50 protein-coding genes (2 of these 50 cut by a window edge) are annotated in these 57671 nt (G+C 65.7%); 26 read left to right on the top strand and 24 right to left on the bottom strand.

The window, feature by feature from the left end:
- On the bottom strand, positions 1–699 hold the 5' portion of the coding sequence (locus tag M0208_RS18165) for a DUF2855 family protein (protein WP_258893069.1). It extends 387 nt beyond the left edge of the window; the window shows 699 of its 1086 coding nt (coding positions 1–699); the start codon lies at positions 697–699; its stop codon lies beyond the left edge, outside the window.
- A gap of 36 nt (positions 700–735) precedes the next feature.
- Positions 736–1656 carry an SMP-30/gluconolactonase/LRE family protein gene (locus M0208_RS18160; RefSeq protein WP_258893068.1) on the bottom strand — a complete coding sequence of 307 codons (921 nt, stop codon included), beginning with the start codon at positions 1654–1656 and terminating at the stop codon, positions 736–738.
- 142 nt (positions 1657–1798) lie between these two features.
- On the opposite strand from M0208_RS18160, the gene M0208_RS18155 reads away from it, so the two are divergent.
- The gene (locus M0208_RS18155) at positions 1799–3442 is read left to right on the top strand and encodes a thiamine pyrophosphate-binding protein (RefSeq protein WP_258893067.1); all 1644 of its coding nucleotides are present in this window, start codon (positions 1799–1801) and stop codon (positions 3440–3442) included.
- A gap of 70 nt (positions 3443–3512) precedes the next feature.
- Here the strand turns inward: M0208_RS18155 and M0208_RS18150 are convergent, their stop codons facing one another.
- Both M0208_RS18150 and thiS read right to left on the bottom strand, forming a co-directional pair.
- Positions 3513–3701, bottom strand: a complete 189-nt coding sequence (locus M0208_RS18150) for a CsbD family protein (RefSeq protein ID WP_258893066.1) — start codon at positions 3699–3701, stop codon at positions 3513–3515.
- Between the two features lie 109 nt (positions 3702–3810).
- On the bottom strand, positions 3811–4818 hold the full coding sequence (thiS, locus tag M0208_RS18145) for a sulfur carrier protein ThiS (protein ID WP_309547025.1): 1008 nt from the start codon (positions 4816–4818) through the stop codon (positions 3811–3813).
- Positions 4819–4908: 90 nt separating this feature from the next.
- On the opposite strand from thiS, the gene aroQ reads away from it, so the two are divergent.
- From aroQ to purL, 7 genes are all read left to right on the top strand, one after another.
- On the top strand, positions 4909–5343 hold the full coding sequence (aroQ, locus tag M0208_RS18135) for a type II 3-dehydroquinate dehydratase (RefSeq protein WP_258893065.1): 435 nt from the start codon (positions 4909–4911) through the stop codon (positions 5341–5343).
- 36 nt (positions 5344–5379) lie between these two features.
- Positions 5380–5865 carry an acetyl-CoA carboxylase biotin carboxyl carrier protein gene (accB, locus tag M0208_RS18130; protein ID WP_258893064.1) on the top strand — a complete coding sequence of 162 codons (486 nt, stop codon included), beginning with the start codon at positions 5380–5382 and terminating at the stop codon, positions 5863–5865.
- 2 nt (positions 5866–5867) lie between these two features.
- Positions 5868–7220: an acetyl-CoA carboxylase biotin carboxylase subunit gene (gene accC, locus M0208_RS18125; RefSeq protein WP_258893063.1), complete on the top strand. Its 1353-nt coding sequence runs from the start codon at positions 5868–5870 to the stop codon at positions 7218–7220.
- A gap of 239 nt (positions 7221–7459) precedes the next feature.
- Positions 7460–8410, top strand: coding sequence for an alpha/beta fold hydrolase (locus tag M0208_RS18120; protein WP_258893062.1), 951 nt, complete (start codon positions 7460–7462; stop codon positions 8408–8410).
- Positions 8410–9111 (top strand): hypothetical protein, encoded by a 702-nt coding sequence (locus tag M0208_RS18115; RefSeq protein ID WP_258893061.1) that lies wholly within the window; start codon positions 8410–8412, stop codon positions 9109–9111. The genes M0208_RS18120 and M0208_RS18115 overlap by 1 nt, the downstream gene beginning before the upstream one ends.
- Positions 9112–9128: 17 nt before the next feature.
- Entirely contained in the window at positions 9129–10604 is a 1476-nt protein-coding gene (locus tag M0208_RS18110) for a phospholipase D-like domain-containing protein (RefSeq protein ID WP_258893308.1), read from the top strand.
- Positions 10601–12832 (top strand): phosphoribosylformylglycinamidine synthase subunit PurL, encoded by a 2232-nt coding sequence (gene purL, locus M0208_RS18105; protein WP_258893060.1) that lies wholly within the window; start codon positions 10601–10603, stop codon positions 12830–12832. The genes M0208_RS18110 and purL overlap by 4 nt, the downstream gene beginning before the upstream one ends.
- On the opposite strand, the gene phaR is transcribed toward purL, so the two are convergent.
- Complete coding sequence (gene phaR / locus M0208_RS18100; RefSeq protein WP_258893059.1) at positions 12833–13378, bottom strand: polyhydroxyalkanoate synthesis repressor PhaR; 546 nt, start codon at positions 13376–13378, stop codon at positions 12833–12835.
- Between the two features lie 90 nt (positions 13379–13468).
- Between phaR and M0208_RS18095 the strand changes: the two genes are divergently transcribed.
- The 4 genes from M0208_RS18095 (at position 13469) to M0208_RS18080 (ending at position 20026) form a co-directional block, all read left to right on the top strand.
- Positions 13469–14458, top strand: coding sequence for an alpha/beta hydrolase (locus M0208_RS18095; RefSeq protein WP_408988161.1), 990 nt, complete (start codon positions 13469–13471; stop codon positions 14456–14458).
- A 28-nt stretch (positions 14459–14486) separates the two neighbouring features.
- On the top strand, positions 14487–15659 hold the full coding sequence (locus M0208_RS18090) for an acetyl-CoA C-acetyltransferase (protein ID WP_258893057.1): 1173 nt from the start codon (positions 14487–14489) through the stop codon (positions 15657–15659).
- A 163-nt stretch (positions 15660–15822) separates the two neighbouring features.
- Positions 15823–19014 (top strand): TonB-dependent receptor domain-containing protein, encoded by a 3192-nt coding sequence (locus M0208_RS18085; RefSeq protein WP_258893056.1) that lies wholly within the window; start codon positions 15823–15825, stop codon positions 19012–19014.
- An 82-nt stretch (positions 19015–19096) separates the two neighbouring features.
- Positions 19097–20026 carry a 2OG-Fe(II) oxygenase gene (locus tag M0208_RS18080; RefSeq protein ID WP_258893055.1) on the top strand — a complete coding sequence of 310 codons (930 nt, stop codon included), beginning with the start codon at positions 19097–19099 and terminating at the stop codon, positions 20024–20026.
- On the opposite strand, the gene alr is transcribed toward M0208_RS18080, so the two are convergent.
- The 3 genes from alr to M0208_RS18065 are packed head-to-tail and all read right to left on the bottom strand — an operon-like array spanning position 20023 to position 24029.
- Positions 20023–21054 (bottom strand): alanine racemase, encoded by a 1032-nt coding sequence (gene alr, locus M0208_RS18075; protein WP_258893054.1) that lies wholly within the window; start codon positions 21052–21054, stop codon positions 20023–20025. The two genes, M0208_RS18080 and alr, sit on opposite strands and share 4 nt — an antisense overlap.
- Positions 21055–21065: 11 nt before the next feature.
- Positions 21066–22682: an MFS transporter gene (locus tag M0208_RS18070; RefSeq protein ID WP_258893053.1), complete on the bottom strand. Its 1617-nt coding sequence runs from the start codon at positions 22680–22682 to the stop codon at positions 21066–21068.
- 51 nt (positions 22683–22733) lie between these two features.
- Positions 22734–24029 (bottom strand): hemolysin family protein, encoded by a 1296-nt coding sequence (locus tag M0208_RS18065; RefSeq protein ID WP_258893052.1) that lies wholly within the window; start codon positions 24027–24029, stop codon positions 22734–22736.
- Between the two features lie 142 nt (positions 24030–24171).
- On the opposite strand from M0208_RS18065, the gene M0208_RS18060 reads away from it, so the two are divergent.
- On the top strand, positions 24172–24849 hold the full coding sequence (locus M0208_RS18060) for an OmpA family protein (RefSeq protein ID WP_258893051.1): 678 nt from the start codon (positions 24172–24174) through the stop codon (positions 24847–24849).
- 175 nt (positions 24850–25024) lie between these two features.
- Here M0208_RS18060 and M0208_RS18055 read toward each other — a convergent pair whose 3' ends face one another.
- Positions 25025–25453, bottom strand: coding sequence for a nucleoside deaminase (locus tag M0208_RS18055; RefSeq protein WP_258893307.1), 429 nt, complete (start codon positions 25451–25453; stop codon positions 25025–25027).
- A gap of 65 nt (positions 25454–25518) precedes the next feature.
- A complete protein-coding gene (locus M0208_RS18050; RefSeq protein ID WP_258893050.1) occupies positions 25519–25740 on the bottom strand; it encodes a hypothetical protein in 222 nt (73 codons plus the stop codon).
- Between the two features lie 138 nt (positions 25741–25878).
- Between M0208_RS18050 and rpmB the strand changes: the two genes are divergently transcribed.
- Positions 25879–26181, top strand: coding sequence for a 50S ribosomal protein L28 (gene rpmB, locus M0208_RS18045; protein ID WP_258893048.1), 303 nt, complete (start codon positions 25879–25881; stop codon positions 26179–26181).
- 72 nt (positions 26182–26253) lie between these two features.
- Here the strand turns inward: rpmB and M0208_RS18040 are convergent, their stop codons facing one another.
- Positions 26254–27213: an esterase-like activity of phytase family protein gene (locus M0208_RS18040; protein WP_258893047.1), complete on the bottom strand. Its 960-nt coding sequence runs from the start codon at positions 27211–27213 to the stop codon at positions 26254–26256.
- Between the two features lie 140 nt (positions 27214–27353).
- Between M0208_RS18040 and M0208_RS18035 the strand changes: the two genes are divergently transcribed.
- The 5 genes from M0208_RS18035 (at position 27354) to M0208_RS18015 (ending at position 36596) form a co-directional block, all read left to right on the top strand.
- Entirely contained in the window at positions 27354–27743 is a 390-nt protein-coding gene (locus M0208_RS18035) for a glycine zipper 2TM domain-containing protein (RefSeq protein WP_258893046.1), read from the top strand.
- A gap of 178 nt (positions 27744–27921) precedes the next feature.
- Entirely contained in the window at positions 27922–29928 is a 2007-nt protein-coding gene (gene thrS, locus M0208_RS18030) for a threonine--tRNA ligase (protein ID WP_258893045.1), read from the top strand.
- A gap of 122 nt (positions 29929–30050) precedes the next feature.
- Positions 30051–32870, top strand: a complete 2820-nt coding sequence (locus M0208_RS18025; protein ID WP_258893044.1) for a TonB-dependent receptor — start codon at positions 30051–30053, stop codon at positions 32868–32870.
- 139 nt (positions 32871–33009) lie between these two features.
- Positions 33010–33540: a translation initiation factor IF-3 gene (gene infC, locus M0208_RS18020; RefSeq protein WP_258893043.1), complete on the top strand. Its 531-nt coding sequence runs from the start codon at positions 33010–33012 to the stop codon at positions 33538–33540.
- Positions 33541–33782: 242 nt separating this feature from the next.
- Entirely contained in the window at positions 33783–36596 is a 2814-nt protein-coding gene (locus tag M0208_RS18015; RefSeq protein ID WP_258893042.1) for a TonB-dependent receptor, read from the top strand.
- Positions 36597–36647: 51 nt separating this feature from the next.
- Here the strand turns inward: M0208_RS18015 and M0208_RS18010 are convergent, their stop codons facing one another.
- From M0208_RS18010 to M0208_RS17985, 6 genes are all read right to left on the bottom strand, one after another.
- Positions 36648–37034, bottom strand: a complete 387-nt coding sequence (locus M0208_RS18010) for a VOC family protein (protein WP_258893041.1) — start codon at positions 37032–37034, stop codon at positions 36648–36650.
- Between the two features lie 21 nt (positions 37035–37055).
- Complete coding sequence (locus M0208_RS18005) at positions 37056–39803, bottom strand: [protein-PII] uridylyltransferase (RefSeq protein ID WP_258893040.1); 2748 nt, start codon at positions 39801–39803, stop codon at positions 37056–37058.
- 131 nt (positions 39804–39934) lie between these two features.
- Entirely contained in the window at positions 39935–40657 is a 723-nt protein-coding gene (gene phbB, locus M0208_RS18000) for an acetoacetyl-CoA reductase (RefSeq protein WP_258893039.1), read from the bottom strand.
- Between the two features lie 31 nt (positions 40658–40688).
- Positions 40689–41693, bottom strand: coding sequence for a ferrochelatase (hemH, locus tag M0208_RS17995; protein WP_258893038.1), 1005 nt, complete (start codon positions 41691–41693; stop codon positions 40689–40691).
- Complete coding sequence (locus tag M0208_RS17990) at positions 41690–43909, bottom strand: xanthine dehydrogenase family protein molybdopterin-binding subunit (RefSeq protein WP_258893037.1); 2220 nt, start codon at positions 43907–43909, stop codon at positions 41690–41692. The genes hemH and M0208_RS17990 overlap by 4 nt, the downstream gene beginning before the upstream one ends.
- Positions 43910–44064: 155 nt before the next feature.
- Positions 44065–45762 (bottom strand): class I adenylate-forming enzyme family protein, encoded by a 1698-nt coding sequence (locus M0208_RS17985; protein ID WP_258893036.1) that lies wholly within the window; start codon positions 45760–45762, stop codon positions 44065–44067.
- Positions 45763–45827: 65 nt separating this feature from the next.
- Between M0208_RS17985 and lgt the strand changes: the two genes are divergently transcribed.
- The 4 genes from lgt to pgeF all read left to right on the top strand — a co-directional run bounded on the left by lgt (position 45828) and on the right by pgeF (position 49010).
- Complete coding sequence (gene lgt, locus M0208_RS17980; RefSeq protein ID WP_258893035.1) at positions 45828–46697, top strand: prolipoprotein diacylglyceryl transferase; 870 nt, start codon at positions 45828–45830, stop codon at positions 46695–46697.
- A gap of 86 nt (positions 46698–46783) precedes the next feature.
- A complete protein-coding gene (locus tag M0208_RS17975; RefSeq protein ID WP_258893306.1) occupies positions 46784–47737 on the top strand; it encodes a class I SAM-dependent methyltransferase in 954 nt (317 codons plus the stop codon).
- Positions 47734–48246, top strand: coding sequence for a GNAT family N-acetyltransferase (locus tag M0208_RS17970; RefSeq protein ID WP_258893034.1), 513 nt, complete (start codon positions 47734–47736; stop codon positions 48244–48246). Before M0208_RS17975 ends, M0208_RS17970 begins: the two co-directional genes overlap by 4 nt.
- On the top strand, positions 48243–49010 hold the full coding sequence (pgeF, locus tag M0208_RS17965) for a peptidoglycan editing factor PgeF (protein WP_258893033.1): 768 nt from the start codon (positions 48243–48245) through the stop codon (positions 49008–49010). Before M0208_RS17970 ends, pgeF begins: the two co-directional genes overlap by 4 nt.
- A gap of 100 nt (positions 49011–49110) precedes the next feature.
- Here the strand turns inward: pgeF and hslU are convergent, their stop codons facing one another.
- From hslU to M0208_RS17930, 7 genes are all read right to left on the bottom strand, one after another.
- A complete protein-coding gene (gene hslU, locus M0208_RS17960; protein ID WP_258893032.1) occupies positions 49111–50406 on the bottom strand; it encodes an ATP-dependent protease ATPase subunit HslU in 1296 nt (431 codons plus the stop codon).
- Complete coding sequence (locus M0208_RS17955) at positions 50403–51467, bottom strand: aldo/keto reductase (RefSeq protein WP_258893031.1); 1065 nt, start codon at positions 51465–51467, stop codon at positions 50403–50405. The genes hslU and M0208_RS17955 overlap by 4 nt, the downstream gene beginning before the upstream one ends.
- 10 nt (positions 51468–51477) lie before the next feature.
- The gene (gene hslV, locus M0208_RS17950; protein WP_309547024.1) at positions 51478–52041 is read right to left on the bottom strand and encodes an ATP-dependent protease subunit HslV; all 564 of its coding nucleotides are present in this window, start codon (positions 52039–52041) and stop codon (positions 51478–51480) included.
- Between the two features lie 160 nt (positions 52042–52201).
- The gene (locus tag M0208_RS17945) at positions 52202–52609 is read right to left on the bottom strand and encodes a holin family protein (protein WP_258893030.1); all 408 of its coding nucleotides are present in this window, start codon (positions 52607–52609) and stop codon (positions 52202–52204) included.
- 41 nt (positions 52610–52650) lie between these two features.
- Positions 52651–53187 carry a glycoside hydrolase family 108 protein gene (locus M0208_RS17940; protein WP_258893029.1) on the bottom strand — a complete coding sequence of 179 codons (537 nt, stop codon included), beginning with the start codon at positions 53185–53187 and terminating at the stop codon, positions 52651–52653.
- A gap of 55 nt (positions 53188–53242) precedes the next feature.
- Entirely contained in the window at positions 53243–54478 is a 1236-nt protein-coding gene (locus tag M0208_RS17935) for a DegT/DnrJ/EryC1/StrS aminotransferase family protein (RefSeq protein WP_258893028.1), read from the bottom strand.
- A 65-nt stretch (positions 54479–54543) separates the two neighbouring features.
- The gene (locus tag M0208_RS17930) at positions 54544–55518 is read right to left on the bottom strand and encodes an NAD-dependent epimerase/dehydratase family protein (RefSeq protein WP_258893027.1); all 975 of its coding nucleotides are present in this window, start codon (positions 55516–55518) and stop codon (positions 54544–54546) included.
- 145 nt (positions 55519–55663) lie between these two features.
- On the opposite strand from M0208_RS17930, the gene rfbC reads away from it, so the two are divergent.
- The 3 genes in view from rfbC to rfbD are tightly spaced (at most 8 nt apart) and all read left to right on the top strand, a layout consistent with a single transcriptional unit that may run on beyond the window.
- Complete coding sequence (gene rfbC / locus M0208_RS17925) at positions 55664–56263, top strand: dTDP-4-dehydrorhamnose 3,5-epimerase (RefSeq protein ID WP_258893026.1); 600 nt, start codon at positions 55664–55666, stop codon at positions 56261–56263.
- An 8-nt stretch (positions 56264–56271) separates the two neighbouring features.
- Entirely contained in the window at positions 56272–57327 is a 1056-nt protein-coding gene (gene rfbB, locus M0208_RS17920) for a dTDP-glucose 4,6-dehydratase (protein WP_258893025.1), read from the top strand.
- Positions 57328–57671, top strand: partial view of a dTDP-4-dehydrorhamnose reductase gene (rfbD, locus tag M0208_RS17915; RefSeq protein ID WP_258893024.1) — the beginning only. It continues 541 nt past the right edge of the window; 344 of the gene's 885 nt are visible here — the first part of the coding sequence; it begins with the start codon at positions 57328–57330; its stop codon lies beyond the right edge, outside the window.

The raw sequence follows: 57671 nt of genomic DNA, 5'->3' as shown, positions 1-57671 counted from the left end.
CGCATCATAGGTCACGACGCGGTCGTACAGCCCGGTCTCCGCGACGAACGCGGCGCTGCCGGGCGAGGTCAACCCGATCAGCAACGGCCGCTTCGTCTGCTCGCGCATCGCGTGCGCAAAGCCGAGCGCGGTCTTGCTCGACGCCGCGGTCGCGATCACCTGCGCCAGATTTTCCTGCTCGTCGAACAACTGGTCCGCGATCAGCCAGCCGGTCAGGTACAGCGGTCGGAACACCGGCCAGTAATCCCGGTCCGCCACATCATAATCGTCGAGCGCACTAACGCGCTGGTAGCGGTTGTAGAACGCCGGCAGCGCCTGCCGCCGCGGCATCGCATCGACGAAGCCGACTGCGCCGACCCGCTCAGGCCGCAGCACCGCATGGCTCGCCAGTGGCCAGTATCCGTAGAGTTCCTCGCCCTCCGCCAGACCCGGCACGGTCGACCGCGTCACCCGCGCGAATCCCCACACCGGCAACCGCCCCGGCGCGCCGCGATCGCCGAAGAAATCCCAATAGCCCGCATCCGGCCCCAGAAACCCCATCGGCTTGCCCAGCGCAGCATAGGTCACGTTATTCGCGGTCATCGCGAACAGCTCGACCGCGACTTCGATCTCACCCTCCGCCAACGGTTGCTCCGGCGCATCCGACACCACCGCCTGGGTGATGTCGTCGCGGTCGATGTCGATGGCCCAGCGTGTCATGCGGCGATCCTGCCGCGCCGATATGTCACCCTCATGTCAGTATTCCAGCGTCAGCCCCGGCCGCGCCCAGCGCGTCTTCACCAGCCGTCCGGTTCCCGACAGCGTGATCCACGCGTCCATCATGTCGTCGCCGCCGAAACAGATGTTGGTCGTGAAGATGTCGTCGGTCGCGACGAATTCGACCAGCTCGCCGGTCGGCGACACCACGCTGATCCCGCTCTCCCCGATGGTGGCCACGCAGACGTTGCCACTCGCCTCGACGGCCAACGAATCGAAGAATTTATACCCCGCCGGACGATACAGCGGAATGCCCGGCCCGCCCGGCCCCGCATCGCCCGCAACCTTGCCCGGCGCGGTCACGTTGAACTTCATCAGACGGCAGGTGTAGGTTTCGGCCGCATACAGCGCGGACCCATCGGGCGACAGGCCGACGCCGTTCGGGTTGTTGCTGGGAAACACCACCTCTTCCAGATGGCTCCCATCGGCCTTCGCATAGAAGATGCCAACGATGTCATGCGCCCGGGCGGCGTAATCGACCTTGCCGTGATCGGTGAACCAGAACCCGCCATGCGCATCGAACACGATGTCGTTCGGCCCGCGCAGCACGCACCCGAAATCGCCCGATTTATACAGCACCTCGACCGCCCCAGTCGCCGGATCGATCCGCTCGATCCGCCCGCCCGAATAATCCGACGCGATCCCGTGGGGCGCGAGGTATCCATTGGTCTCGTTCCACTCGAAGCCGCCGTTGTTGCAGCAATACAGCAGCCCGTCCGGCCCCATCGCGAGCCCATTCGGCCCCCCGCCCGGCTCCGCCACCGTCTCCTTGCGCCCATCGGGATACACCCGCGTGATCCGCCCCGGCTCGATCTCGACCAGCACGATGCTCCCGTCCGGCATCCACACCGGCCCCTCCGGAAAGCGCAGGCCATCGGTGACGGTCGTGAAGTCGGGCATCCAGTTTCTCCTATTTTCACCATTGTCATTCCCGCGAAAGCGAGAACCCATGGCCTTTGCGCGCATCATTCACGACGCGGGCGATCGCCGCAAGGTCACGAGATGGGTTCCCGGGTGGCCGGGAATGACGTTAGGAGGGAGCATGACCAAACTCAGGACCGGCGGCCGTATCCTCGTCGACAACCTCGTCGCGCAGGGCTGCGACCGAATTTTCACCGTGCCGGGGGAAAGCTTCCTCGCGGTATTGGACGCGCTGCACGACACGCCGCAGATCGACCTCGTGACGTGCCGGCAGGAGGGCGGCGTCGCGTTCATGGCCTGCGCCGACGGCACGCTGACGCACCGCCCCGGCATCGCCTTCGTCACCCGCGGCCCCGGCGCGACCAACGCCAGCATCGGCGTCCACGTCGCGATGCAGGATTCGCAACCGATGATCCTCTTCATCGGCGACGTCGACCGCGGCACGAAGGACCGCGAGGCGTTCCAGGAAATCGACTTCCCGGCGATGTTCGCGCCCATCGCCAAATGGGCCGCGAAGATCGACGACGCCCGCCGCATCCCCGAATACATCGCCCGCGCTTATGCGACCGCGATGAACGGACGGCCGGGACCGGTCGTGCTGGCGCTGCCGGAGGATATGCTGCTCGATGAGGTCGAGGCGGTGGACCGGCCCAAAGTCGATCCGCTCTGGCCACATCCGGACCCCGATTTGCTTGAGGAGATGCTCCGCCTGACGTCGCTGGCTGAGCGTCCGGTCGCAATCATCGGCGGTGCCGACTGGACTGAACAGGCCGGTCGGTCGATCTCGAATTGGGCGATAGCGGCGGGTGTTCCGCTGATCGCGGCTTTCCGTCGGCAGGATGCAGTGTCCAACGATTGCCCCGTTTGGGCAGGAAATCTTGGCTACGGCCCCAACCCCAAGCTGGCTGAGCGAGTGCGGGAAGCCGACCTGTTGCTCGTCATCGGCGCTCGGCTCGGAGAAGCCACCACCGATGGTTACACGCTCATCACCCCCGACCATCCGGGGCAGAAGCTGGTCCATATTCACCCAGACGCAACGGAATTGGACCGCACTTACCGCGCAGACCTCGCGATATGCGCCGGGCTTACCGCTTTCGCCGAGAACCTGACCCCGTCTGCCGATAAGCAGCATTCCGCCGGTGTGGAAGCCCACGCCGAATACCTCGACTGGACCACCCCCAAACCGCGCGACCTGAAGATGGACCTTGGCCCATGCGTCGCGACGATGCGCGACAAACTTCCCGCCGACAGCATCATCTGCAACGGCGCCGGGAATTACAGCGGCTGGTGGCATCGCTACTGGCGCTACGCCGGTCCCGGCACGCAACTCGCCCCGACCGCAGGAGCGATGGGCTACGGCGTCCCCGCCGCGGTCGCCGCGAGCTTGCGCCGCCCCGACCGGCAGGTCGTCGCGCTTGCGGGCGACGGCTGCTTCCTGATGAACGGTCAGGAATTCGCCACCGCGGTCCAGCACGGCTGCAACATGCTGGTGTTGGTCATCGACAACAGCGCCTACGGCACGATCCGCATGCACCAGGAACGCGAATTTCCCGGCCGCATCGCGGGCACGCGCCTCGCCAACCCGGACTTCGCCGCGCTCGCCCGCGCCTATGGCTGCTGGGCCGACACGGTCGAAACCACCGAAGATTTCGCCCCGGCGCTCGATCGTGCGATGGCTGAACCCGGCGTCCGCCTGCTCCACATCAAGACCGACGTGGAGGCGATCACTGCCGGAACGACGCTGAGCGCGGTGGCCCGGCGCTGAACAAGAGAAGGGCCGCCCCACCTTCGTAGGACGGCCATTCGATCAGCCGGGTGACGGCTTCAGCGCCAAATCAGATATCGTCGCCCAGCGCGCCCTTGATCTTGCCGGCGGTCTGCTGGGCCTTGCCCTTGGCTTCCTGCGCCTTGCCTTCGGCATCCAGCCGGTCGTTGCGGTCGGCACCGTCGCCGGCCAGGCCCTGCTTGGCCTTACCGATCGCTTCGTTGACGTTGCCTTTAACCTTATCGACGAATTCGCCCATATTGGCCTCCATCACGCTTCGGGGACGACCATTCGCCCTCGCTATCCCGTGAAGCAAAAACCAGCGAATATGCGGCTTGTTCCGTGACAGTTCCGATATTTGCGTTGATTCAAATCAAGCCCGCCAGCGGGCTCGACGGATCGGCGTAGCGCCGCACCCCCATCCGGCCCGCACGGTACGACATCCGCCCCGCCTCGACCGCCGACCGCATCGCTGCCGCCATCAGGATGGGGTCTTTCGCCTCGGCGATCGCGGTGTTCATCAGTACGCCGTCACAGCCCAGTTCCATCGCCACCGCCGCATCCGACGCCACGCCCACGCCAGCATCCACCAGCACCGGCACCTTCGCGCCCTCCACGATCAGCCGGATCGTCACGCGGTTCTGGATGCCCAGCCCCGACCCGATCGGCGCGCCCAGCGGCATGATCGCGACCGCGCCGACGTCCTCCAGACGCTTCGCCGCGATCGGATCGTCGACGCAGTAAACCATCGGCAGGAAGCCGTCCTTCGCCAGCACCTCGGTCGCGCGCAGCGTCTCGACCATGTCGGGATACAGCGTCCGCGCCTCTCCCAGCACCTCCAGCTTCACCAGATCCCAACCACCCGCCTCGCGCGCCAGGCGCAGCGTACGGATCGCCGATTCAGCATCGAAACAACCCGCGGTGTTGGGCAGATAGGTTATGCGCTTCGGGTCGATGAAGTCGGTCAGCATCGGCGCGTTCGGATCGGACACGTTCACCCGCCGCACCGCCACGGTCACGATCTCCGCCCCGCTGGCTTCCACCGCCGCCGCGTTCTGCGCGAAATCCTTGTACTTGCCCGTGCCGACGATCAGCCGCGACCGGAACGTCCGCCCGGCAACGGACCAGGTATCCGCGTCCACCGGGCGCGCATGGTCGCCACCCCCAACAAAATGCACGATCTCCAACTCGTCGCCATCCTCCACCATCACGCTCGCCAGCGTCGACCGCGGCACGACCTCCAGATTGCGCTCCACCGCGACCTTTTCGGGCACCAGCCCCAGTTCGGTCGCCAGCGCCGCCAGCGAAAGCCCGGCGGCGACGCGCTTGTGTTCGCCGTTCACGGTGATCGACACGGTTCCGTCGGTATGCGGCATTGCGACTCCAGACTGACACGAGCGGATTTGCCCGCCCGACCCGCGCGATATAGGAAGCGTGCGCACCCCGCCGCAACCGAAAGCCCGCCCTTGGTCAACACCGTCTTCGTCCTCAACGGCCCGAACCTGAACCTGCTCGGCACCCGCGAGCCGGAAATTTACGGCCACGACACGCTGGACGACATCGCCGGGCAGCTGGAGGATCGCGCACGCGAACTGGACCTGACGATCGACATGCGCCAGTCCAACCACGAAGGGCATCTGGTCGACTGGCTGCACGAGGCGCAGGCGTATGACGCGCGCGCCGTGCTGCTGAACGCGGGCGCCTTCACGCACACCTCGATCGCGCTGTACGATGCGATCAAGGCGGTGAAGACGCCGGTGATCGAGGTCCATTTGTCGAACCCGCACGTCCGGGAGGACTTTCGCCACGTATCCTATGTCGGGCGCGCGGCGCGCGGGACGATTGCCGGGTTCGGCGCGCTGTCGTACCTGCTGGCGCTTGAAGCCGCGGCGCGCATCTGACACAGCGCGCGCCCGTATCAGGGGAACTGGGGTCGCATGGCCGATAATTTTGATTCAGACGCGATGAAGGTCGATATCGACCTCGTCCGCCAACTTGCCGAACTGCTCGACACCACCGCGCTGACCGAGATCGAGGTCGAGCACGGCGACCGCAAGATTCGCGTCGCACGAAAGGCCGCCGCCGCGGCCGCGGTCCAATACGCGCCGCCGGCCGCTCCAGCGCCGGCCGCGCCGCACACCGCCGTCGCCAGCGTCACGCCCGCGGAATCCGCACCGCCCGGGCCAGCCGCGAACGCGGTGCGCTCGCCGATGGTCGGCACGGTCTATCTCTCCGCCGAACCCGGCGCCGCGCCCTTCTCCGCGATCGGCAAGACCGTCGCGGCGGGCGACACGCTCGTAATCGTAGAGGCGATGAAAGTGATGAACCCGATCGTCGCGCCCGCCGCAGGCACGATCACCGCGATCCTGGTCGAAAACGGCCAGCCGGTCGAATTCGACCAGCCGTTGGTGGTCGTAGAGTAATCATGCCGCAGATCACCAAACTGCTGATCGCCAACCGCGGCGAGATCGCGCTGCGCATCCACCGCGCGTGCCACGAAATGGGCATCCAGACCGTCGCGGTCCATTCGACCGCGGACGCCGACGCGATGCACGTCCGCCTCGCCGACCAGGCGATCTGCATCGGGCCGCCGTCCGCCACCGACAGCTACCTCAACATACCCAACATCATTTCCGCCGCCGAGATCAGCGGCGCGGACGCGATCCATCCCGGCTACGGTTTCCTCAGCGAAAACGCCAAGTTCGCGGAAATCGTAGAGGCGCACGACATCGTCTTCGTCGGCCCGAAACCCGAACACATCCGCACGATGGGCGACAAGGTCGAGGCGAAGCGCACCGCGGGCGCGCTCGGCCTGCCGCTCGTGCCCGGCTCCGACGGCGCGATCAGCGACCTAGCCGAAGCGAAACGCCTCGCCGAAAACATCGGCTATCCCGTCATTATCAAGGCCGCATCCGGCGGCGGCGGGCGCGGGATGAAAGTCTGCACATCCGAAGACCAGCTCGAAACCCTAATGCAGCAGGCCGGGACAGAGGCGAAGGCGGCGTTCGGTGACGCCACCGTCTACATGGAAAAATACCTCGGCAACCCGCGCCACATCGAATTCCAGATCTTCGGCGACGGAAAGGGCAACGCGATCCACCTCGGCGAACGCGACTGCTCGCTCCAGCGCCGCCACCAGAAGGTGCTGGAAGAGGCCCCCTCCCCTGTCATTACGCCCGAAGAACGCGACCGCATGGGCGGCGTGGTCGCAAAGGCGATGGCCGACATGGGCTATCGCGGCGCGGGCACGATCGAATTCCTGTGGGAAGACGGCGAATTCTACTTCATCGAGATGAACACCCGGCTGCAGGTGGAACATCCGGTGACTGAGGCGATCACCGGCCTCGACCTGGTCCGCGAACAGATCCGCATCGCGGAGGGTCACCCGCTGACGCTGCGCCAGCAGGACGTCCAGTTCCGCGGCCACGCGATCGAATGCCGCATCAACGCCGAAGACCCGCGGACCTTTTCGCCGTCGCCCGGCCTCGTGAAGGGTTACCACGCCCCCGGCGGCATGAACGTCCGCGTCGATAGCGGGCTGTACGCGGGCTACAAGGTGCCGCCCTATTACGACAGCATGATCGCGAAACTGATCGTCTACGGCACCACCCGCGCCGGCGCGATCCGCCGCCTCCGCCGCGCGCTGGAGGAGTTCGTGATCGAAGGCCCGGTCACCACCATCCCCCTCCACCGCGCGCTGATCGAGGATCCGGAGTTTCAGGAGGGCGCGTACACGATCAAATGGCTGGAGGAATGGCTGGCCAAGCAGGGGGCGTAGGGACGCTCGCCCGGTCGCCTTCCCATCCCGCCGTCATTCCCGCATAACCACCAATTCCCTCATCCGTCATTTTCACGAAGGCGGGAATGACGGGTCGTTGAATCGAAGCAGCCGGCCCAACCTCCACACCCGTCACCTCAGCGAAAGCTGGGGTCTCCCAATTGGCTGACGTTGCGCGCACGTCAAGGAGATGCCAGCCTGCGCCGGCAAAACGGCTTGGGGCGGGGTCGGGGGAAAGAATGCGCAAATTCACCGCATGGGCCGCCCTCATCCTCGGCCTGCTATTCCTCGCGCTCTTCATCTTCCGCACCCCGGATACCGACCCGGCCGCCATGCGCGCCAAATACGCCGCACCCCCATCGCGCTTCCTCGACATCGGGAACGGCCTGACCATCCACTACCGCGACACCGGCCCGCGCAACGCGCCCGCACTAATCCTGCTCCACGGCTCCAACGCCTCGCTCCACACCTGGGAACCGTGGGCCGCACGCCTCGACAAGACCTACCGCGTCATCCGCCTCGACCAGATCGGCCACGGCCTCACCGGCCCGAACCCCACCAGCGACTACACGCAGCGCGCGTTCGTCAAGACGCTCGACCGCTTCACGCAGAAACTCGGCCTCACCCGCTTCGCGCTCGCTGGCAATTCGATGGGCGGCGGGGTCGCCTGGGGCTATGCGCTCGCGCACCCGGACAACGTGTCCGCGCTGATCCTGGTCGATTCGGTGGGGCAACCCGAACCCGACGGCGGCAAGGCCCCGCTCGGTTTCCGCATCGCCCGCATCCCCGTGCTGCGCGATCTCGCCGCGATGGTCACCCCGCGCCGCCTGATCGAGGACAGCCTGCCCGGCGCGTTCGCCGACCCGAGACTCGCCGACGACGAACAGATCGACCTTTACTGGAAATTGCTCCGCTACCCCGGCAACCGCCAGGCGACGATCGACCGCTTCGCCACCCCGCGCTCATCAGCCACGCCCGAAATGCTCCGCCGCCTGAAAATGCCCGTCCTGATCGAATGGGGCGAAAAGGACGCACTGATCCCCGTCTCCTCCGCCCGCTGGCTCGCCCGCGCGATCCCCGGCAGCCGCCTGATCGTCTATCCGAACACCGGCCACATCCCGATGGAGGAGGCCCCAGACGCCAGCGCGCGCGACGCCGCCGCCTTCCTCGCCAGCGTGGAGCCAAGCTGATGTTTACCGGCCACTACGCCCCCGCCGTCCTCGCCGCCGCGCTCCCCCGCGCGCGCGAACGCGGCCTCGGGGTCGGCACGCTCTTTATCGCCGCGCAACTCGTCGACCTCGCGTTCTTCAGCTTCGTGCTGCTCGGCGTCGAGAACATGCGCGAGGTGCCGGGCTTCACTGCGATGAACCCGATGGACCTGTACCATATGCCCTACACCCACAGCCTGATCGGCGCGCTGGGCTTCGCCGCGGCATGGGCGATCGGTGCGCGGCTGCTGCGGTGCGACTGGCCCGCGGCGTGGATCGGTGCCGCCGTCGTCGCGTCGCATTGGCTGCTCGACCTGCTCGTCCATGCGCCCGACCTGACGCTGACCGGGGTCGGCCGCCGCTACGGCTTCGGCCTATGGAACCATCCGACGATCGAGATGCCGCTCGAACTCGGCCTGATCGCGCTTGCGCTGGTCTTCTACGCCTCCCGCACTCGCGCCACCGGCTGGCAGGGCAAGGCGTCGCTCATCACGCTGATCGCGATGCTTGCTCTGCTACAGGCGGTCAACTGGTTCGCCCCGCAATCGCCCGTCACCATCGATCCCGTGCCGCCCGCGACCCCGCTGACCGCGCTCGCCGCTTATGCGATCCTCACCGCGCTAGCGTGGTGGACCGCCGCCACGCGCGCGCCCGGGGCTGGACCTGCCGTCCACTCGCTCTAAAGGCGCTAGCCATGACCATGCTGGAACCGGGCCGCAATTGCTGGCGGATCGAACGTGCGGACCGGGCGGCGGTGATCGTCGACGCCGATGCCTATTACCGCGCCGCACGCGAAGCGATGCTCGACGCAAAGCATCAGATCATGCTCGTCGGCTGGGATTTCGACGCGCGCATCAAGCTGGCGTGGAGCGACGAACATCCCGAGGCCCCGACCGAGGTCGGCGATTTCATCGGCTGGCTGGTCCGCCGCACGCCGGGGCTGCAGGTCTACGTGCTGCGCTGGGACAAGGGCGCGCTGAAGACATTGTTCCGCGGCAAGACATTGTGGACGCTCACCAAATGGCGCTTCCTGCGCGATCGCATCCACCTGCTGCTCGACGGCGCGCACCCCGTCGCCGCGTCGCAGCACCAGAAGATCGTCGTGATCGACGATTGCCTCGCTTTCTGCGGCGGGATCGACATGACCGACGAGCGTTGGGACACGCGCGAACACAACGACGACGAACCACACCGCCGCTCCCCGCGCGGCAAGCCCTACAAGCCGTGGCATGACGCGACGACCGCGCTGACCGGCCCGATCGCGAAGGCGCTGGGCGACCTGTGCCGGATGCGCTGGAGCTTGGCTGGCGGCACGGAAATCACGCCGCCGCCCGTGTCCCACCACGTTTGGCCCGAAAGCATCATCCCCGATTTCGAGGGCGTCGACGTCGCCATCTCGCGCACCCAGCCGAAGCACGAGGACGGCCCCGAAGCGCATGAGATCGAACAACTCTACATCGATCTGATCGCGCGCGCGAAACGCCGTATCTATGCCGAGAGCCAGTATTTCGCCTCCCGCAAAGTGGCCGAGGCGATCGCCAAGCGGCTCGACGAGGCCGACGGTCCCGAGATCGTCATCGTCAACCCGACCGCCGCGCAGGGCTGGCTCGAACCGATCGCGATGGACACCGCGCGTGCGCGGCTGGTGCAGGCGCTCCACCACCATGACCGCAACGGCCGATTCAAGATGTACCACCCGATGACCGCGGGCGGCGAAGGCATCTACGTCCATGCCAAGGTGCTGGTGATCGACGACGACATCATCCGCGTCGGTTCGTCCAACTTCAACAACCGCTCGCTCCGTCTCGACACCGAGTGCGACGTGACGATCGAACACATCGGGGACGCCATCCCGACGATCCGCGACGGCCTGATCGCCGAACATCTCGGCGTCGACGCGGCCGAAGTCTCACGCCGCCTGAAGGACGGATCGATGATCGCCGCGATCGAGGAACTGCGTGGGGCAGGCAAGACGCTGATCCCCTACGAAGTCCCCGATCTCAATGCGGTCGAGGAATGGCTCGCCGACAACGAAGTGCTCGATCCCGAAGGGCCGGGCGAGATGTTCGAAGGCTTCTCTAAGCGCGGCCTGCTCCGCCGCCTGAAACACCGGATGCGCCTGCCCAAGCGGCGCGGGGTGACGCCGCCCGCCCGCCACGCTATGCGCGCGCCATGACCGAAATCACCGCCCAGATCGTCGCCGACCACGGCCTGTCGATCGACGAATACGACCGCGTCCTCAGCGCGCTCGGCCGCACACCGAACATGGTCGAACTCGGCATCTTCTCGGTCATGTGGTCCGAGCATTGCAGCTACAAATCGTCGCGCATCCACCTGAAGAAACTCCCCACCACCGGCCCCCAGGTGATCTGCGGCCCGGGCGAGAATGCGGGCGTGGTCGACATAGGGGACGGCCAGGCCGCGATCTTCAAGATGGAGAGCCACAACCATCCGTCGTACATCGAACCCTATCAGGGCGCGGCGACCGGCGTCGGCGGCATCCTGCGCGACGTGTTCACGATGGGCGCGCGCCCGATCGCGAACCTGAACGCGCTGCGCTTCGGATCGCCGACGCATCCCAAGATGCGCCACCTGATCGCGGGCGTCGTCCACGGCATCGGCGGCTACGGCAATTGCGTCGGCGTGCCGACCGTCGGTGGCGAAGTGAACTTCCACCCCGCCTATGACGGCAACATCCTGGTCAACGCGATGACCGTCGGCATCGCGAACACCGACAAGATTTTCTACTCGGCCGCCAGCGGCGTCGGCAACCCGATCGTCTATGTCGGGTCGAAAACCGGTCGCGACGGCATCCACGGCGCGACGATGGCCTCGGCCGATTTCGGCGAGGATGCCGAGGCCAAACGCCCCACCGTCCAGGTCGGCGACCCCTTCACCGAAAAACTCCTGATCGAGGCGTGCCTCGAACTGATGGCCAGCGACGCGATCGTCGCGATCCAGGATATGGGCGCGGCGGGCCTCACCTCGTCCAGCGTCGAGATGGCCAGCAAGGGCGGCGTCGGCATCGAACTCGTCATGGACGATGTGCCGCAACGCGAAACCGGCATGACCCCGTATGAGATGATGCTGAGCGAAAGCCAGGAGCGGATGCTCATGGTGCTGAAGCCCGGCCGCGAGGATTTCGCGCAAGCCATCTTCACGAAGTGGGAACTCGATTTCGCTGTCATCGGCCACGTCACCGAAGCCGGTCCGGATGGGGGCCACATGGTCCTGAAATGGAAGGGCGAAACCGTCTGCGACATCCCGCTAGGCCCGCTCGCCGACGACGCCCCGCTCTACGACCGCCCGCACGTCCCCACGCCCCCCGCGAAAGCGTTGGTGAACGTCCCCGAAAGCCGCGACATCGCCGCCGACCTGCTGACCCTGATGGCCAGCCCCGACATCGCCAGCCGCCGCTGGATCTGGGAGCAATATGACCACATGGTCGGCGCCGACACCGCGCAGCGCCCCGGCGGCGACGCCGCGGTTGTCCGCGTCCACGGCACGCCGAAGGGGCTGGCCATGACCACCGACTGCACCCCGCGCTACTGCTTTGCCGATCCGGTCGAGGGCGGCAAACAGGCGGTGGCGGAGGCGTGGCGCAACCTGACCAGCGTCGGCGCGACCCCGCTCGCCATCACCAACTGCCTCAACTTCGCCAACCCGCAACGCCCCGAGATCATGGGCCAGATCGTCGGCTGCCTCGACGGCATGAGCCAGGCCTGCCGCGCGCTCGACTTCCCGATCGTGAGCGGCAACGTCAGCCTCTACAACGAGAGCAAGGCCACCGGTGGCGGCAGCGCCATCCTCCCCACCCCCGCGATCGGCGGTATCGGCCTGCTCGCCGACTGGACGAAGAGCGCGACGATCGCCTTCAAGGACACCGGCGACGTCATCCTTGCGGTCGGCACGCGCCGCGGCGACCTCGGCCAGACGCTCTGGCTGCGCGAAGTCCACGGCCGCGAAGAAGGCCCCCCGCCGCGCGTCGACCTCGACCTGGAACGCAAGACCGGCGACCTGATCCGCGCCGCGATCACCGCCGGGCAACTGACCGCGGTGCACGACGTATCCGACGGCGGCATCGCGGTTACGCTCGCCGAAATGGCGCTCGCCGGCAACATCGGCGCGATGATCGACCGCAAACAACCGTTCGACTGCGCACATTCGTTCTTCGCCGAGGATCAGGGCGTTTATATTGTCACCGTCGAGGACTCGGCCCTGATGGACTTCCTCCATGCCGCGCTGGACGCGGGGGTGGAAGCAGAACCGCTCGGCCGAACCGGCGGCAAACGTCTGATCTTCGAACGCCCCAACCGCGACGACGTGGTGTCCCTGGACGCGCTGCGGGAGGCGCACGAAGGGTTCTTCCCGAAGCTGATGGGTGCGGACGCCGCGCTGGCGTAACTATTTCGCCAGCTTGTCGACCTTGTCCTGCAACGACGCCAGTTCCGCCTTCAGCGCGGCGATCTCCGCGTCCTTGCCGGCATGCGCATCGTCGCCCTTCACCGGCGGTTTGAACGCGCTGGCGGCGGCTTCCAGCATCGCCATGTTGCGCTTCGCCATTTCGGCGAACGGCGATCCGGCGAACGCGCCCTCGACCGCGGATTTGAACTGTGCGTGGTTGCGGCGGAAACTGTCCATCGACGCGTCGAGATAGCCCGGCACCATCGCCTGCATCGAATCGCCGTACATCGAGATCAGTTGCCTCAGGAAGTTCACCGGCAGCATCGTCTGCCCGCGGCTTTCCTCCTCCATGATGATCTGGGTCAACACGTTGTGCGTGATATCGTCGTCGGTCTTCGCGTCGACCACCTTGAACTCGCGCCCTTCACGCGTCATCGCGGCGAGATGCTCGAGCGTGATGTAGGATGAGCTTTCGGTATTGTAGAGGCGGCGATTGGCGTACTTCTTGATGATGACCGCGCCGTCACCGTTATGCTGCTTCTTCATCGAGGCCCCCGGACCGTGAGATATGTCGTGGGTACAGCACAACTTGCCGCACCGCAACACGGCCCCAGGCCCTTGCCCTTGTTCCTGGATATGCTGCGCGAACAGACCGCAGCATCGCCCGAGCGCCGCGCCGCAGCACTGGCCGGTTTGAAGCGGTATCAGGATGCGGTGCGCCCCGCCGCGACGCGCCCGATGCCCGCACGATTCCGCAAGGGCGCGGCGCGATTGCGCGACTATGGCGGCGACGGGCGTCCGGTCGTGTTCGTACCGTCGCTGATCAATCCGCCCGCGGTGCTCGACCTTACGGCGGAACGTTCGATCGTGCGGTGGATCGCCCGGCAAGGGTTTCGCGCGTGGCTGCTCGACTGGGGCACACCGAATGCGGCGATGCGCAACCTCGACGTGGCGGACCATGTCGACCGGGTGCTGCTGCCGCTGATCGCCAAGCTGCCCGAACCGCCGTTGCTGGTCGGATATTGCTTGGGCGGGACGATGGCGCTGGCGGCGGCGGCGCGCGGCAATGTTGCGGGTCTGGCGACGATCGCGGCACCGTGGAATTTTGCTGGTTACGGCGATGCAGCACGCCACGAGATGGCGGCGCTATGGGCCGCCGCGCGCCCGACGTGTGAGGCGCTGGGGCTTGTGCCGATGGAGGTGCTGCAGTCGGGGTTCTGGAAGCTCGATCCAGCGCGCACGATCGGCAAGTACGAAGCGTTCGCGACCATGCCCGACGCCGAGGCCGCGACCTTCGTCGCGCTGGAGGACTGGGCCAACGCAGGCGCTCCGCTGACGCTGGCGGCGGGACGCGAACTGTTCGAGGATTTCCTGCGCGACGATCTGCCCGGGCAGGATCGCTGGCGTGTCGGTGGGGAAAGAATCACGCCCGGTGCTCTTCGCTGTCCCGCGATCGAATTCGTCTCGCTCAGCGACCGGATCGTTCCCGCCGCCAGCGCCGCCGGCCTTTCCGAACGCCGCGATTCGGGTGCGGGCCATGTCGGGATGGTCGTCGGCAGCCGTGCGCGGAGCGGATTGTGGGAACCGCTGGCGGACTGGCTTCGCGGCGTTGCAGCATCTACATAGCCGCCAAACCGGATAAGGAGTTCCGCCCGTGGACGTCGTCATCACCGCCGCAAAGCGCACCCCCGTCGGCAGCTTCCTCGGCGCATTCGCCACGACGCCCGCGCACGAACTCGGCCGCATCGCGATCGAGGCCGCGCTGGAGCAGGCTGGCGTGTCGGGCGACGATGTGAGCGAAGTCATTCTGGGTCAGGTGCTTACCGCGGCGCAGGGCCAGAACCCGGCGCGGCAGGCGTCGATGGCGGCGGGCGTGCCGAAGGAAATCCCGGCGTGGGGCGTCAATCAGGTCTGCGGTTCGGGCCTGCGCGCGGTCGCGCTGGCGTTTCAGGCGGTGCAGACCGGTGACGCGAAGATCGTCGTCGCTGGCGGCCAGGAGTCGATGTCGCTGTCGGCGCACGCGCAAAGCGTTCGCGGCGGGCAGAAGATGGGCGACCTCAGCCTGGTCGACACGATGGTCAAGGATGGCCTGACCGACGTGTTCAACGGGTATCACATGGGCATCACCGCGGAGAATCTGGCCGAGCAATATCAGGTCACCCGCGCCGATCAGGACGCCTTTTCGGTAGCCTCACAGAACAAGGCCGAGGCAGCGCGCGCGGAGGGCCGCTTCAAGGACGAGATCGCGCCGGTGACGATCAAGGGCCGCAAGGGCGACACGGTCGTCGATCAGGACGAATATATCCGCGCCGGGGCGACGATCGAGGCGATGCAGGGCCTTCGCCCCGCCTTCAAGAAGGACGGCACCGTCACCGCCGCCAACGCCAGCGGCCTGAACGACGGCGCGGCGGCGTTGGTCATCATGAGCCGCGAGGAGGCCGAACGCCGCGGGAGCCCGATCCTGGCCACGATCAAATCATGGGCGTCGGCCGGGGTCGACCCGTCGATCATGGGCATCGGCCCCGTCCCCGCCACCCGTCGCGCGCTGGAAAAGGCGGGCTGGACGATCGACGACCTCGACCTGATCGAAGCCAACGAAGCGTTTGCGGCGCAGGCGCTGTCGGTCGGCAAGGAACTCGGCTGGGACGCGTCGAAGGTGAACGTCAACGGCGGCGCGATCGCGATCGGCCACCCGATCGGCGCGAGCGGCGCACGCGTGCTCACCACGCTGATCTACGAACTGCAACGTCGGGGCGGGAAGCGCGGGCTGGCGACGTTGTGCATCGGCGGCGGCATGGGCATCGCGATGTGTATCGAGCGCGCCTAACCCTTTATTTCCGCGACTACCCCGTTGTTGCAAAAATGCGACACGATTCATTCATCTGGTATTAATTGAGACGAATTGCGCCGTGGGCCATTGTGCCGACGGCGTTTTTTGGGTTGTTGGCCTCATCTCGGTCCGGCGGACCGATCCAGGGAGCCTCACAATAATGAAAACGTCGCGTACTTTGCTCGTCTCGAGCGCAAGCGCCATTGCGCTATTCGGTGCGAACCTGGCCGCCGCACAGGCTGGCGCGCCGGTCGAAGCAACCCAGACGACCAACCAGGCCGTCGATCCGACGGTCGAACAAGCTGGCGACGTCGCTAGCGGCGACGTCGTCGTCACCGGGTCGCGCATTCGTTCGCCGAACCTCGAATCGACGTCGCCGATCAGCGTCGTTTCGGGCGCCGAGCTGTTCGAGACCGGCCAGGTCGCCGTCGGCGATACGCTGAACGACCTGCCGCAGCTGCGCAGCACGTTCAGCCAGGCGAACTCGACCGCGTTCCTCGGCACGCGTGGAATCAACCTCCTCGATCTGCGCGGCCTCGGCACGCAGCGCACGCTGGTGCTGCAGAACGGCCGCCGCCACGTCGCAGGCGACATTCTGGTCAACGGCGTCTCGCCCGACGTGAACACGTTCCCGACCGACCTGATCGAGCGCGTCGAAATCCTGACCGGCGGCGGATCGTCGATCTACGGGTCGGACGCGATCGCGGGCGTCGTCAATTTCGTCCTGAAGAAGGACTATGAGGGTCTGCAGCTGCGCGGCCAGTCGGGCGTCAGCGCCGACTATAAGGATGCGGGCAACCAGTATCTGTCGCTGCTGGCGGGCAAGAACTTTGCAGACGGCCGCGGCAACGTCGCGATCAACCTGGAATATGCGCATCAGTCGCGTTACTTCGCGGGCGATCGTCCGATCGGCCAGAACGACGCGTTCGTCGTGACCGACACCGACCCGGCCGGCACGGCCAACGGTTCGGACGGCGTCTTCGATCGCACCTATTTTCGCGATATCCGTTCCGCGACGATCTCCGAAGGCGGCCAGCTGGGCCTTGCCCAGTCGCGCACCAACCCGCGCTGCGGCGCGGACGCGCTCGGCAACCCGTTCACCTGCGGCTTCCTGTTCCGTCCCGACGGTACGCTGGCCGCGCAGACCGGGCAGCGCGTCGGCATCGGTCCGAACGGCAACTACATCGGCGGAAACGGCTATTCCGGCCGTGAGCAGCAGCTGAAGCTGCTGGCGCTGTCGCCCGACGTGAAGCGCTATTCGGCCAATCTGCTCGCTCACTTCGAGATTTCCCCGGCCTTCGTGCCCTTCGTCGAAGCGAAGTACGTCCGTACCGAAGCGTTCGGTTCGCAGAGCGGCCCGTTCTTCAACCAGGGCGTCAACCTGGAGAACTCGCCCGGCCTCGCGCGCGATCGCATCCGGCTCGACAACCCGTACCTGACGGCGCAGGCGCGCACCGTGCTGACGCAGAACATTCTGGCGGCCGGCGTCGATCCGAACAGCACCGCGACGACGCCTGCGGCACTGACCGCAGCGCAGCGCGCGGCGATTGCGGACGGATCGTTCCGCTTCGCGCTGCGTCGCAACTTCGTCGAGCTGGGCATCCGCGACGAGCAAATCCGTCGTGAGACGTACCGTGCGGTCGTCGGCGTGCGCGGCGATTTCAACGACGATTGGAACTACGAAATCTCGGCCAACTATGGCGAGCATCGTGAACGCAACATCATCGACGGCAACATCAGCCGTCAGCGTTACCTGCTGGCGGCGGATGCGGTTCGCAACGCAGCCGGGCAGATCGTGTGCCGTTCGCAGATCGATCCGACCGCAGCCGGCGTCGACCGTGCGGGCAATGCAGCGCAGCTCGCCGCCGACGTCGCGGCCTGCGCCCCGATCAACCCGCTCGGCGAAGGCAACATCAGCCAGGCGGCGCGCGATTACCTGACCGTTCAGTCGCGGGCGGAAGGCAAGATCACCCAGTTCGTCGCCTCCGGCTTCGTCGCTGGCGATCTCAGCCAGCTGTTCGAACTGCCGGGCGGCCCGGTGTCGTTCTCGGTCGGCGCCGAATATCGTCGTGAAACCAACTATTACGATCTCGACGACTACACGCAGGCCGGATACGCCTTCTACAACGCGATCCCTTCGTTCGACGCACCCGCGTTCGAGGTGAAGGAAGTGTTCGGCGAATTGCGCGTGCCGATCCTGAAGGACATGCCGTTCTTCCACGAACTGACGATCTCGGGTTCGGGCCGTATCGCCGATTACAAGGGCGCAACGGGTACCGTTTACGCCTACAGCGGCGGCGTGGAGTGGAGCCCGGTCGAGGACATCCGTTTCCGCGGCACCTATTCGCGCTCGGTTCGTGCGCCGAACCTGTCCGAACTGTTCTCCGCACAGGGCCAGAACTTCGCGCCGCTCTTCGTCGATCCGTGCTCGGAGCGTAACATCGCCACCGGTTCGGCGACCCGTTCGGCCAATTGCACCGCAGCGGGCCGTCCGGCCGGCTACGACTACGTGTACCAGTCGTCGCTGGACATCATCAGCGGCGGCAACCCCGATCTGCGTGAAGAAAAGTCGGATTCGTACACCGCGGGCGTCGTGGTGCAGCCGCGCTTCATCCCCGGCCTCTCGATCTCGGCGGACTATTTCGACATCACGGTCGATAACGTCATCACCTCGGTCTCGGCGCAGCAGATCGCCAACCTGTGCTACGATTCGGCGACGCTCGACAATCCGTTCTGCGGCCTGTTCCAGCGCGCTGGCGCATCGGGCGGCGCACGCGGTGAAATTCCCTTCCGTATCCTGGAAGGATCGCTGCTGCAGTCGACGCTGAACTTCGCAAAGCTGAAGGCGCGCGGCGTGGACGTGAATGCGTCCTACCGTCACACGTTCGATTTCGGCCAGCTGAACCTGGGTGCGATCTGGACCCGCACGATCCAGCGCGATTCGTTCACCAACCCGGCGAATCCGGATTTCCAGAATCGCATCCTCGGCGAACTGGGCGATCCGAAGAACCAGGTGAACGTGAACGCGTCGCTGAAGACCGGCCCGATCACCATCGGTTATCAGGGACGCTACATCGGCCCGATGTACCTCAACACGTATGAGGATTATAACGCGCTGAACGGCCTGCCGCCGCAGAACACGGACTATGCGCCGGTCAAGTTCTACACCGAGGTGTTCTATCACGACGTTCGCGTGAACATCGAAGCCGGCGACAAGTTCGACTTCTACATCGGTGTCGACAACGTCGCCAACCGCCTGCCGCCGTTCGGCCTGACCGGTATCGGCGCCGGCTCGGCGATCTACGACATCCGCGGCCGCTATGCCTATGCAGGCTTCGTCGCGAAGTTCTGATCGATCGATCTAGATAACTGGAAGGGCCGGGCTAACCCCCGGCCCTTTTCTTTTGTCGGTTTCGCCTGTTACGGCAAAGGGCATGACCACCCCATTCCCGAGTGACGTCGATCGGCTTGCCGCGGCCGGCGCAACCGGCGACGTCGCCGCGCTGATGCAGCTCGCGGTGTTGCGGATGACGGGCCGGGCGACCGCGCGCGACCTTCCCGAGGCCCGGCGATTGCTGCGCGAAGCGGTGACGATCGGCCATGTCGACGGCGCGTTGATGGAAATCGCGCTGACCGCCAACGGTTCAGGCGGTCCGGCAGACTGGCGTGCGGCGCTCGCCTTGCTGGAGGTGGCGGCGACGGCCGATCCGGTCGCAGCCGCGCAACGCGCGCTGTTGGCTGCGATGAAACTGCGGAAGGATGGCGCACCCGAAACCGCCCCGGTTGGTGCGGCGCTTAGTCAGTCGCCAACCATCAGCCTGTTTCGCGGGTTTCTTACCCCCGCCGAATGTCAGCACGTCGCGTCGGCCGCTTCCGCGGTGATGGAACCGAGCCTCGTCGCCGATCCCGCCACTGGCCGCGCCATCGCCAATCCGGTGCGACGCTGCGACAATGCCGTGATCGGTCCGACGCGCGAGGATCTGGTGGTGCGGGCGATCAACCTGCGCATCGCCGCGGCCAGCGGGACGGCGGTCGAACAGGGTGAATCGTTGACCGTCCTGCGCTACGGTCCCGGTCAGGAATTCAGGCCGCATCACGACGGTCTGCCCGGCGTCGCGAACCAGCGTATCAAGACGATGCTGATCTATCTCAATCAGGGATTCGCTGGGGGCGAAACGCGGTTCATGGCGAACGGACTGACCGTCACGCCACGTGGCGGGGATGCGATCCTGTTCGATAACGTCGATGCGAGCGGCCGGATCGATCCGCGATCACAGCACGCCGGTCTGCCCGTCACACGCGGCGTGAAATGGCTCGCGACGCGCTGGATCAGGGCCGCGCCGCTCGATCCGTGGGCCGCCTAACGCCACAATCGATCGAACCGCGCGCCGAGGCCCGTCAGCAGTTCGTATTGCGACATCCCGGATACGCGCGCGGCGGCGGGGAGGTCGGGGTCGAAGGTGATCCAGTCGCCCTCCCCGACCGCGAGCGCGGCGCTGATGTCTAGCGCGGTCAGATCCATCGATACGCGGCCGATCACCGGCAGCCGCGCATCCCCGGCCCACGCGGTCCCGCAGTCGGAAAAGCCGCGGAAATAGCCGTCGGCATAGCCCAGGTTGACGATCGCGACGGGCGTATCGGCGGGCGCAGTCCAGGTGGCGTTGTAGCCGACGGTCTTACCACGTCGGACGGTACGGCGTTGCAGAATCTGCGCCTCGATCTGCACCACGGGCCGGATCGTGTCGGACAGCTCGCCCCGCGGCACGCCGCCGTAGAGCGCCAGGCCGGGACGCGTCAGGTCGAACGCAAAGTCAGCCCCCAGCGCGATCCCGGCCGAATTGGCGAGACTGAGCCGCCGCGCGTTCGTCCGGCCCGCGAGACCCGCCAGCAAATCGCGCTGGCGGATATTCATCACCGTGTCGTCGTCGGCGCAGGCGAGATGGCTCATCAACGTCTCGACCGTCAGGCCGTCGAGCAGCCCCGTCGCGATATCGTCGACCGATACGCCGAGCCGGTTCATGCCGGTGTCGACCATCACATCGCACGCGCCGCCGTTCGCCGCCTTCCAGCGTGCAACCTGCGCGAATGTGTTGAGCACCGGGCGCACGCCCGGCAGCCCGACCTGCGCCATGTCCTCGGCCCGAACGCCGTGCAGCACCGACACTGTTCCTGGCATTTGACCGAGCGCCACCGCTTCGGCCCAGGTGGCGACGAAGAAATCGCGGCACCCGGCCGCGCGGAGCCGGGCGACCACCGCCCGCGCGCCAACGCCGTATCCGTCCGCCTTCACCGCCGCCCCGCACGCCGCGCGGCCGCTCATCCGGTCGAGCGCACGCCAGTTGGAGACGAGCGCGTCGCCGTCGAGCGACAATCGGCAGGGGGAATCGGTCATCGCGGGCGGCGTTAGACGGCTGCGGGCGCTTTCACCACACCCGCCGTGCCGCGCCGGTCCTCCTTCAACCCGAACAAGGTGACGATCAGCGCCATCGCGACGATGACCCAAGTGTACCAGAGGCCCGCATAGGGATCGCCGGTCTTCGCCACGATATATTGGCTGATGAAGGGCAGGAACCCGCCGAAATAGCCCGTGCCGAGGTGATAGGGGATGGACAGCGACGAATAACGGATCGCGGGCGGGAACATCTCCGACAATAGCGCCGCGACCGGGCCATAAGTGACGCCGGACAGCGCGCCGATCGCCAGGATCGCGACCAGGATCAGCAGCGTGTTCGCCACCGACGGCTTCACCTTCGCCAGATCATATCCGGCCGCGGTCAGCGCCGCGTCGAGGCCGGCGGGCGTGCGATCGGCCACCGGACTGCCGCCGATCGTCACCAGCGTGACCGGCGTCACCGCCTTGGTGTACGCGACGCCCTTCTTCGAGAAATAATCGAGCAGTTCGGCGCACGTATCGGCCTGTTTCGCGGCGAACGGACTATAGTCGCAATGCGGTCCCGACACGACGACCGGCGCGCGCTGTGCGGCGCGCGCAAGGCCCGGATTGGCCGCTGCACCCATCGCCCAGAAGATCGGGAACAGCAGGATCAGCGTCATGACATAGCCGATCACGATCGGCCATTTACGCCCGACCCGGTCGGACAATTTGCCGAACAGAATGAACCAGAACAGCCCGGCAAGCGCCCCTGCCCCCGCAATCAACTGCGCGCTGGTCTCCTCCACCCGCATCGTCGTCTGCAGGAACGACAGGACCGAAAACATCGCGGTGTACCAGATCACCGTCAGCCCGGCCGCAATGCCGAACAAGGCGACGACCATGCGCTTCAGATTGCCGGGATAGGTGAAGCTTTCGACCAGCGGGTTCTTCGCGGTCTCGCCCGCCGCGCGCATCGCCTTGAACACCGGGCTTTCGCTCAACTTCAGGCGCATCCACAGCGAGATCGCAAGCAACAGGATCGAGAACAGGAACGGCAGTCGCCAGCCCCACCCCGCCCACGTTTCGGCGGGCATAACGCCCTTGAAGAACAATACGACCGCCAGGCTGAGGATGAACCCGCCGACGACACCAGCCTGGATGAAACTGGTGTAGAAGCCCGATTTTCCCGGCGGCGAATGTTCCGCGACATAGATCGCCGCGCCGCCATATTCGCCGCCGAGCGCCAGGCCCTGCGCGATCCGCAGCAGGATGATCAGCACCGGCGCGGCCATGCCGATCGCGGCATAGGACGGGATCAGCCCGACGCCCGCGGTCGCGACGCCCATCAGCGTGATCGTCACGAGGAAGGTGTATTTGCGCCCGAGCTTGTCGCCGAGATAGCCGAACAGCACCGCGCCCAGCGGCCGGAAACCGAACCCGACCGCGAACCCGGCCCAGGCGAGCAGGGTCTGCACGACCTCGTTTCCGGCCGGGAAGAACGTCCGTCCGATGATCCCCGACGCGGCGAGTGTGCCGTAGATGAAGAAGTCGTACCATTCGAACACGGTGCCGAGCGACGACGCGGAGATGACGAGCCGTATCTCTCCGGGCGTCGGTGCGGCGGGCGGCGTTTCGGTGTCGGTCATGAAATCCCCTCGCTCCCGGTTTAGCCGCGAGGACCGGGGCGACAAGCGACTTTAGGCTTCGCTCACCAGCAGCTTGTCGATGCGGCGGCCGTCGAGGTCGATCACTTCGAACTTCCAGCCCTGTTCGACGAAGCTCTCGCCCTCCCCCGGCAGATGGCGGAATACCGCGAGCGCTAGACCCGCGACGGTCGCATAGTCGCGGTCCTCGGGCAGGTCGATGCCGAGCCGCTCGGCCAGCGCATCCGCCGCCATCGTGCCCGCGACCAGCAACGACCCGTCGTCACGCTCGACCACGTTCGGACCGTCGTCATGATCCGCATCGCTCGCAAATTCGCCGGCGATCGCGGCAAGCAGGTTCGCCGGGGTCACGATCCCCTCGAAATGCCCGTATTCGTCATGGATCAGCGCCATCGGCACCTCCGCGCGACGGAGAGCATCCAAAGCATCCATAGCGTCGATCTGATCAATCACCACCGGAGCTTTGCGCACCAGTTTCGCCAGGTCGAGCGTCTCCCCGCGGAACAGCGCCATCGCGACGTCGCGCGCCTGCACCACCCCGATCACCGCATCGACCGACCCCTGCGCGACGGGCAGGCGGCTGTGCGGCGTCAGCAGCAATTGCGCGCGGATGCCGGCGTCGTCCAGGCTGACGTCGAGCCAGTCGACTTCCGTGCGGGGGGTCATCACCTCGCGCACGGGCCTGTCAGCCAAACGTACGACGCCGGAAATGATCGAGCGTTCGTGTTCCTCGATCACGCCCGATTTCGACGCTTCCGCGACGATCAGATGAAGTTCCTCTGCGGTGACGTGTTCTTCCGATTCGCGGTTCATCCGGAGCAGCCGAAAGATCAGCGCACTGGTCGCGTCGAGCAACCAGCCGAGCGGCGCGGTGATGATGGCCAGCCATTGCATCGGGATCGCGACAATCGCAGCGATCGGTTCGGGCTTGCGCAGCGCAAATTGCTTCGGGACCAACTCGCCGATGATGAGCGACGCATAAGTGGTCAGGCCGATGACGATCGCAAACCCGAGATTTTCGGCGAGATGCGGCTCGATCCCCCATGCCTCAAGCCGCGCCGCGGTCGGTGCGCCAAGGCTCGCGCCCGAATAGGCGCCCGCGATGATCCCGATCAGCGTGATGCCGATCTGCACGGTGGACAGGAACTTGCCCGGATCGGACGACAAAGCGATCGCCGCCACCGCGCCCTTTCGCCCGGTGCGCGCCATCGCCTCCAGCCGCGCTTTCCGCGCAGAGACGATCGCGAGTTCGCTCATCGCGAACACCCCGTTCAGCGCCACGAGCGCGAGGATGATGAGGACGTCGATCCAGGGGAACGGCGGTAACATGGTCGGATGATCTCTTGGCGGGAAAGCGCCGCGCCCACAACCTCCCGCGTCAGCTATTGTTCAGTGCGCAGGTGGAACAATCGTATCGCGGGCCGTGTTGAGCGGCGCGAACGACACAGAACGACACAAGGGTTCAGTCCACATGCATATCCATTCGAAGTTTCTCACCGCCGCGGCCACCGCCGCGCTGGCATTCACCAGCGCCTGCACCACCGACCCTGTCACCGGCGAGCGCCAAATTTCCAAGGCGGCGATCGGCGGCATCGGCGGCGCGCTGGGCGGATATCTGCTCGGCGATCTGGTCGGCGGTCGGCGTGACCGGACGGAAAAGATCATCGGCGCGGGCATCGGCGGCATCGCTGGCGCAGGCATCGGCGCGTACATGGACAAGCAGGAACGCGACCTGCGCGCCCGCACCGCGGGCACCGATGTGGAGATCACGCGCCAGGGCGACGACCTCTTGTTGAACATCCCGAGCGGGATCAACTTCGCCTATGACAGCGCGACCGTCGCCCCGCAGTTCCAGCGCACGCTGGATCAGGTTGCGGGCGTGCTGGGCGAATATAACCGTACCTACATCGACGTGTACGGCCACACCGATTCGACCGGCAGCGACGCCTACAACCAGTCGCTGTCGGAACGTCGCGCCGGGTCGGTCGCGAGTTATCTGTCGAGCCGCGGTGTGCAGTCGGCGCGAATCGGCACGCGCGGCTTCGGCGAGACGCAGCCGATCGCGTCGAACGAAACCGAGGACGGCCGCGCGGAGAATCGTCGCGTCGAGATCAAGATCGTACCGATTTCGCAGGATGAGGTGCGATAGAGCGGGAAGGATCAGGCTCGTCCTCATCCGTTCGTCCTGAGTAGCGGCTGAGCCTGTCGAAGACGCGTATCGAAGGACAGCGTCCGGGCATGTCCTTCGATACGGGCTTTCGCTTCGCTCAGGCCCTACTCAGGACGAACGGAAGGTGGGAATTCTCGGCGTGAGATGATTGCCGTCAGCGCCGCTCGGCAAAAAAGCTGCGAAGCAACTCGCCCGCTTCGCGTTCGCCGATCCCCGCGAACACCTCGGGGCGGTGGTGGCACGTCGGTTGCGCGAAAAAGCGCGGGCCGTGTTCCACCGCCCCACCCTTCGGATCGCTCGCGCCGTAATAGATGCGTGCAATTCGAGCGTGCGCGATTGCCCCGGCGCACATTGCGCAGGGCTCCAGCGTCACCCACAGATCGCAATCTTCCAGCCGATCGCGGCCCAGCGTAGCCGCAGCCATCCGGATCGCCCGCATTTCGGCGTGTGCAGTCGGGTCGTTCAACGTGCGCGGCGCATTGGCCGCGATCGCAATCACCCGCCCGTCCAGCACCACCACCGCCCCCACCGGCACCTCCCCCGCCGCCGCCGCATCACGGGCGGCGTCGAGCGCGGCGCGCATCGGGGGCGGGAGCGGAAACATCGCGGCGGGGCTACCCTGCCCCGCGCGCCGCCGCTAGCGCGACGTTATTGCGGCGCGGCGGTATTGTCGGCGGGCTTCTGGAGGGTGATCGACGGGACTTCGACGGTCTTCTTTTCGGTGCCTACATTGATCCGCGCGACATCGGCCTCGAATTTCGGCGCCTGGACCACCGCGCGCTGGGTCTGGTCGATGTTGACGAGCCCGAGCGCCATCGCGCCGACGACGACGAGGGAGGCGATGCCGACCAGAACGAGTAATGCACGCATGACCAAATCCCCTTGATACGATAGCGCAACAACGTCGGTGCGACCCGCGGGGTTGCATGGCCCCGCCGGGTTGACGTGCGCCGCCTTCCTGTTTAGTGGCGCACGCTTTCCGGGCAACCCGATATTCAGGACGAAATCATGTCGCGCATCTGCGAGCTGACCGGCAAGGGCCGGCAGGTGGGGAACAACGTATCCCACGCCAATAACAAGACCAAGCGGGTGTTCCTGCCGAACCTGCAGAACGTCACGCTGATCTCCGAATCGCTCGAAAAGAGCGTGAAGCTGCGCGTGTCGACGCATGGCCTGCGTTCGGTCGAGCACAATGGCGGCCTGGACAATTGGCTCGCCAAGACCAGCGACGAAAAGCTGTCAATCAAGGCGCGCCGCCTGAAGCGCGACGTCGTCAAGAAGCGTTCGACGACGACCGCAACTGCGGCGTAACACGCTACTTCGTTCGATGGTGTGACACGGCCTGCCGTCCCCATGGGACGGCGGGCCGTTTCGCGTTTGAGGTCAAACCCGCAGCCGGAATTTCATCAGCAACGTGCGTCGCACCGGCATCGTATCGTTGTCGGTGACGATCCACAGCATCGTGCGCCCCTTCTCTCGCGTGATCGCCAATCCCTCGCAGTTTTCGCTTACCAACGATGACGGCAATGTCGCGATCTCGCGCCCCGTCACCATCACCCCCGGCCGGATCGCGACACGCGGGATGAGCGTGATCTTTGCCGAAAAGGTCAGCGGGAATCGCCATCCCCTGTTGAGGATCAGCAGATCGCCGTTCGGTAGAAGCGCAGCATCGCTCGGATCATATCCCTTCGGCGGGCGGTAGCCGAAGGACGACACCGTGGTGCCGAGCGCCGTCGGATCGCCGGAGAAGATCAAGCCGCGTCGCGCACCGCGCCGCTGCGCGCGTTCCGCGATCACAATGAATCGCCCATCGCGCAGCCGAACCAGCGATTCAGCCCCGCTATTCATGCGCCAGTTGGCCATCGCGCGCGGCTTTTCAAAAGCCTCGGCGCGCCCAAAGCGCGCGCTGTAGCGCCAGATCGCATTGGCGCGCTCGAACCCGACCCACGCCTGTCCCGTCGCCGGATCCAGCGCCATCGATTCGCTGTCACGGTCCTGCTTTTCCCAACCCGTACCCGGCCCGTCGGGCAGATAACTCGATCGCACGTCCTGCAATCGCCCACCGCGAACCGCAAAGTGCAACAGGTTCCCGCCATCGCTCAACAGCGAGGCGCGACCGTTGCGGATCGCGATCGCCGAAAAGCCGCCGAAAGCGGGGGCATAACTGGACAGTGCCAGCGCGCCGACAGGCTCCAGCGCGCCGAGAAGCCGCGGCCAGCCGCTTTCGGGCGTCCAGGTCCGCGCGCGCACCGCGCCGTCGCGATCGAGCAACGGCAGCCGTTCCGCCCCAGTCCACCCCGGGACGAACAACAGTATCAGCAGGATCGACCAGAGGATGCGCATCGCCGCCGCTTACACGCTTCATCCCTGAACGAACGATAACGAGCGCATTCAGCATCGGTTCGCGGCGAATCGGGCAGAACCCATTTCATCGAGACGGCATCCGCCGCTTCGAAAACGATTTCGTCACGGGAGACGCTACGATGTTCAAGCAGCTTTCACTCGCCGGCGCCGCCCTCGCAATGGGCGCGGCCGCTATGGTCCCAGCCACCGCCGACGCGCAGCGTTACTACGGCGACCGTTACGAGCGCGGTTATGACCGTGGCTATGACGGTTATGACCGCGGTTACGACCGTCGCGACTATCGCGATTACCGCGGCAACGATCGGCGCTACAACAACCGCCGCTATCGCAACCAGCGCTGCAACAGCGGGACGACGGGCACGATCGTCGGCGCGATCGCCGGTGGCTTGCTGGGCCGCACGATCGACAGCCGCGGCGACCGCGCGCTCGGCACGGTGCTCGGCGGCGTCGGTGGCGCAGTGGCCGGCAATGCGATCGGGAAGTCGAACAACCCGCGCTACTGCCGCTAACCTTCTACCAGTTTAGCCGTCCTGTGACGGCTTCCGAACTCCCTCTGGTCGCGTATCGAGGGCGCGGGCCGGTCTTCCGAAAGGAGGGCTGGCCCGTTGTTTGTGCGTAAGGGTCGGCTTGCCTATATCGCCGGACGCGGCCTAAGCGCCGTGATCCACCCTTACGCAAAGGCCCATCATGTCCGCCATGTTCCGCATCACCTTGCCCGACGGTTCCGTCCGCGAGGTTGCGCCCGGAACTACCCCCGCGGATGTCGCAGCGGCGATCGGGCCGGGGCTGGCCAAGGCGGCGCTGGCGGCGAAGATCGACGGCGAGGTGCGCGACCTGAACCGGCCGTTCGAGCGCGATACGAATCTGGCGCTGGTCACCGCGCGCGACGAGGCCGACGCGCTGGAACTGACGCGACACGACTTGGCGCATGTGATGGCGGAAGCGGTGCAGCATCTGTTTCCGGGCACGCAGATCACGTTCGGTCCCGCGACCGATGATGGCTTCTATTACGATTTCGCGCCGAAGGATCGGCCGTTTACCGACGAGGATCTGCCTGCGATCGAGGCCGAGATGCGCGCGATCATTGCTCGCAACGAACCGTTCGTGCGCGAGGTCTGGACGCGCCAGCAACTGATCGATCGCTGGAACCAGCAGGGCGAGACGTTCAAGGCCGAATGGGCCGCCGAACTCCCCGAGGGCGAGGAACTGACGATCTATCGCCAAGGCGAATGGCTCGACATGTGCCGCGGGCCGCACATGGCCTCTACGGGCAAGCTCGATCCGCAGGCGTTCAAGCTGACGCGCGTATCGGGCGCCTATTGGCGCGGCGATCAGAAGAACGCGATGCTCAGCCGTATCTACGGCACCGGCTGGCTGAACAAGAAGCAGCTCGACCAGCATCTGTTCCGGCTGGAGGAAGCCGCCAAGCGCGACCACCGCAAGATCGGTGCGGAAATGGACCTTTTCCACCTCCAGTCGGAGGCGCAAGGATCGGTGTTCTGGCACCCGAAGGGCTTCATCCTGTGGCGGCAGTTGGAGGCGTATATGCGTCGCCGTCTCGATGCTGCCGATTATGAAGAGGTCAAGACGCCGCAGCTGATGGACGCGCGCCAGTGGGAGCAGTCCGGGCATTGGGGCAAGTACCGCGAGAACATGTTCGTCGTGCCCGACGAAATCCCGAATACCGAGGATGAGGGCGCGGTGCTGTCGGGCGAAGGCGATCTGATGGCGCTGAAGCCGATGAATTGCCCGGCGCACGTCCTGATCTTCAAACAGGGGATCAAGAGCTACCGCGACCTGCCAATCCGCATGGCAGAGTTCGGCTGCTGCCACCGCAACGAACCGCACGGCGCGCTGCACGGGATCATGCGGGTGCGGCAATTCACGCAGGATGACGCACATATCTTCGTGCGCGAGGACCAGTTGATCGGCGAGGTCCGCAAGTTTTGTGACCTGCTCGATTCGGTGTATCGCGATCTTGGGTTCGAGAAATATGCGATCAAGCTGGCGCTGCGGCCCGAGAAACGTTTCGGTTCGGACGCGATGTGGGACTGGTCCGAACAGTCGCTGCGCGATGCGGTCGCCGCGGCGGGTCGCGACACGCAGGAATATGGCTGGGAGGAACTGCCCGGCGAGGGTGCCTTCTACGCGCCGAAGCTGGAGTTCCACCTGACCGATGCGATCGGGCGGACGTGGCAGGTCGGCACGATCCAGACCGACACGGTGCTGCCCGAACGGCTCGACGCTGCGTACATCGGGGAAGACGGCAATCGCCATCGCCCGGTAATGCTGCACCGCGCGATCCTGGGCACGTTCGAACGCTTCATCGGCATCTTGATCGAACACCACGCGGGGCGCTTTCCGTTGTGGCTCAGCCCGGTGCAAGCGGTGGTCGCGACGATCGTGTCGGATGCGGACGATTACGCGGAGACGGTCGCGGCCCAACTGCGCGCGGCGGGGCTGCGGGTCGAAACCGATCTGCGCAACGAGAAGATCAACTACAAGGTGCGCGAACATTCGCTGGCGAAGGTTCCGAACCTGATCGTCGTCGGCAAGCGCGAGGCAGAGGAAGGCAAGGTCGCGCTGCGGACGCTCGGCAGCCAGGCGCAGACGATCCTGACGCTGGACGAGATCGTGACGCGGCTGCGGAACGAGGCGACCCCGCCCGATCTGATAACTGGCACCGCCGTGTGACAAATATGACGCGTCTTGTGCGGATACGACACGCAACGCCGGACATATAATGACACGCTGCCCCCTCTCGGCGTAATAGTGCCGAGACGGCCGCAAAAGGTCGCGATCGGGAGGGGAATGCCATGCGTCGTTCGATGCTGTCGTTGTGCCTGTTGTCGTCCGCGACATTCCTGACCATTTCACCCGCGGCGGCGCAGGACGCGCCGCCGGCGGTGCCGGACACCCCGCTAGACGCGACCGACCCGGACGAAGTGCTGGTCACCGCGACGAGAAGGACGGAGGCGCTGTCCGACGTCCCGATCGCGATTTCGGCGGTGACCGGCGCGACGCTGCAGAATACCGGCGCGACCGACGTGCGCGCGCTCAATCAAGTCGCACCGTCGCTGCTGGTGTCGGGCGCGACGAGCGAGGTAAATTTCTCCGCACGCATCCGCGGGATCGGCACGGTCGGCGAGAATGCGGGCCTCGAAAGCTCGGTCGGGCTGTTCATCGACGGCGTGTATCGCAGCCGCACCGGCGTCGGCCTGTCCGAACTGGGCGATATCGAACGGGTCGAGGTGTTGCGCGGACCGCAGGGCACGCTGTTCGGGCGCAATTCCACCGCGGGACTGATCAACATCGTCACCAAAGGCCCCGAACTCGGTCAGTTCAGCGGCAAGGGATCGGTCAGCTACGGCAACTACGACTTCTGGCGCGTCGACGGCGCGCTGAATGCACCGCTCGGCGAAAGCGCGGCGGTGCGGGTCGACGGCGTGTGGCAGCAGCGCGACGGCTTCATCAAGAACGTAACGCCGGGCGAACCCGACATCAACGACCGCGACCGCTGGCTGGTGCGCGGGCAAGTGGCTTTCGAACCGACAACAGATCTGAAGATCCGGCTGATCGGCGATTATTCGAAGCGCGACGAGAATTGCTGCGGCGGCGTGCTGCTGGGCCCGGTACGCAATCTGACCCGTCAACCGGACGGGTCGGTAGCGCAAAGCCCGAACACCCTGCTCCCGCTGTTGCTGACGCTGGGATCGAACAATCCGCTGCCCAGCGATGGCCGTTTCGTGCGCGCGCAAGCGACGACGCCGGGCACCACATACCGTTCGGACAGCAAGGATTGGGGCGTGTCGGGCGAGGTGAACTGGAATCTTGGCGGCGCGTCGCTGACCTCGATCACAGCGTATCGGGACTACAAGAACAAGCAGGGGCAGGACGGCGATTTCAACGCGCTGGGCATTCTGGACCGATTCAACCTGGATCGCCGCTTCCGCCTGTTCACGCAGGAACTGCGGCTTCAGGGCGAAGCGTTCGACGGGCGGCTCGACTGGTTGGTCGGCGGCTATTATTCGAACGAGAAGCTGGATGTGTCGGACGATATCCGCTTCGGCAAGGATTTCGAGAAATACGCCAATTGCACGCTGTTCGGCAGCGTGCTGCCCGGTGCGGTGCTGCCGTCCAACGCATCATGTGTGAACGTGCCCGTGGTTCAGGCCACGATCGCCGGACTGAACACGTTGCCCGCCAACGATCCACGGCGTGCCAACATCGGCCTGTTCAGCGCGCTGATCGCCAATCCCGCGCGTCCCGGTTTCGGATCGATCGCCGCGGCGCTGGGCCAGCCCAACCTTGCGATCAACGGTACCGGCAACAACGGCAGCTCGTTTCGGCAGGACAGCGAGAATTACGCCATCTTCACGCACAACAGCATTGATATCATTCGCGATATGCTGACGCTGACGGTCGGCGCACGCTATACGAAGGAAACCAAGGATCTGGCAGCGGCCGCCAATTTCACCAACACGATCTGTTCGCTGATCGTCAATTCACCGTTTCAGGCGCTCGCGGCACTCCCCTGCGCGATCAACGGCAGCGCGCCCAGCCTTCCCGCGGGATCGGATGGCACCCGTTTCAAGGATGACGAAGTGACCGGTACGGTTGTGCTGTCGTTCAAACCGGTCGACAGCGTGCTGATCTACGCCTCCGCATCGAAGGGGTATAAGGCGGGCGGGTTCAACCTGGATTATTCCGCGCTCGATCGCAATTGTTCGATCACCGCGGGTTCGGCCGCCCAGAATGCCGCCTGCGCGACGCTACGCGCGCTGCCCGCCAACACGCAAGGCAATGGTCGCGCCGAAGCCAGCGACCTGCGGTTCGAAAGTGAAAAGGTCGATGCGTATGAAGTCGGGCTGAAGTGGAACGGCTCTGGCATCGACATCAATCTCGCCGGTTTCTACCAGAAATATACCGATTATCAGCTCAACACGTTCAATGGTGTGAACTTCGAAGTCACCAACGTGCAGGGGTGCAAAGACGATCTGAACGGCGCGGACCGCGATGCGTCGCCAATCACGGGCGGCTGCTCATCCGAACGACTGCGCCCCGGCGTGATATCGAAAGGTTTCGAGATCGAGGCGTTCCTGCGGCCGGTGCGCCACCTGGCGGTCAACATGGGACTGACCTACACCAATGCGTCTTATCGCAGCGATCTGGTCGGTACCCGCGGGCGCCCCCTGTCACCGGTGCTGTTCCAGTTGCCCGGCAACAACGTATCCAATTCGTCAGACTACGCGGCGACCGCCGGGATCAGCTGGACCCCGCCGATCGGGGACTCCGGAATGACCGGCCTCGTCTATCTCGATACGCGTCTGCAAAGCGACACGAACACCGGCTCCGATCTCGACATCGAAAAGGTGCAGGACGGCTTCGTCGTGGTGAACGGCCGGATCGGCCTTTACACCGACAAACGCCGGTTCGGCGTCGAACTGTGGGGCCAGAATCTGCTGAACAAGAAATTTTTCCAGATCGGCGCGGATATGCCGCTGCAGGGAAGCGGCACCTACGCATCGGTCGCATCGCCCGCGTCGAGCGGCTTTTCGGGCACAGCCAACCAATTGTTCGTCGGTTTTCCGGGAGAGCCGCGGACCTACGGCATCACGGTGCGCGGCAGCTTCTAGACACGACGTTTCATGCCCTCGACCGCTGCCCGGAAGCGAGCGGCGGCCGTTCGCGTTTCGCACCTTCCGATTTGGTCGCGAAGCACCTATATAGAACGTTCAGACAAGAGCAGGAGAATCCCCCATACGTCCTCCCACGATGCGCCGGCCAAACCAGGCGCCGCCGATGAACGGCCCCCGCTTCAACGAATGGATTCAAAGCCAGAAGGTTCGCGTGATCGATCACGAGGGCGAGAATCTGGGCGTGATGTTCACGCGCGAAGCGATGGAGCAGGCGAAGGAGGTCGGGCTCGATCTCGTTGAGGTTTCACCCAACGCCGACCCGCCGGTGGCCAAGTTCCTCGACGTCGGCAAGTTCAAGTACGAGGCGCAGAAGAAAGCCAACCTCGCGCGCAAGTCGCAAAAGACGCAGGAGATCAAGGAGATCAAGATGCGTCCGAACATCGACGACCATGACTATGACACCAAGATGAAGAAGGTCGTCGAGTTCATCGGCGAAGGCGACAAGGTGAAAGTCACCATGCGCTTCCGAGGTCGCGAGCTCAGCCACGGCCAGCTCGGCATGGCGGTTCTGCAACGTGTGCAGGCCGACACAATCGAGATCGCCAAGGTCGAGGCCTATCCGCGGATGGAAGGGCGCCAGATGCTCATGGTCCTGTCGCCGAAGTAAATTTTTTCGCGTTTCTGCGTGAAGCGGGCCGTGCGTCGATGCGACGTGCGGCCTTTTTCTTGTGTGCCGTAGCGTCAAGCGTTCGCAGCGTTATGGCCGAACCGGTCTCTTCGTGGCCATAGCGCGACACCCCCATTCGAAAACCCATTCGACAACAAGAATAATCTCGACGTCCACGCCTGACGCTCTAATCGCGCTCTCAATACCTAATGTTCAAAAAAAGCCTGGGAGAGCTGGTAGCGATGCGTCTGACCAAAATTCTGCTGTCGAGTGTTTCGATCGTCGCCGCCGTTCCGGCCATCGCTCAGGTCGAACCCGCCGCGCCCGCCGCCCAGCCCGCGCCTGTCGCGCAGGAGGCTGCCCCCGCCGCCGATGACAATACGCAGGACATCGTCGTCACCGCGCAGGGCCGCGCGCAGGCGCTGGCCGACGTGCCGGTCGCGATCTCCGCGGTGAATGCCGAGAGCCTCGCATTGTCGGGCGCGAACGACATCCGTCAGCTGAACCAGCTCGCGCCGTCGCTGCTCGTGTCTTCGACCGGTTCGGAAGCCAACGGCAGCCCCCGCATCCGCGGCATCGGCACGGTCGGCGACAATCCCGGCCTGGAAAGCTCGGTCGTGGTGTTCATCGACGGCGTGTATCGCTCACGCTCGGGTATCGGCCTGAACGAACTCGGCGAGATCGACCGGATCGAAGTGCTGCGCGGACCGCAGGGCACGCTCGGCGGCCGTAACTCGTCGGCCGGTCTCATCAGCATCGTCAGCAAGAAGCCGTCGTTCGAATTCGGCGCGACCGGCGAAGCGACCTATGGCAATTACGACTTCATGCGTCTCTCGGGCAGCGTCACCGGCCCGATCACCGAGAAGCTCGCGGCGCGGATCGACGGCGTGTACGTCAAGCGTGACGGCTTCTACCGCGACGAAACCAACGACACCGACGTCAACAACCGCGATCGCTATTTCGTTCGCGGCCAGTTGATGTTCGAGCCGACATCGGATGTCAGCTTCCGCCTGATCGGCGATTACAGCCGCCGCACCGAAGCGTGCTGCGCGGCGACCTATGTCGACAACAGCGTCAATCCGGCGATCGGCAACCTCAACAATCCCGCCACGCCGCTCACGACCGGCCTCGCGAACGGCAACAACATCATCAACGTGCTGCGCGACCTGGGTCAGAACCTGGGCGCGTTCAACCAGGGCTATTCGCGCGACATCTCCGTCTCGCCGGGCCGCAACTACGAAGGCACGACGCAGGATTGGGGCGTGTCGGGGCAGCTCGACTGGAATCTGGGCGGGGTCAATCTCACGTCGATCACCGCCTATCGCGATTACTACAACACGCAGGGGTCGGACACCGATTACGGTTCGGTCGATATTCTGTTCAACGCTGCCGATGGCAACAACCGTCGCCAGTTCCGCACCTTCACGCAGGAATTGCGCCTTCAGGGCAGCCTGTTCGACGACAAGCTCGACTGGCTGATCGGCGGCTTCTATTCGAACGAGAAATACCGCGGAAAGAGCAACCTGCGCTTCGGCAGCCAGTACGGCCGCTTCGCGACGTGCCGCATCATCTCGGGCGGCGGCCTGGCCGCCCTCTATTCGCCGACCAGCACGGGTTGCGTCGCGCCGGGCGTCGGCCCCGCGACGTTGGCGTCGCTAGGCCCGGACATTGCGGCAGGCTTCGTGACGCTGGACGGGATCAACAATCGCGGGTCGACGGTCGACCGCTACAGCCAGAACAGCCGCAGCTTCGCCGCGTTCACGCATAACATCATCCACCTCACCGACCGCGTCGACCTGACGCTGGGCCTGCGCTACACCGACGAGCGCAAGCGTTTCGCGGCGACCTTCGGCAACGACAACACCGGATGTACGACGCTGCAATCGTCGCTGACCGGCGCATTGACCAGCACGAACGCGACACGACGCGCGTTGGCCGCCGCCCTCATCGGCCTGGGTTGTCAGGGCAACTCGACCGCCGAACTGAACGGCGTCAGCATCAAGGACAAGCGCGCCGAAGACGAGTTCACGGGTACCGCGATCCTCTCATGGAAACCAATCGACGACCTCCTCGTGTATGGCAGCTTCTCGCGTGGTTATAAGGCGGGCGGGTTCAACTTCGACCGCTCGGCGCTGAAGACCCCGATCGCGCTTAACTCGGCAGGCGTTCCGACGACGACCTTCGCCGCATTGGGCGGCGCACAGGCGCTCGTGCAAAACCTTCAGTTCGAGCCGGAAAAGGTGAATGCGTTCGAAATCGGCGCGAAATATTCGACCGGTCCGTTCAGCCTGTCGGTCGCCGGCTTCCGCCAGGAGTTCAAAAGCTTCCAGCTGAACACGTTCGACGGCACCGTGTTCATCGTGCAGAACGTCAACGGCTGCACCGAAAGCCTCAACGGCGGCGATCGCGATCAAAGCAAGTTCGCCGCCGCACCCAACTTCAACGCCGGTGCAGCCGCGACGGGCGCGTGTGCAGCGGACAACGTCGGTTATGGCGTCGTGTCGCAGGGCGTCGAACTCGAGGCGTCGCTCGTTCCTATCCGCGACTTCCGCGTTTCGGCGGGCATGACCTATGCTGACACCAAGTACCGCGACAATCTGGTCGGCAACAATGCCGGCGGACCACTCAACCAGGCGCTGCGCAAACTGCCGGGCGATAATCTGTCGAACGCGCCTGAACTGGTGGTGACCGGTTCGGTCGCGTGGACGCCTGACCTGGGCAGCAGCGGCCTGTCGGGCCTGTTCTATGTCGATACGCGGATGTCGAGCGACTATAACACCGGCTCCGACCTGTTCGCGCAGAAGGAGCAGGACGGGTTCGCGCTGTTCAACGCGCGCGTCGGCATCCGTGGCCCGAACGAAGCATGGGCGGTCGAATTCTGGGGCCAGAACATCTTCGACAAGGACTATGCGCAGGTCGCTTTCAACTCGCCGTTCCAGGAAGGCGCGGCTACCGCGTCATTCCAGGATCCGCAGTATCCGGGCGGCCGTCAGATCTTCTCGCAGTTCCTTGCCGAACCGCGCACCTATGGCGTGACGTTGCGCGGCAAGTTCTGATTGATTGAACTGAGAAAAGAGGCCGGTCCGCTCATCGCGGGCCGGCCTTTTCTATTGCGCTGCGGGCGGCTCCCACAGTTCGACCGCATTGCTCTCCGGATCGTGGATACGCGCAAACCGTCCGGTTTCGGGCGCATCCCATTCCACGCGCGTTTCGACCGCGATGCCCGCCGCGCGCAGCGATGCGAGCAGCCCATCGAGATCGGTGACGCGCAGATTGATCATGAACTGCTTGTCGGCGGCGAAATAATCGGTGTCGGCCTTGAACGGTGCGAACACGACCGGACCGCCCTGCACCTGCCAGAACCATTCGTCCGGCTCGCCCTCGCCCGTCGCGTTGCAGCCCGCGCCGACCCCGAGGTGATCGCGATACCAGGCGTTCAGCGCGTCGGGATCACGTGAGCGAAAGAACAGTCCGCCTATTCCCAGCACCGGCATGTCGGCTCTCCCACCTGACGATCAGGCAGCCAATTCTATCGCGACCCCGCTCGCGGCGTCCAGCAATCGCTTTTCCAGCGCCTTCAGCCGCGCCGTGCTGGCGATCTTGTCGCCGGTCAGATCGGTCAGATAGAAAGTATCGACCGCGCGTTCGCCATAGGTCGCGACGTGCGCCGAATGGATCGTCACCTTCGACTGGAACAGCGCAAAGGCGAGCTGATTAAGCAACGCCGGCCGGTCGCGCGCATTGACCTCCACCACCGTGAAGCGATTCGACGCCTTGTTGTCGATCAGCACGTTGGGCTCGATCCGGAACGCGTCGGCGCGGATTCGCGGCAGCGGGCGCGCGCCGAGGCGATCGGACAGTCGGCCGCGATTGGCCAGCGCGTCGGCGATCGCCGTCTTCAGCCGCCCGAGCTGCTGCGCCTCGGCAAACGGCCGCCCGACCGGATCCTGGACGAGGAAATTGTCGAGCGCCATGCCGTCGCGCGTCGTGTGAATGCGCGCGTCGATGATGTTGCCGCCCGCGACGTGAATCGCGCCCGCAATGCGGTAGAAGATGCCAGGGTGATCGGCGGCATAGACGGTCACCAGCGTCGCATCGCGCCCCGGATATACCTGCGCGTCGATCGCAAGCTGCGCATCGCCCACGCCCGCGACGAAGCGCGCATTGTGCGCCAGCACGTCCTCGGGCTCGGCGATCCAATAGGGTTCGGGCAATCGCCGCACGTAAGCGGCCAGCGTCGCCGCATCCCAGCCCATCGTCGCGGCCAGCCCATCCTGCTTGCCGGCTAGCCGCTCGGCGCGACCCTTCTGCTTGTGCCCCAGCCGCAGCACTTCCTCGCCCGCCTCGAACAGATCGGCGAGCAACTGGCGTTTCCATCCATTCCACGTTCCGGGGCCGACCGCGCGGATGTCGACGACGGTCAGCGCCAGCAGCAGTCGCAGGCGTTCCGGGCTTTGCACGACCGCCGTGAAATCCAGGATGGTCTTGAAGTCGGACAGGTCACGCTTGAACGCGGTGGCCGACATCAGCAGGTGATGCCGCACCAGCCATGCGACGGTCTCGGTCTCGGCCGGGCTCATCCCGAGCCGGGGGCACAGCCGCTCCGCGACCGCCGCGCCGAGCACCGAATGATCCCCGCCGCGACCCTTTGCGATATCGTGCAGCAGCACCGCGACGTACAGCGCGCGCCGCGAAACGATCTGGTCGAGGATCGCGGTGGCTAACGGATGATCCTCCTTTAGCTCGCCTTTTTCGATCCGCGCCAGCAACCCGATCGCGCGGATCGTGTGTTCGTCGACGGTGTAGTGATGGTACATGTCGAACTGCATCTGCGCGACGACGCGGCCGAAATCGGGCACGAACCGCCCGAACACGCCCGCCTCGTTCATCCACCGCAGCACCAGTTCGGGATCGCGCGGCGACGACAGCAGATCGAGGAACAATGCGTTCGCGCGCGGATCGTCACGGACATCGTCGACCAGCTTTGCATCGCGCGTCGCCGCGCGCATCGCCAGCGGGTGAATCTCCAGTTTGTGCAGATCGGCGAGCTGGAAAATCTCGATCAGCCGCACCGGGTCTTCGGCGAAGAAATCGTCGCGCGGCAACGCCATCCGGCCGCGATCGAGCACGAAGCCATTGAGCTTGCCCGGCCGCCGCCGGATCGTCGGCAAACCGAATCGGCGCCCGCGCGCCGCGAACTGCTCATCGAGATGCGCGAAGAAGACGCCGGTCAGCGTGCCGACGGTTTTGGCCTGCAGAAAGTAATATTGCATGAAGCGTTCGACCGGGGCCTTGCCCGGCCGGTCGGAGAACCGCATCCGCTCAGCGACCTCGCGCTGCACGTCGAACGTCAGGCGGTCCTCGGCCCGCCCGGCGATCAGGTGCAGATGGCAGCGCACCGCCCACAGGAAATTGTCGGCGCGGTGGAACAGACGGTATTCGGCCCTGGTGAACAGGCCGGTCCCGACCAATTCGGTCGCCCGTTGAACGTCGTAAACGTATTTCCCGATCCAGAAGAGCGCGTGGAGATCGCGCAGACCCCCTTTCCCCTCCTTCACGTTCGGTTCGACGACGTAGCGTGTGTCGCCCATCTTGATGTGCCGCACGTCGCGTTCGGCCAGCTTGTCGGCGATGAACTGACGTTCGGTGCCGCGCTGCACCTCGGCCTTGAAGCGGCGTGACGCTTCTTCGTATAGCGTCTCGTCGCCCCAGACGTAACGCCCTTCGAGCAGCGCGGTGCGGATCGTCACGTCGCTTTTCGCCTGCCGCACCATCTCGTCGAGCGAGCGGCTGGAGTGGCCGAGCTTCAGCCCCAGATCCCACAAAGCGTAGAGCATCGATTCGATGATCTGTTCGGCCCACGGCGTCTGCTTCCACGGCGTCAGGAAGGCGATGTCGACGTCGGAAAACGGCGCCATCTCCCCGCGCCCATACCCGCCGACCGCGATCAGGGTGAGGCGTTCGGACGCGGTCGGGTTACTGAGCGGGTAAAGCCGCTGAGTGGCGAAGTCGAACAGGACGCGGAGCAGTTGATCGATCAGGAATGCTTGAGCGTTCGCGGCTTCCAGCCCGCGGGAGGGGTGTTCGATCAGGCGGCGGGCGATTTCCGCTCGGCCTGCGTCGAGGGCTTGTTTCAGGATTGCGGTAGCAAATTGTCGGAGCTGGCTGCGGTCTGTGCCCTCAAGGGCCGCCAACGCATCGGCGAGCGCGCGGCGGTCGACTATTGCGCGACGATGGGGGAGTGTGTCGAAGCGGCCGGTCATGGGGTGGGCCTAGCGGGAAAGAGGACGACGGCAAAGCCGCCGTCGGACGGGTTCGGCTACTGGCCGACCCGCCGTCCGTGCCGGGCCGCGCGCTTTGCGCAGCGGCGCAGGCGTGGCCGCGCCTCGGCCCGTCAGTACATATGCTGACCGCCGTTGATAGAGAGCGTGGAGCCGGTAACGAATCCCCCCTCTTCCGAACAAAGGAACGCGACCCCTCGCGCGATCTCGTTAGCCTGTCCCAAGCGACCGACCGGGATTTTCGCGACGATCTTTTCCAACACATCGGCCGGAACCGCTGCGACCATGTCGGTGTCGATATAACCCGGCGCGATCGCGTTGACCGTCACCCCGGCACGCGCGCCTTCCTGCGCCAGAGCCTTCGTAAAGCCGTGGATGCCTGATTTCGCGGCGGCGTAGTTGACCTGGCCGTATTGCCCGGCCTGCCCGTTGATCGATCCGATGTTGACGATGCGGCCCCATTTGCGTTCGCGCATGCCAGGGAACACCGCCTTGGCCATGTTGAAACACCCGCCCAGGTTGGTGTCCATCACCTCTTTCCACATCTGATAGGTCATCTTCAGGATCGTTCCATCGCGCGTGATCCCGGCGTTGTTGACGACCACGTCGACCGGCCCGAGTTCATCGGCGACCTGTGCGCAGCCCGCCTGGCAGGCGTCGTAGTCGCCCACATCCCATTTGTACGCCGCGATTCCGGTGCGGGCGGTGAAATCCCGCGCACGCTCGTCATTGCCGGCATAATTGGCGGCGACGGTCATGCCCAAGTCCTGCAGCGCGACGCTGATCGCCTCGCCGATCCCGCGCGTGCCTCCGGTAACGATCGCTACGCGTGCCATAAACCTCTCCCGTTTCTAATCTGCGTTAAGGCTAAGGAAGCGATACCCAGCCCGCAAGTTCCCGCGCGATGATTCCGCGCAGCATTTTGATACCGGGCGCGCCATCGTTCAGGCACGGGAGATAGGCGAACCTATCGCCCCCGGACTCGATGAACGCATCGCGCCCCTGCATCGCGACCTCCTCCAGCGTCTCCAGGCAATCGGCGGAAAAGCCCGGCGCGACGACGACGACGTTCTTCACACCCTGCGCGGGCAAACCCTTCAGCGTCTCGTCGGTCGCGGGTTCGAGCCATTTGGCGGGGCCGAAACGCGACTGGAAGCTGATCGTCATCGGCCGCCCCATCGCCTCCCCCAGCAACCGCGCGGTCTTCTGGCACTGGCAATGATACGGGTCGCCCAGCGCCAGCGTGCGCTGCGGCATGCCGTGGAAGCTGGTGACGATCGCGTCGGGCGTGAAATCCAGGCCCGCGAGATTGGCTTCGATGTCCTGCTTCAGCGCATCGATATAAAGCGGATCGTCGTGATACGGCGGCAGCGTGCGGATCGCGGGTTGCCAGCGCATGCCGGCCAGCACGCCGAACGCCTTGTCATGCGCGGTCGCGGTCGTCGCGGCGCAATATTGCGGATAAAGCGCGGCGAGCAGGATGCGGTCGCAGCCTGCGTCCTTCATCGCGGTCAGCCGGTCGGGGATCGACGGCGTGCCGTAGCGCATCGCCCAGTCGACCAGCACGTCGTCTCCGAACGCGCCCTGCAGCGCGGCGTTCTGCGCCTTGGTGATCGCGGCGAGCGGCGATCCGTCGGGCCGCCAGACTTCGGCATAGGCGGCGGCGGATTTCTTCGGCCGCGTGTTCAGCACCAGCCCGCGCAGCACCGGTTGCCAGATGATCGGCGGCAGTTCGACGACGCGACGATCGGACAGGAATTCGCCGAGATAGCGTTTGACCGAGGCAGGATCGGGCGCGTCGGGTGTGCCGAGGTTGATCAGCAGCACGCCGACCTTGCGCGGGAGAATCGCCGGATGGCCGGTGGGGATCATCCGCCTGCGCTTAGCGGCAGGTTGCGCAAGCGAACACCCGTTGCCGCGCGCAACGCGTTGGCGATCGCGGGCGCAACCGCGGCCATGCCAAGATCGCTGACGCCGCCGGGATCGGCGGCGCTCGGCACCAGTTCGACGATGATGTCGGGCGTATCGGACAGGCGCGGCAGGCGCAGGTCGCCGAAGGTGCGCGCGTCGGCCAGATTGCGTGTCACGCCGGTCGCGGCACCAGTCGCCATCGCCATGCCGAAGATCAGCCCGCCCTCGATCTGCTGACGCACCACGTCGGGATTGATCTGCCGCCCGCAATCGACCGCGGCGACGATGCGGTCGACGCGCGGGCGTCCGCCATCGTCGAAATGCGCCTCCGCCAACACCGCGATATAGCTGCCCGCGAGCGTGTGGCACGCGATCCCCTGCCCGCTGCCCGCCACGCCGCCATCCCATCCGCCGAGCGACGCCGCGGTCGACAGGCAACGCGCGAGTCGCGCGTCGCCGCCGAGCATCCCGATGCGGAACGACATCGCCTCGGTTCCCGCGGCGTGCGCCAGTTCGTCGATGAAGCATTCGGTGAAGAATGCGGTGTAGCCGTGCGCGCCGCCGCGCAGATGCCCGGTCGGCACGCCGATCTCGGCCGGGTGGTGGTCGATCGCATAGGCCGGGAGCCGATAGACCGGCGTCGCGCCCGCCATCGCATAGCCGTCTCCACCGGCGGGCAGTTTCAACGCGGCGCGCGCGAGCGGATCGTGCGGCATCAGCCGGGCGGCGAGATCGCGGCCGGTGCCGGGCGTCGCGATCTTCGTTTGCCACCCGAGGATTGCGCCGTTGGACGCGAGCCGCGCGGTCATGCGGGCCTTTGCAGGCGCGCGGAAACGGTCGTTCATCGTCGCTTCGGCGCGCGACCAGGCGAGCGATACGGGGCGCTTGATCGCGACCGCGATGATCGCCGCCTGCACCGCGGCGTCATGCTCCAGCGCCGCGCCGAACGATCCGCCGATCAGCATGGGATGGACCGTCACCGCCGCTTCGCCGACGCCGATCGCGGCGGCTGCCGAAGCACGCAGGAGACCGGGCGCTTGCGTCGGCGCCCACAGTTCGAGACGATCGCCGTGCCACCATGCCGCCGCGCTCGGCGTCTCGATCGCGGCATGAACGCCTAGCCCGGTGCGGTATTCGGCGGTGATGACACGCGCGCCGCGGAACGCCGCCGACAGATCGCCGACCGCCGCGACGCGCGTGCCGGGGCCGTCGAGCGCGGCGTCCAGCGCGGCCTCGATCGAAGCGTCGTCGATCACATTCCCGCGCGTTTCGAAGCGCGGCGCGAGCGCGTCGAGTGCACGGTTCGCCGCCCACCAATTGTTCGCGACGGCGGCGACCCAGCGCGGATTTTCCACGACTGACAGAACGCCGCGCACACGATCCGCCGCCGCCTTGTCGACGCGCATCAGCCGGCTGTCGCCGATCGGCCCCTGCCGGACGCTGGCGAAGACCATGTCGGGCAGGCGCACGTCGGCGGCGAAGTTCGCCGACCCATCGACCTTGGCGGGGGCGTCGAGCCGTGGCAGCGATTCACCCGACAACCGTCCCTCGTCGCCGATGCGCAGCGTCAGTTCGTCGGGCACCTCGCCCCCCGCAGCCTCGACCGCCAGATCGCCGAAGCGAAGCTTGCGATCGCCGTTGACGACGAAGCCGTCGGCGGTGTCGCACGTCTGCCAGTCGACCCCCCAGCGCGCCGCCGCGACCTTGCACAACAGGATGCGCGCCGCCGCCCCCGCCTCGCGCAATGGCGTTTCGAACATCCGTACCGACGTCGACCCGCCGGTCAGCATCAAACCGGACCGCGTCGCGTGCTCGCGCCGGATCGCTTCGGGTACGTGATCGAAGACGCCAGCGAACAATGTGCCGGCGGCCAGCGGATTGGCGTAGAGCGGATTGAGCGGCGCGGCCTCCACGCCAACCGTCCGCCAGTCCGCCCCGAGTTCGTCGGCGACGATCTGCGGCAGCGTCGTCCACACCCCTTGCCCGTGCTCCGCCTGCGGCACCGCGACGGTGATCCGGCCGTCGGACGCGATCTTCAGCCACGCACCGAACACGGTTTCGCCCTTGGCGGCGGTAAGGTTCGGGGCGTAGTCGCGCGGCCACACTGCCCACGCGACGATCAGCCCCACGCCTGCGCCCCCGGCGACGAGCAACTTGCGTCTGGTCAGGGCTGTCATTGCGGCCAGACCCTTTCCGTTCGTCCTGAGTAGCCATTGAGCGAAGTCGAAATGGCGTATCGAAGGACAAGTGCTTCGATACGAGGCTTCGACAAGCTCAGCCTCTACTCAGCACGAACGGAAATGGGAATGACGCGCTTTGCCAATGGGCAGGCTTACGCCGCCTCGGTCGCGGCAAGTTCGCGGTAGGTCTTGCGCAGACTGACCTTGTCGATCTTCTCCGTCCCCAGCCGCGGCAAGGGATCGGTCGCGATCCAGATGCGGTGCGGCACCTTGAACGCCGCAATCCGGGTGTGGAGGAATTGCGTCAGATCCTCGACTTCCAGCGCCCCGGCCTCGCTCAGATGCACCACCGCGCCGGGCACTTCGCCGAACTTTTCGTCAGCCAGGCCGAACACCGCCGCCTCCGCGACGCCGGGGTTCTCGTACAGCGCCGCCTCAACCTCCTGACAGCTGATATTCTCGCCGCCGCGGATGATGATGTCCTTTTTCCGATCGACGATGAACAGATAGCCCTCCGCATCGAGATAGCCGATGTCGCCGGTGCGGAAATAGCCATCGTCGGTATAGGCGGCGGCGGTAGCCTGAGGGTTGTTCCAATATTGCTGGAAGTTGCAGACCGAGCGGATGCACACTTCGCCGCGCTCGCCCTGCGGCAGCGGCTGGCCCGCGTCGTTCAGGATCGCGAGATCGACCAATGGCAGCGACGGGCGACCGGCGGAATTTGGCTTGGCGAGATAGTTGCTGCGCCAATTGCCCGTGCCGACGCCGTTCGTCTCGGTCAGGCCGTAACCGATCAGCGGCGCGCCCTCCATTTCCTCGTCAATGCGGCGGACGTGCTCCACCGGCCGCGGCGCGCCGCCCGCGGCGATGTCGGTGACGGTCGACAGGTCGTATTTGCTGCGGTTTGGGTGGGTCAGGATTTCGAAGCTCATCAGCGGCACGCCGACGAAATAAGTGATCTTCTCCCGCTCGATCAGCCGCATCGCCTCCTCGGCATCCCATTTCGGCATCAGCACCAGCTTGCGCCCCATCGCGAAGCTTTGCAGCATCACGGGCACTTCGGCGGTGACGTGAAACAAGGGCACGTTGAGCAACGTCGCGGGTTGCAGGTCGCTGGTAATTCCGTCCTGCGCCGCGATCGTCATCATCATGATCGCCGAGCCGAGATAGTTGAATACGCCCTGCGTAACCTGCCGGTGCGTCGACAGCGCGCCCTTCGACTGGCCGGTCGAGCCCGACGTGAACAGGATCGTCGCGTGATCGTCCGGCGTGAGGTCGGGCAGCGCGTCGCCCGTGCCCTTGGCCAGGATCGGGGCGATGGCGGTCGCCAGCGGTTGCAGGTCGTCGAATTCGATCACCGGCGTCGCCAGCCCGTCGATTGCGGCCAGCCGCCGGACGCGTGGCTGATCGGCGAAGACCAGGCTGCAATCGACATCCTCGATCGCCGCGCGCAGCTCGTCCGATTGCCACCAGCCGTTGAGCAGGGTCGCGACACCGCCTGCCATCAGGACGCCCATATACAGCACGATCCACGTCGGTGAATTGCGCGCCGCGATTCCGACGCGGTCGCCCCGCTTAACCCCGTGTCCGGCGACCAGCGCGCCCGCGACCTGCTGCGCGGCGGCGTACACGTCGGCAAAGGTCAGCCGCTCGTCGCCTGCGACCAGAAATTCGGCGCCACCATGCTGCGCGGCGAAATGCGCGAAATACGCCGGAAGCGTCGGCGGCGCGGCAGCGATGACCGGCAAACTCACCCCGAACCGCTCGACCGATCCCAGCGCGAGCTGTCCGTCCTCGGCCGTCAGCGCGGCCAGCGTCGCGTCCATCTTCAGGTCGAGTTCGGTCTTCATGCGTCTCTCCGCTTGGTCTTGTCGTTTGACCCCTTTATGCAAGCGCCGAACCCTGGGGGAAAGCCTTGATCCTGCCTGCTCTCGCCGCATCTGCCGGCCACATCCGCTTCAGCGACCTCGGGCTGCATCCCGATGTCTTCTCGGTCGGCTTCTTCACGCTGCGCTGGTACAGCCTGGCGTACATCGCCGGGATTGTCGTCGGCTGGTGGTATCTGCTGAAGCTGCTGGAACAGCCGGGCGCGCCGATGGCGCGGCGTCATGCCGACGATCTGGTGTTCTATGCAACGCTCGGCATCATCCTCGGCGGGCGCATCGGCTACGTGCTGTTCTACGCGCCCGATATGCTGACCAGCCCGTTGCGCATCCTGCGGCTGTGGGATGGCGGGATGTCGTTCCACGGCGGCGTCATTGGTGTGTCGCTGGCGATCATTCTGTTCGCGCGTAAGAACGGGCTGCAGTGGCTGCGCATCCACGATTATGTCGCGTGCGTCGTGCCGTTCGGGCTGTTTTTCGGGCGGCTCGCGAATTTCGTGAACGGCGAATTGTGGGGCAAGCCCGCCGATGTGCCGTGGGCGATCGTGTTCGAACGCGGCGGCGGCGAGGTCGCGCGGCATCCGAGCCAGCTGTACGAGGCGGGGCTGGAGGGGATCGCGCTGTTCGCGATCCTGTGGTTCTTCTTCTGGCGGACGAAGGCGCGGTATGCTCCGGGCAAGCTCGTCGGCATCTTCCTGGTCGGATACGGCTGCGCGCGATTCTTCGTGGAGTTCTTCCGCGAACCCGATTCGCAATTCCAGGGCACGTTCTTCGCGACGACGATCCACATGGGGCAGTTGCTGTGCATCCCGATGATCCTGGGCGGCGCGTTCCTGATCGCGACTGCCAATCGCCGCCGTCAGCGCGTGGAACCGATCGCCGGGGGCGAAAGCGTCGCGTGAGCGAGGCTGCGACGGTCGAGCCGCTGCTGGCCGAACGCCTCGCCCGCGCGATCACGCTGGGCGGGCCGATCCCGATCGCGCAGTTCATGGCGGCGGCGAACGCGCATTACTATGCGACGCGCGATCCGCTGGGCGCGGGCGGCGACTTCACGACTGCGCCCGAGATCAGCCAGATGTTCGGCGAGTTGATCGGCGCGTGGTGCGCCGATTTGTGGGACCGCGCGGGACGACCCGACGTTGCATGGGTCGAGCTGGGGCCGGGGCGCGGAACGCTCGCCGCGGATGCGTTACGGGCGATGGCGAGCGCAGGTCTGACGCCCGAGGTGCATTTCGTCGAGACCAGCCCGACGCTGCGCGCGGCGCAGGCCGAACGCGTGCCGACTGCGACATGGCATGAGGACTTGTCCACGCTGCATGATGATCGACCTTTGATCGTGGTCGCGAACGAATTCTTCGACGCGCTGCCGATCCGTCAGATCGTCCGGCGCGGCGAGACATGGCATGAGCGGCTGGTGGCGTGTCAGGATCTGTTGTTCCTGCCGATCGCCGGAAAGCAGATCCCCGACGAGGTGATTCCCGAACATCTGCGCGGTGCGGCGCCGGGCGCGATCATCGAAACCTCGCCCGCCGCGGTCGCGATCGTGCGCGACCTGGCGCAGCGAATCGCGACGCAGGGCGGCGCGGCGCTGGTGATCGATTACGGCTATGAAGGCCCGGCGGTCGGCGACACGCTTCAGGCGGTGAAGGCCCATTCCTATGCTAATCCCTTCGATGAACCAGGCGAGCGGGATCTGACCGCGCACGTCGATTTCGGGACGCTCGGTATCGCTGCACGCACATCCGGCGCGCAGGTCGCCGGACCGATCGGCCAAGGCGCGTTCCTGACCGCGCTCGGCATCGACACGCGGGCGGCGGCGCTTTCGCAGCGCAAGCCGGACGTCGAGACGGATCGCGCGCGTCTGGTCGACGATATGGGAGTGTTATTCAGGACGATGGCGCTCATTCATCCAGACTGGCCGCAACCGGCGGGGTTCGCATGATCCATTACCGCCGCGCGACGATCGACGACGGTCCAGAACTCGATTCGATGGCGCTCGCGATCTGGATCGAGACGTTCGGTCATTCCGCCCCGCCCGAGGACATCGCGGCGTATCTCGGCGAATCCTACGGTCCCGACGGCAGGCTGATCCGCGATCTTGCCGATCCGGCGGTGACGTTTCAGCTCGCGTGCGACGACGATCACATCATCGGATACGCGAAGCTTACCAACCCCTTCGTCGACCCAGCGCTCGCGGTAGATGCCTTGCAACTGAACCAGCTATACGTGGCCTCGGACTGGCACGGCCACGGTATTGCCGACGTTTTGATGCGCTGGACGACCGATACCGCGCGTGAACGCGGGGCAACGGCGCTCGTGCTGACCGTCTGGGAGGAGAACGCCCGCGCACGGCGATTTTATGAGAAGCGCGGCTTCGTTCACGTCGGCGATTATGCGTTCCCGACGGGCACGCAAATCGACCGCGACCTGATCATGCGGCTGGCGTTGTGAACGACGTCGAGGCGATCCGCGGCGCCGCGCTGGACGGCGTGGCGCACGGCTTTCTCGGGCGGCGCGGCGGGGTGTCGGGCGGCGTGTATCACGGGCTGAACGTCGGCACCGGATCGGATGACGACGCGGCTGCGGTGGCTGAGAATCGGGCACGCGCGACCAATGCGGTGCTGCCCGGTGCGCGGCTCGTCACCGCGTATCAAGTCCATTCGGCGGATTGCGTCACGGTGCTGTCGCCGTTCGAGGAACGATTGAGACCGCATGCCGATGCGCTTGTGACCGACCGGCCCGGTTTCGCGCTCGGCATCCTGACCGCGGATTGCGCGCCGGTGTTGCTGGCCGACCGCGAGGCGGGTGTGGTCGGGGCGGCGCATGCGGGGTGGAAGGGCGCGATCGCGGGGGTCACCGACACCACGATCCTGGCGATGGAGGGACTGGGTGCGAAGCGGGAGCGGATCGTGGCGGCGGTCGGGCCGTGCATCGCGCGCGCCTCTTACGAGGTCGACGACGCGTTCCGCCGGCGGTTCGCCGAGGCCGACGCCGAGAACGACCGCTTCTTCGCCGACGCGCGCGACGGGCACGCGCAGTTCGACCTGGAGGCTTATGTCGCACACCGGTTGGCCGCGGCGGGGGTGACGCGGGTCGAGATGCTGGGGCTGGACACCTATGCCGATGCCGACCGCTTCTTCAGCTACCGACGCGCGACGCACCGCGGCGAGCCGAGTTACGGGCGGCAGATATCGATCATCGGGATTGCGGACTAGTCCAACAGCCCTCCGTTCGCTCTGAGCGAAGCCGAAGGGCATGGGACTCATGTGCTTCAACTACGCTCAGCACGAACGGAGCAGGCGGAAGTCCGACCGCTCACAGCACGAAGCGGCTCAGGTCGGTGTTGCGCGCGATGCTGGCGAGCTGTTTGTCGACATAGGCCGCGTCGACCACGAGCGCGCTGCCCGCGCGATCCTCGGCGTCGAAGCTGACCTCCTCGAGCAGTTTCTCCATCACCGTCTGCAGCCGCCGCGCGCCGATATTCTCGATTTCGGCATTCACCTCGGCGGCGATCTTCGCCACCGCGCGGATGCCGCCTTCGGTGAAGTCGACGGTCACGCCCTCGGTCGCGATGAGCGCCTTGTACTGCGCGGGAAGCGAGGCCTTCGTGTCGGACAGGATCGCGACGAAATCGTCCTCGGTCAGGCCTTTCAGCTCGACGCGGATCGGCAGGCGGCCCTGCAGTTCGGGGAGCAGGTCGCTGGGTTTCGCGACGTGAAACGCGCCGCTGGCGATGAAGAGGATATGGTCGGTCTTCATCGGCCCGTATTTGGTCGCGACCGTCGTGCCCTCGATCAGCGGGAGCAGATCGCGCTGTACGCCCTCGCGGCTGACCGACCCGCCGCGCACGTCCGACACCGCGATCTTGTCGATTTCATCGAGGAAGACGATGCCGTTCGCCTCCGCATCGGCCAGCGCAACGCGGCTGACCTCGTCCTGGTCGAGGCGCTTGTCGGCCTCTTCCTCGACCAGTTTCTCCCACGCGGACGGCACGAGTATCTTGCGTCGCTTCGCCTGCCCGCCACCGCCGAACGCCTTCATCATCTCGCCCAGATTGATGACCTGCGGCGCGCCCCCGGGAACGTCGAACGGCATTTGCGGCACCTGCTGCAGGTCCAGCTCGATCTCGGTCTTGTCGAGGTGGCCGTCGGCGAACCGCTGCTTGAAGCTTTCGCGCGTGGCCTGGCTCGAATCCTTGCCCACCAAAGCGTCCAGCAAGCGCGCCATCGCAGCGTCCTCGGCCTTGTCCTTCACCGCGACGCGGCGGCGTTCGCGTTCCAGCCGGATCGCCTCCTCGACCAGGTCGCGCGCGATCTGTTCGACGTCGCGGCCGACATAGCCGACCTCGGTGAACTTGGTCGCCTCCACCTTCACGAACGGCGCATCGGCCAGCTTGGCCAGGCGGCGGCTGATTTCGGTCTTGCCGCAGCCGGTCGGCCCGATCATCAGGATGTTCTTCGGCGTCACCTCGTCACGCAGATCGGCCGAAAGCTGCTGCCGCCGCCAGCGGTTGCGCATCGCGACCGCAACCGCCTTCTTCGCGTCGCGCTGACCGATGATGTGTTCGTCGAGCGCAGCGACGATCGCCTTGGGGGTGAGAGCGTCATTCATACGACGGCGGCTTCTTTCAAATTCGGGTTTTCGCCGAGACGCGCGGCGAGCGCGGCGACGATCGGGCCATCGGGCACGAGGGTGACGCCGGACACGAAGTCCGCCGCGGGCGCGGTCGCCTTGTCGAGCGTCGCCAGCTCGTCGGTGGTCAGGACGAGGTTGGCGGCAGCGATATTGTCGTCGAGTTGCGACAGCTTCGATGCGCCGATCAACACGCTCGACACTTGTGGTTTCGACAGCAGCCAGGCGAGCGCGACCTGCGCCACGCTGGCGTCATGCGCGGCGGCGATCTCGCGCATCGTTTCGACCAGAACGAAGCCCATGTCCTTGTCGAACGGGATCATGTCGAAGCCCGACAGGCGATTGTCCGGGTCGGCGAGATTCTCGCGGGTGTATTTGCCCGACAGGAAGCCACCCGCAAGCGGGCTCCATGCGGTGTAGCCGAGGCCGTAATGCGCGGCGAGCCGCAGCACCTCATGCTCGACTCCGCGGCCGAGCAAGGAATACATCATCTGAATATGCGTGAACGGCGCCCAGCCGTTGGCGCGCTGCAATTCCATCGCCGCCGCAACCTTCCAGGCCGACCAGTTCGACACGCCGAGGTAGCGCGCCTTGCCTGCCCTCACGATCGCGTCGAGCGACTGCAGCGTCTCCTCCAGCGGCGTATGCGCGTCGTCGCGGTGCGCGATGTAAACGTCGACGTGGGTCGTGCCGAGCCGCTTCAGGCTCTGGTCGATCGACCAATGGAGATGCGCCGCTGACAGTCCGGAACGGTTGAGCGGCGCGCCGGTGCGCCAGCCAGCCTTGGTCGCCAGCACCACGTCGTCACGGCGCTTGCCAAGGATACGGCCGACGATCTCCTCGCTCTCGCCCCCCGCATAAACGTCGGCGGTGTCGATGAAGTTGATCCCGGCATCCAGCGCGCGGTCGACGATCGCGGCGGCATCGGCTTCCCGCGTCCGGGCGATCGCGGCGTTGCCGCTGCCTGCGCCGAAGGTCATCGTACCAAGCGACAGGCGCGAGACGATCAGCCCGCTTGTGCCGAGCTTGGAATAGAGCATGGTTTTTCCTTCAGGTCGCGCTGTCGAGGGTTTCGATCACGAGACGGTCGTTGGTGTACACGCACAGTTCGGACGCGATATGCATCGCCTTGCGGCAGATGGCCTCCGCATCCTTTTCGTAGTCGTCCAGCGCTCGCGCCGCAGCGAGCGCGTAATTGCCGCCGGAGCCGATCGCGGCGATGCCGGCTTCTGGTTCCAGCACGTCGCCGTTGCCGGTCAGAATCAGCGTCACGTCCTTGTCGGCGACGATCATCATCGCCTCGAGATTGCGCAGGTATTTATCGGTGCGCCAGTCCTTGGCGAGTTCGACCGCGGCGCGCATCAGTTGGCCCTGATGGCGTTCGAGCTTTGATTCGAGCCGTTCGAAGAGGGTGAAGGCGTCGGCGGTCGCGCCTGCGAACCCGCCGATGACCTTTGCGTCCGTGCCGACAGTGCGGACCTTGCGGGCGTTGGGCTTCATCACGGTCTGGCCCATAGAAACCTGACCGTCACCCGCCACCACGACCTTTCCATTGCGTCTGACCGAAAGGATCGTCGTCCCGTGCCAGACGGGCATTCTGTTGTCGTCACTCATGCGGCGCGATGTAGGGATGATAGGGAGGCGCGCAATCCTCCCCGGCACGCTGAGGTGGCTCGCGAAGCGAGACGGAGGGACGGCCAAGCAGGACCATCGCTTGGGGCTGCCCCTCCACCAGCTCCGCTGGTTCCCCTCCCCGTTCCGGGGAGGAATTAAGCTACTTCACCCGCCCCTTCCCCCATTCGCGGGCGACGGTGTAGCCGAGGTAGCCGGTGCCGAAGAGCGCGTAGAGCGGTTCGGGGATGCCGTTCAGATACGCGTTCATGCCGTTGCCGATCGCCGCCGCCATTTCGGGTCGGACCGCGGCGATCAGGCCCATCGGGATCGACCACAGCAACAGCGCGTACATTACGTAGAGGAAGCTGGGGCGCGCGCGGCTGGTCCACGGGTCGGGCGATCCCGCCTCGGCCAAGACCGCGGCCATCTGCGCCTTGGCGCGCTCCAGATCCTGCGTGCCCTCCAGCCGGAGCAGTTCCAGCTTGGCTGCGTCGCGCGCCTTCGGATCGGGGATTATCTTGTCGATGATGCCCGCCACGGGGCCGATGATTCCGTCGATGATTCCCATGTCCGCTCTCCCGGAAAGTCAGTCTAAGGTTAGGCCTAGGATTAGCCGATACGGTTCGCGAGCCAACCGTACAGGAAGGCTTCGTTGGCGGGGCGGCTTTCGGCGAGCGACAGATAACGTTCGCCCTGCAGCGCCTCGATCGCCTTCAGCAACACGCCCTCCCCCGCTGCTTTGCGAAGCGCGAGGAAGCGATCGAGTGCGGCGAGCGTTTGCTGACCGATGCGCCCGTCCAGCAAGATATCGGGATAGTCGCTCGCGCCGCGGTTGAGCGCGTTCAGTGCGCGTTGCAGGAACGCAGTCGCAACCGCCGGTCCCATGTTGACGCCGGTATCGAACAGTTCGGCGGCGATCGTCGGGGCGCGTGCCGCGACGCGATCGAAGCCGGGACGATCCCAGTATAACCGGCGATAGATGGCGGCAGCGGCAGGCCGCGCGAAATGGCGCATCAGGCCGGAATAGCCTTCTGCCCGCGCGACGCTTTCGGTGATGCCGAACCGGGTTGCGCCGCCACGATCGGCCGGATGGTCGCTGTAGCCGCCTTCGCGATCGATCACGGCGTCGATGAGTTCGTCGATCATGCATGCTCCCCCAGAAAAGAACATGCATAACCAATATGGTTCGTGTAGGAAAGTTCTACAGCGTGGCGAGCACGTTCGAGACCGAACCGAGGGTGTAGTCGCGCTCGGCGGCCGACATCCCGATCCAGATCGGCAGGCACAGCATCTCGGTCGCAAGGCGTTCGGCAACAGGTGTCTGTGCAGGATCGAACCATACCGACTGGCTGCCACGATAGCCGCTGGCCAGCGCAGGGGCATAATAGCGGCGTGTCGCGATGCCGCGCGCCGCGAACTGATCGAACGCGCGCGTACACGTTGCAGCGTCGGCGAATCGCGCGGGGAAACATTGCCACGGCGTCGGGCCGACATCGTGCGCGATCGTCGCGATCGATCCACGCCCCGCGAGCAGCGCGGCATATTCCTCCGCCAGCGCGGTACGTTCGTCGACCACCGCGTCGATCCGGTCCAGGGTGGCGAGCCCGATCGCGGCGCGGAAATCATCGAGCTTCATGTTGCCGCCGTCACCGAAATGGTGGGGTGATTCGATCCCGAAATTGCTGATGCGACGCATCGCATCGGCCATGTCGGCGGGGGCGAAGACCAGGCCGCCCTCCCCGATCGCGAAAGTTTTGGTGGCATGGAGCGAGGCGACCTCGATCTCTCCTGCCGCCGATCCGATCCGTCGTGCGGAATTGCCAAACGCCGCCGCGCCGTCGATCACGACGCGTGCGCCGTGGCGTGTCGCGAGATCAATTATCGGGGAGAGGTCGCGCACGAAACCGAAGCTGCGCACCGGCATCACCGCGTCGATGTCGCCCGCGGCGAGCAGTCGTTCGAGGTGCTTTACATCCATCTCCCACTTCACCGGATCGGCATCGCACAGGATCGCGCGCCACCCGGCGTGAAGCACCGCATGCAGCGTCGCGGGGAAGGTGAAGGCGGGGATGATCGCGCACGGCTGTCGTCCGGCGGGCCACGGTAGTGCCAGCAGCGCCGCGGTCAGCCCGGCGGTCGCGTTGGTGGCGGTGACGCAGGCGTAGCCGGGCGCGGCATAACGATCGGCGCAGGCGGCGGAGAACGATGTTTCGAGCGGGCCGCGGTTGGTGAAAAAGGCGGCGTCGTAGGATCGCACTAGGAACGGCGTCCATGCTTCGACCGGCACCACTTGCGGGCGTAGGAACGGGATCGCCATCGGGAACGGCTGAGTCGCGGGGATGATCGGGACGACATTGCTGCCGGCGACGCCATCGAACGGGTGCTGCGCCGATCGGCGCTTGCCCTTCGATTGCGGAATCGCGGTATCGATCTTCACGCGGCCGTCATCCCATCTCGTTCGAACGAGCGGGATTACGAAAGAAGGCTTACAATCCGGTAAGCTCAGACCTTGTGATAACCGCGATACCAGTCGACGAAACGCGGGATACCGGTTTCGATCGGCGTGGTCGGCGCAAAGCCGTGATCGCGCGCGATGGCGGTGATGTCGGCGTAGGTCGCGGGCACGTCGCCGGGCTGCATCGGCTCGAGACGGCGGACCGCCTTCGTCCCGATCGCGTCCTCCAGCACGTCGATCATGCGCAGCAATGGTTCAGGGTTGTTGTTGCCGATGTTGTAGACGCGGTGCGGCGGTGTACCGTTATCCTGCGGCGGGGCGTCGGTGGCGGCGATCACGCCCGTCACGATATCGTCGATATAGGTGAAGTCGCGCTGCATATCGCCGTGGTTGAACACCGCGATCGGTTCCCCCGCCAGGATCGCCTTCGTGAACAGCCACAGCGCCATGTCGGGACGGCCCCAGGGACCATATACGGTGAAGAAGCGCAGACCGATCAGCGGGATGCGGTAGAGATGGGCATAGGTATGGCCCATCAGCTCGTCGGTCTTCTTGGTGGCGGCATAGAGCGAGACGGGCGAATCGACGCGGTCCCCTTCTGCGAACGGCAGCTTCGTATTGCCGCCATAGACCGAGCTGGACGAGGCGTAGCTCATCGAGACGATCGCATCGTTGTGCCGCGCGTGTTCGAGCAGGTTCAATTGCCCGACGACGTTCGACTGGATGTAGGCGTGCGGATTGATGAGCGAATACCGCACCCCGGCCTGCGCGGCGAGATGAATGACATGGGTTATCCTGTGCGGTGCAAGCGCGGCGTTCAGGGCAGCAGCGTCGGCGATCTCGACCTGCGCGAAGGTGAAGTTGGTGTGGCCGGACAATTCGGCCAGCCGGTCGTGCTTCAGCTGCACGGCATAGTAATCGTTGAGGTTGTCGATCCCGACCACCGTCTCACCCCGCGCGAGCAGCCGCGCGGCGACGTGCATCCCGATGAAGCCCGCCACGCCGGTGACCAGATATGCCAAAGTTCGATTCCCTTTGCCGATCGCCCGCCGCACCGGACGCGGCGTCCTGTCGCCTAGGGCGGCGTGCGGATCAAGCGCGATCACGTCGCCGGCATGGGCGCTCGCGGATTGCCCCATACCTGCAGACCCGCTATCCGCCCGCGCCATGCCCGATCCGAATGCCCCATCCGGTCAAGCCGATAGCCCCGTCCAATTGATCGAGCCGAAGCGTCACGGCGACGCGCGGGGGTGGTTCTCGGAATCGTACAGCGAGCGCGATTTCGCCGCGCGCGGGATCGATATCCGGTTCGTGCAGGACAATCATTCGCTGTCGAAGCCCGCCTTCACCCTGCGCGGGCTGCATTTCCAGACCCCGCCGCACGGGCAGGACAAGCTCGTGCGCTGTATTCGCGGACGCATTCTGGATGTCGCGGTCGATATTCGCGCCGGGTCGCCGACCTACGGCAAGTGGGTCGCGGTCGAGCTCTCGGCGGAGAACGGGCGGCAGTTGCTGGTGCCGATCGGCTTTGCGCACGCTTTTCTGACGCTGGAGGACGATTGCGAGGTCGTCTACAAGACCTCGGATTTCTACGCGCCCGATTGCGATGGCGGGCTGCGCTGGGACGATCCGGCGATCGGCATCGATTGGCCGCTGCCCGCCGGGACCGCGCCCGAACTGTCGGCGAAGGACGCGGTGCTGCCGCTGCTCGCCGATTTCGTATCCCCCTTCGCTTATGACGGCCGCCCGCTCGCGCCGCTCGACTGAGGTATAATATGCGTATTTTTGTCACCGGCGGGGCCGGGTTTATCGGTTCGGCGCTGGTTCGCCACCTGATCGCGAACACCGAGCATGAAGTGCTGAACTTCGATAAGCTGACCTATGCCGGCACGCTGTCGACGGTCGCGGAGGTCGCCTCGAGCAATCGCTATCGCTTCGTGCAGGCCGACGTCTGCGACGCCGCCGCGGTGCGCGCGGCGATCGCGGAGTTCAGGCCCGACGTCATCACGCATCTGGCCGCCGAGAGCCACGTCGACCGGTCGATCGACGCGCCGGATGCGTTCATCCAGACCAATCTGGTCGGCACGTTCACGATGCTGTCGGAGGCGCGGGCCTATTGGCAATCGCTGGACGAAACGGCGCGCAGCGCGTTCCGTTTCCACCACATCTCGACCGACGAGGTGTACGGGTCGTTGGGCGACGAGGGGCTGTTCACCGAGGAAACGCCGTATGATCCGCGATCGCCCTATTCGGCGTCGAAGGCGGGGTCGGACCATCTGGTCAGTGCATGGGGGCATACGTTCGGGCTGCCCGTGCTCATCACCAATTGTTCGAACAATTACGGGCCGTATCACTTCCCCGAAAAGCTGATCCCGCTGATGATCGTGAAGGCGCTCGCAGGCGATGCGCTGCCGGTATACGGCAAGGGCGCGAACGTGCGCGACTGGCTGTATGTCGAGGATCACGTCCGCGCGCTGCACGCGGTGTTTGAGCGCGGGACGCCGGGCCGGACGTACAATGTCGGCGGCAACAACGAGAAGAAGAATCTGGAGGTCGTCGAGACCGTTTGCCGCATCCTGGACGAGCAGCGCCCGCGCGCCGACGGGCAATCCTATGCGACGCAGATCGCGTTCGTCGCCGACCGGCCGGGGCATGACGCGCGCTATGCGATCGACGCGAGCCGCATTCGCGACGAGATCGGCTGGGAACCGCGCGAGACGTTCGACACGGGGATCGAGAAGACCGTGCGATGGTATCTCGACAACGAGGACTGGTGGCGCGGGATCGTCGACGAGCGGCAGGCGGATCAGCGCCGCGGGCTGGCCGCGTAGGTGCGCGAAATCCTCGTCACGGGCGGCAACGGGCAGCTCGGCACCGAGTTGAAGCGTTACCCCTGGCCGGACGGCTGGGGCGTGTTCGCGATCGATATCGACGAACTCGATTTGCGCGATGCGGATGCGATCGCCGCGATGGTCGCGTCGCGGCCGTTTGCGGCGGTGATCAGCGGTGGGGCCTATACCGCGGTCGACAAGGCCGAGGACGATGTGGCGACGGCGTGGGCGGTGAACGCGCTGGCGCCGGCCGCCTTTGCGCAGGCGTGTCGCACCGCGGGCATCCCGCTGGTGCAGGTATCGACCGATTACGTGTTCGACGGCGCGAAGCACGGGCCGTGGGA

The organism is Sphingomonas sp. SUN019 (genome assembly GCF_024758705.1).
Lineage (GTDB): Bacteria > Pseudomonadota > Alphaproteobacteria > Sphingomonadales > Sphingomonadaceae > Sphingomonas.
This window is presented reverse-complemented; position numbering and strand designations above follow the sequence as displayed.

Bases quoted from the DNA above. Each gene is read 5' to 3' on its own strand.
- M0208_RS18005 (WP_258893040.1), bottom strand. From the start codon at position 39,803: ATGACCGGCCGCTTCGACACACTCCCCCATCGTCGCGCAATAGTCGAC.
- alr (WP_258893054.1), bottom strand. From the start codon at position 21,054: ATGACCGATTCCCCCTGCCGATTGTCGCTCGACGGCGACGCGCTCGTC.
- M0208_RS18160 (WP_258893068.1), bottom strand. From the start codon at position 1,656: ATGCCCGACTTCACGACCGTCACCGATGGCCTGCGCTTTCCGGAGGGG.
- rfbB (WP_258893025.1), top strand. From the start codon at position 56,272: ATGCGTATTTTTGTCACCGGCGGGGCCGGGTTTATCGGTTCGGCGCTG.
- M0208_RS18155 (WP_258893067.1), top strand. From the start codon at position 1,799: ATGACCAAACTCAGGACCGGCGGCCGTATCCTCGTCGACAACCTCGTC.
- hemH (WP_258893038.1), bottom strand. From the start codon at position 41,693: ATGATCCCCACCGGCCATCCGGCGATTCTCCCGCGCAAGGTCGGCGTG.
- M0208_RS18015 (WP_258893042.1), top strand. From the start codon at position 33,783: ATGCGTCTGACCAAAATTCTGCTGTCGAGTGTTTCGATCGTCGCCGCC.
- purL (WP_258893060.1), top strand. From the start codon at position 10,601: ATGACCGAAATCACCGCCCAGATCGTCGCCGACCACGGCCTGTCGATC.
- M0208_RS18055 (WP_258893307.1), bottom strand. From the start codon at position 25,453: ATGCGCGCCGCGCTCGACGCCGCCCGTGATGCGGCGGCGGCGGGGGAG.
- M0208_RS17985 (WP_258893036.1), bottom strand. From the start codon at position 45,762: ATGAAGACCGAACTCGACCTGAAGATGGACGCGACGCTGGCCGCGCTG.
- infC (WP_258893043.1), top strand. From the start codon at position 33,010: ATGCGCCGGCCAAACCAGGCGCCGCCGATGAACGGCCCCCGCTTCAAC.
- M0208_RS18060 (WP_258893051.1), top strand. From the start codon at position 24,172: ATGCATATCCATTCGAAGTTTCTCACCGCCGCGGCCACCGCCGCGCTG.
- M0208_RS18150 (WP_258893066.1), bottom strand. From the start codon at position 3,701: ATGGGCGAATTCGTCGATAAGGTTAAAGGCAACGTCAACGAAGCGATC.
- M0208_RS18095 (WP_408988161.1), top strand. From the start codon at position 13,469: ATGCTGCGCGAACAGACCGCAGCATCGCCCGAGCGCCGCGCCGCAGCA.
- accB (WP_258893064.1), top strand. From the start codon at position 5,380: ATGGCCGATAATTTTGATTCAGACGCGATGAAGGTCGATATCGACCTC.
- M0208_RS18035 (WP_258893046.1), top strand. From the start codon at position 27,354: ATGTTCAAGCAGCTTTCACTCGCCGGCGCCGCCCTCGCAATGGGCGCG.
- M0208_RS17975 (WP_258893306.1), top strand. From the start codon at position 46,784: ATGGCGGCGGCGAACGCGCATTACTATGCGACGCGCGATCCGCTGGGC.
- M0208_RS17945 (WP_258893030.1), bottom strand. From the start codon at position 52,609: ATGGGAATCATCGACGGAATCATCGGCCCCGTGGCGGGCATCATCGAC.
- M0208_RS17955 (WP_258893031.1), bottom strand. From the start codon at position 51,467: ATGCTCTATTCCAAGCTCGGCACAAGCGGGCTGATCGTCTCGCGCCTG.
- thrS (WP_258893045.1), top strand. From the start codon at position 27,922: ATGTCCGCCATGTTCCGCATCACCTTGCCCGACGGTTCCGTCCGCGAG.
- phaR (WP_258893059.1), bottom strand. From the start codon at position 13,378: ATGAAGAAGCAGCATAACGGTGACGGCGCGGTCATCATCAAGAAGTAC.
- M0208_RS18110 (WP_258893308.1), top strand. From the start codon at position 9,129: ATGCTGGAACCGGGCCGCAATTGCTGGCGGATCGAACGTGCGGACCGG.
- thiS (WP_309547025.1), bottom strand. From the start codon at position 4,818: ATGCCGCATACCGACGGAACCGTGTCGATCACCGTGAACGGCGAACAC.
- accC (WP_258893063.1), top strand. From the start codon at position 5,868: ATGCCGCAGATCACCAAACTGCTGATCGCCAACCGCGGCGAGATCGCG.
- M0208_RS17970 (WP_258893034.1), top strand. From the start codon at position 47,734: ATGATCCATTACCGCCGCGCGACGATCGACGACGGTCCAGAACTCGAT.
- hslV (WP_309547024.1), bottom strand. From the start codon at position 52,041: ATGAGTGACGACAACAGAATGCCCGTCTGGCACGGGACGACGATCCTT.
- M0208_RS18025 (WP_258893044.1), top strand. From the start codon at position 30,051: ATGCGTCGTTCGATGCTGTCGTTGTGCCTGTTGTCGTCCGCGACATTC.
- M0208_RS17940 (WP_258893029.1), bottom strand. From the start codon at position 53,187: ATGATCGACGAACTCATCGACGCCGTGATCGATCGCGAAGGCGGCTAC.
- rpmB (WP_258893048.1), top strand. From the start codon at position 25,879: ATGTCGCGCATCTGCGAGCTGACCGGCAAGGGCCGGCAGGTGGGGAAC.
- hslU (WP_258893032.1), bottom strand. From the start codon at position 50,406: ATGAATGACGCTCTCACCCCCAAGGCGATCGTCGCTGCGCTCGACGAA.
- phbB (WP_258893039.1), bottom strand. From the start codon at position 40,657: ATGGCACGCGTAGCGATCGTTACCGGAGGCACGCGCGGGATCGGCGAG.
- M0208_RS18085 (WP_258893056.1), top strand. From the start codon at position 15,823: ATGAAAACGTCGCGTACTTTGCTCGTCTCGAGCGCAAGCGCCATTGCG.
- M0208_RS18120 (WP_258893062.1), top strand. From the start codon at position 7,460: ATGCGCAAATTCACCGCATGGGCCGCCCTCATCCTCGGCCTGCTATTC.
- M0208_RS18050 (WP_258893050.1), bottom strand. From the start codon at position 25,740: ATGCGTGCATTACTCGTTCTGGTCGGCATCGCCTCCCTCGTCGTCGTC.
- M0208_RS18070 (WP_258893053.1), bottom strand. From the start codon at position 22,682: ATGACCGACACCGAAACGCCGCCCGCCGCACCGACGCCCGGAGAGATA.
- M0208_RS18065 (WP_258893052.1), bottom strand. From the start codon at position 24,029: ATGTTACCGCCGTTCCCCTGGATCGACGTCCTCATCATCCTCGCGCTC.
- M0208_RS18115 (WP_258893061.1), top strand. From the start codon at position 8,410: ATGTTTACCGGCCACTACGCCCCCGCCGTCCTCGCCGCCGCGCTCCCC.
- M0208_RS18010 (WP_258893041.1), bottom strand. From the start codon at position 37,034: ATGCCGGTGCTGGGAATAGGCGGACTGTTCTTTCGCTCACGTGATCCC.
- M0208_RS18080 (WP_258893055.1), top strand. From the start codon at position 19,097: ATGACCACCCCATTCCCGAGTGACGTCGATCGGCTTGCCGCGGCCGGC.
- M0208_RS17990 (WP_258893037.1), bottom strand. From the start codon at position 43,909: ATGACAGCCCTGACCAGACGCAAGTTGCTCGTCGCCGGGGGCGCAGGC.
- rfbC (WP_258893026.1), top strand. From the start codon at position 55,664: ATGCCCGATCCGAATGCCCCATCCGGTCAAGCCGATAGCCCCGTCCAA.
- M0208_RS18040 (WP_258893047.1), bottom strand. From the start codon at position 27,213: ATGCGCATCCTCTGGTCGATCCTGCTGATACTGTTGTTCGTCCCGGGG.